33 protein-coding genes and 1 other RNA gene are annotated in these 47,727 nt (G+C 39.8%); 12 read left to right on the plus strand and 22 right to left on the minus strand.

Annotation, left to right across the window (positions count from 1 at the left end):
- From Q0779_RS19685 to Q0779_RS19700, 4 genes are all read left to right on the plus strand, one after another.
- Positions 1 to 3,319: SDR family NAD(P)-dependent oxidoreductase (locus tag Q0779_RS19685; protein WP_298775304.1), on the plus strand; the 3,319-nt coding region annotated here is incomplete at its 5' end.
- Positions 3,291 to 5,651 (plus strand): PfaB family protein, encoded by a 2,361-nt coding sequence (locus Q0779_RS19690; protein ID WP_298775305.1) that lies wholly within the window; start codon positions 3,291 to 3,293, stop codon positions 5,649 to 5,651. The genes Q0779_RS19685 and Q0779_RS19690, both read left to right, overlap by 29 nt.
- Positions 5,638 to 11,622 carry a beta-ketoacyl synthase N-terminal-like domain-containing protein gene (locus Q0779_RS19695; protein ID WP_298775307.1) on the plus strand — a complete coding sequence of 1,995 codons (5,985 nt, stop codon included), beginning with the start codon at positions 5,638 to 5,640 and terminating at the stop codon, positions 11,620 to 11,622. The genes Q0779_RS19690 and Q0779_RS19695 overlap by 14 nt, the downstream gene beginning before the upstream one ends.
- 61 nt (positions 11,623 to 11,683) lie before the next feature.
- Positions 11,684 to 13,366, plus strand: a complete 1,683-nt coding sequence (locus tag Q0779_RS19700) for a PfaD family polyunsaturated fatty acid/polyketide biosynthesis protein (RefSeq protein WP_298775309.1) — start codon at positions 11,684 to 11,686, stop codon at positions 13,364 to 13,366.
- Between the two features lie 87 nt (positions 13,367 to 13,453).
- Here the strand turns inward: Q0779_RS19700 and Q0779_RS19705 are convergent, their stop codons facing one another.
- The 4 genes from Q0779_RS19705 to Q0779_RS19720 form a co-directional block, all read right to left on the minus strand.
- The gene (locus tag Q0779_RS19705; protein ID WP_298775311.1) at positions 13,454 to 14,962 is read right to left on the minus strand and encodes a glutamate synthase-related protein; all 1,509 of its coding nucleotides are present in this window, start codon (positions 14,960 to 14,962) and stop codon (positions 13,454 to 13,456) included.
- Positions 14,963 to 15,505: 543 nt separating this feature from the next.
- Positions 15,506 to 16,240: a sulfotransferase gene (locus tag Q0779_RS19710; RefSeq protein WP_298775312.1), complete on the minus strand. Its 735-nt coding sequence runs from the start codon at positions 16,238 to 16,240 to the stop codon at positions 15,506 to 15,508.
- Between the two features lie 423 nt (positions 16,241 to 16,663).
- On the minus strand, positions 16,664 to 17,137 hold the full coding sequence (locus Q0779_RS19715) for a GyrI-like domain-containing protein (protein WP_298775313.1): 474 nt from the start codon (positions 17,135 to 17,137) through the stop codon (positions 16,664 to 16,666).
- A 159-nt stretch (positions 17,138 to 17,296) separates the two neighbouring features.
- The gene (locus Q0779_RS19720; RefSeq protein WP_298775315.1) at positions 17,297 to 18,085 is read right to left on the minus strand and encodes a sporulation protein; all 789 of its coding nucleotides are present in this window, start codon (positions 18,083 to 18,085) and stop codon (positions 17,297 to 17,299) included.
- A gap of 175 nt (positions 18,086 to 18,260) precedes the next feature.
- Here Q0779_RS19720 and Q0779_RS19725 point away from each other — a divergent pair, with 175 nt between their 5' ends.
- On the plus strand, positions 18,261 to 18,500 hold the full coding sequence (locus tag Q0779_RS19725; protein WP_298775316.1) for a DUF2789 domain-containing protein: 240 nt from the start codon (positions 18,261 to 18,263) through the stop codon (positions 18,498 to 18,500).
- Positions 18,501 to 18,700: 200 nt separating this feature from the next.
- On the opposite strand, the gene Q0779_RS19730 is transcribed toward Q0779_RS19725, so the two are convergent.
- From Q0779_RS19730 to Q0779_RS19765, 8 genes are all read right to left on the minus strand, one after another.
- Positions 18,701 to 21,058 carry a penicillin acylase family protein gene (locus tag Q0779_RS19730; RefSeq protein WP_298775317.1) on the minus strand — a complete coding sequence of 786 codons (2,358 nt, stop codon included), beginning with the start codon at positions 21,056 to 21,058 and terminating at the stop codon, positions 18,701 to 18,703.
- Between the two features lie 45 nt (positions 21,059 to 21,103).
- Positions 21,104 to 22,411: a M20 family metallopeptidase gene (locus Q0779_RS19735; protein WP_298775351.1), complete on the minus strand. Its 1,308-nt coding sequence runs from the start codon at positions 22,409 to 22,411 to the stop codon at positions 21,104 to 21,106.
- Between the two features lie 148 nt (positions 22,412 to 22,559).
- Entirely contained in the window at positions 22,560 to 23,003 is a 444-nt protein-coding gene (locus Q0779_RS19740) for a hypothetical protein (protein WP_298775318.1), read from the minus strand.
- A gap of 286 nt (positions 23,004 to 23,289) precedes the next feature.
- Positions 23,290 to 25,101, minus strand: coding sequence for a GGDEF domain-containing protein (locus Q0779_RS19745; protein WP_298775320.1), 1,812 nt, complete (start codon positions 25,099 to 25,101; stop codon positions 23,290 to 23,292).
- Between the two features lie 150 nt (positions 25,102 to 25,251).
- Positions 25,252 to 27,228, minus strand: a complete 1,977-nt coding sequence (locus Q0779_RS19750; protein WP_298775323.1) for a diguanylate cyclase — start codon at positions 27,226 to 27,228, stop codon at positions 25,252 to 25,254.
- Between the two features lie 441 nt (positions 27,229 to 27,669).
- On the minus strand, positions 27,670 to 29,520 hold the full coding sequence (locus Q0779_RS19755) for a GGDEF domain-containing protein (RefSeq protein WP_298775326.1): 1,851 nt from the start codon (positions 29,518 to 29,520) through the stop codon (positions 27,670 to 27,672).
- A gap of 61 nt (positions 29,521 to 29,581) precedes the next feature.
- Positions 29,582 to 29,788, minus strand: a complete 207-nt coding sequence (locus Q0779_RS19760; protein ID WP_298775328.1) for a hypothetical protein — start codon at positions 29,786 to 29,788, stop codon at positions 29,582 to 29,584.
- A gap of 187 nt (positions 29,789 to 29,975) precedes the next feature.
- On the minus strand, positions 29,976 to 30,797 hold the full coding sequence (locus Q0779_RS19765; RefSeq protein WP_298775355.1) for an SAM-dependent methyltransferase: 822 nt from the start codon (positions 30,795 to 30,797) through the stop codon (positions 29,976 to 29,978).
- A 776-nt stretch (positions 30,798 to 31,573) separates the two neighbouring features.
- Here Q0779_RS19765 and Q0779_RS19770 point away from each other — a divergent pair.
- Positions 31,574 to 32,011, plus strand: coding sequence for an outer membrane protein assembly factor BamE (locus Q0779_RS19770; protein WP_298775358.1), 438 nt, complete (start codon positions 31,574 to 31,576; stop codon positions 32,009 to 32,011).
- A 100-nt stretch (positions 32,012 to 32,111) separates the two neighbouring features.
- Here Q0779_RS19770 and Q0779_RS19775 read toward each other — a convergent pair whose 3' ends face one another.
- Complete coding sequence (locus Q0779_RS19775; RefSeq protein ID WP_298775330.1) at positions 32,112 to 32,459, minus strand: RnfH family protein; 348 nt, start codon at positions 32,457 to 32,459, stop codon at positions 32,112 to 32,114.
- A complete protein-coding gene (locus Q0779_RS19780; RefSeq protein ID WP_298775359.1) occupies positions 32,456 to 32,890 on the minus strand; it encodes an SRPBCC family protein in 435 nt (144 codons plus the stop codon). Before Q0779_RS19780 ends, Q0779_RS19775 begins: the two co-directional genes overlap by 4 nt.
- Positions 32,891 to 33,087: 197 nt before the next feature.
- Between Q0779_RS19780 and smpB the strand changes: the two genes are divergently transcribed.
- The 4 genes from smpB (at position 33,088) to Q0779_RS19800 (ending at position 36,257) form a co-directional block, all read left to right on the plus strand.
- Positions 33,088 to 33,573 carry an SsrA-binding protein SmpB gene (gene smpB, locus Q0779_RS19785; RefSeq protein ID WP_298775332.1) on the plus strand — a complete coding sequence of 162 codons (486 nt, stop codon included), beginning with the start codon at positions 33,088 to 33,090 and terminating at the stop codon, positions 33,571 to 33,573.
- 92 nt (positions 33,574 to 33,665) lie between these two features.
- Positions 33,666 to 34,021, plus strand: a transfer-messenger RNA (tmRNA) gene (gene ssrA, locus Q0779_RS19790).
- Positions 34,022 to 34,628: 607 nt separating this feature from the next.
- Positions 34,629 to 35,189 carry a CBS domain-containing protein gene (locus Q0779_RS19795; protein WP_298775333.1) on the plus strand — a complete coding sequence of 187 codons (561 nt, stop codon included), beginning with the start codon at positions 34,629 to 34,631 and terminating at the stop codon, positions 35,187 to 35,189.
- A 387-nt stretch (positions 35,190 to 35,576) separates the two neighbouring features.
- Positions 35,577 to 36,257 (plus strand): response regulator transcription factor, encoded by a 681-nt coding sequence (locus Q0779_RS19800; RefSeq protein WP_298775334.1) that lies wholly within the window; start codon positions 35,577 to 35,579, stop codon positions 36,255 to 36,257.
- 11 nt (positions 36,258 to 36,268) lie between these two features.
- Here Q0779_RS19800 and Q0779_RS19805 read toward each other — a convergent pair whose 3' ends face one another.
- The 3 genes from Q0779_RS19805 to purE all read right to left on the minus strand — a co-directional run bounded on the left by Q0779_RS19805 (position 36,269) and on the right by purE (position 39,013).
- Positions 36,269 to 37,513, minus strand: a complete 1,245-nt coding sequence (locus tag Q0779_RS19805) for an MFS transporter (RefSeq protein ID WP_298775335.1) — start codon at positions 37,511 to 37,513, stop codon at positions 36,269 to 36,271.
- Between the two features lie 147 nt (positions 37,514 to 37,660).
- Positions 37,661 to 38,017, minus strand: coding sequence for a ribosome-associated translation inhibitor RaiA (gene raiA, locus Q0779_RS19810; RefSeq protein WP_298775336.1), 357 nt, complete (start codon positions 38,015 to 38,017; stop codon positions 37,661 to 37,663).
- 489 nt (positions 38,018 to 38,506) lie between these two features.
- Positions 38,507 to 39,013, minus strand: a complete 507-nt coding sequence (gene purE, locus Q0779_RS19815; protein WP_298775338.1) for a 5-(carboxyamino)imidazole ribonucleotide mutase — start codon at positions 39,011 to 39,013, stop codon at positions 38,507 to 38,509.
- Between the two features lie 318 nt (positions 39,014 to 39,331).
- On the opposite strand from purE, the gene Q0779_RS19820 reads away from it, so the two are divergent.
- A complete protein-coding gene (locus Q0779_RS19820) occupies positions 39,332 to 40,564 on the plus strand; it encodes a diguanylate cyclase (RefSeq protein WP_298775339.1) in 1,233 nt (410 codons plus the stop codon).
- Between the two features lie 53 nt (positions 40,565 to 40,617).
- Here the strand turns inward: Q0779_RS19820 and Q0779_RS19825 are convergent, their stop codons facing one another.
- The 5 genes from Q0779_RS19825 to Q0779_RS19845 all read right to left on the minus strand — a co-directional run bounded on the left by Q0779_RS19825 (position 40,618) and on the right by Q0779_RS19845 (position 46,940).
- Positions 40,618 to 41,235: a hypothetical protein gene (locus tag Q0779_RS19825; protein WP_298775343.1), complete on the minus strand. Its 618-nt coding sequence runs from the start codon at positions 41,233 to 41,235 to the stop codon at positions 40,618 to 40,620.
- 75 nt (positions 41,236 to 41,310) lie between these two features.
- Entirely contained in the window at positions 41,311 to 41,745 is a 435-nt protein-coding gene (locus tag Q0779_RS19830) for a hypothetical protein (RefSeq protein WP_298775346.1), read from the minus strand.
- Positions 41,735 to 43,342 carry a glutamate--cysteine ligase gene (gene gshA / locus Q0779_RS19835; RefSeq protein WP_298775347.1) on the minus strand — a complete coding sequence of 536 codons (1,608 nt, stop codon included), beginning with the start codon at positions 43,340 to 43,342 and terminating at the stop codon, positions 41,735 to 41,737. The genes Q0779_RS19830 and gshA overlap by 11 nt, the downstream gene beginning before the upstream one ends.
- A gap of 242 nt (positions 43,343 to 43,584) precedes the next feature.
- On the minus strand, positions 43,585 to 46,419 hold the full coding sequence (locus tag Q0779_RS19840) for a pitrilysin family protein (protein ID WP_298775348.1): 2,835 nt from the start codon (positions 46,417 to 46,419) through the stop codon (positions 43,585 to 43,587).
- Between the two features lie 101 nt (positions 46,420 to 46,520).
- Positions 46,521 to 46,940 (minus strand): YqaA family protein, encoded by a 420-nt coding sequence (locus tag Q0779_RS19845; protein ID WP_298775349.1) that lies wholly within the window; start codon positions 46,938 to 46,940, stop codon positions 46,521 to 46,523.
- Between the two features lie 400 nt (positions 46,941 to 47,340).
- Between Q0779_RS19845 and Q0779_RS19850 the strand changes: the two genes are divergently transcribed.
- A complete protein-coding gene (locus Q0779_RS19850; protein ID WP_298775350.1) occupies positions 47,341 to 47,526 on the plus strand; it encodes a hypothetical protein in 186 nt (61 codons plus the stop codon).
- The last annotated feature ends 201 nt before the right edge of the window (positions 47,527 to 47,727 follow it).

Here is a 47,727-nt window from a genome sequence, read left to right on the forward strand (position 1 = left end):
GCCAGAGCTTAATCCCGATGATTTAAGCGAGTGTCGCACGCTAGGTGAAATTGTCACTTATCTAAATAGCCAAAGTGATAATAGCCAAAGCCTAAACAGCCACACTTTAAATAGCCAAAGCATTCAAACGGCTGACATTCAAACTTGCATGCTGAGCGTAGTGAGCGAGAAAACCGGTTACCCCGCAGAGATGCTCACCCTTGAAATGGACATGGAAGCAGACTTAGGCATCGACTCCATTAAACGGGTGGAAATTCTCGCCTCTGTGCAAGACCAGCAGCCCGAACTGCCAGAGCTCAATCCCGATGATTTAAGCGAATGCCGCACTTTAGGCGAAATTGTCACTTATTTAAATCGCAGTTTTCACAACAATGCTCAAAAGAGTGCTCAAAGCAGCATTGAAAATAATGCGCAAAATAGTACTCCAAGCCTGGCTCAAAACAGCAATAATGAAATTGATGCAATAAAAGCATCCTCAATAGGAGCAACTTTTTCTGCGAACACACAGCTCCCTCCTCATAATGAAGTAACGCTAAAAAAGCAACCAGCGGCAGCTAAACCTTCGACATCGGATCATACTGCCGCATACGGTAACAATCCGTGTATTGTCATCATTGATGACGGTCATAATGCGGGCGTGCTCGCCGAAAAAGTGAAAAAAGAAGGATTAAATGCCGCAGTCATCACCTTGCCATCAGGTTACTCTCAATCGCCTTTAAATGCTGCAGTAACCCATTTCCAAATACAAGCATTTGATGAAGCCAGTATCAAAAGCGTCATAAAACAGATGTTAAATAACGTAGGCACGATTGCAGGCTATATCCACCTACACCCAAGTGCCCCCTCAAGTAAAGACTCAAATAAAGGCAATGCAGAGCAAGCATTGGATTTAAATGATGCAAGCTTACAGCATATTCAACATGCGCTTTTATGGGCTAAATTACTGCAGCCTCACCTCGCTATTGAAGAAAGTCATGTGGAAAAAAACAGTCGAAATGAATACAGCCATCGCCGAAGCTTCATCACTGTCAGTCGTATCGATGGCGGATTTGGCTACTTAAGTCCAACACACATACAAAGCGCCGAATTAAATCAAGGTGCATTAGCGGGTCTGACTAAAACCTTAAGTCATGAATGGCCTTTAACTGATTGTAAATCAATGGATATTTGTCCAGACTTAGACGCCAGTGCCTTAAGTACCGCCATCATTAACGAAATGTTTAATCCAAATAAAGACGAAATTGAAATAGGGATCAATGCACAAGGACGATATCAACTTGTGCCAACCCAAGCCTTGGAAGACTCAAGCCAAGAAGCAGAGACTCACTTAAAGCAAGCTAGTAGCCATCAAAAAGTGGATCATACCGATAAAATTTTAGTCACAGGGGGGGCAAAAGGTGTCACTTTGGAATGTGCATTAACCTTGGCAAAGTCAACTCAAGCTCACTTTATTCTTGCAGGTCGCAGTGAACACTTAAGCCTTGAACAACGTCCTGAATGGGCAAAAAACAAAACCGCAAATGAGCTAAAAGCGGCAGCGGTTAACCATGAGATGTCACAAAATCGCACTCCCACACCTAAACATATTGAGCAGTTAATTTGGCCCATTCAAAGCAGCTTAATGATCGATGAAGCATTGGCAGCCTTTGAGAAAGTGGGTGCCAGTGCCGAATACTTAGCAATGGATATTAGCGATAAAGCATCGGTGAGATCCCACTTAGAAAACATGATCGCACTCACCGATATTACAGGCCTTATTCACGGCGCGGGAGTTCTCGCTGACAAGCACATCCAACATAAAACCCTCGATGAATTTAACCGTGTTTATAACACTAAAGTCACTGGATTACATTCACTGTTAGAGGTACTCGATGTAAGCAAACTTAAATTAGTTGCACTATTTTCATCTGCCGCTGGGTTTTATGGTAATGCCGGACAAAGCGATTATGCAATGGCCAATGAAATTTTAAATAAAGCCGCATTGCAATTGCATCAATCTCATCCGCATATGAAAGTCATGAGCTTTAATTGGGGCCCATGGGACGGCGGTATGGTCAACCCAGCCCTGAAGAAAATGTTTACCGAGCGTGGCGTTTACGTCATACCCATTGATGCGGGTACTCAGCTTTTTAATGACGTATTACTCAGTGACAACGTGACTCGTCCCCATGCCGTGCAGTTGCTTGTGGGCAGTTCAATGCAAGGAACCACTCACGAAGAAAATGAGACATCAATAAAAGTTGAGAGTACTGCTGCAAAAAAGCCTAGTGCGAGTGATGTGAGCCTATCGCAACACTCGCCTGCCTCTATGGCTTCAACTATAGCTTCAAGTATGGCTTCAAATAGGTTTAATACTGCTTCCATTTTTAATGGCAATGAAAAGCTGACTTTCACGCAAATATTGAACCTTGCTGACATCTCTTTTATTGAAGATCATTGTATTGCGGGCAAACCTGTTTTGCCCACAGTGTGTGCCATTCAATGGATGAAACAAGTCACTCTTAGCTTACTCAATCAAGATGCTGAAAGCATAAGGCTCGAAACAAATGTGCACATTGTGGTTAAAGATTATAAATTACTCAAAGGGGTTATTTTTGATGAGGGCAGCAAAACGCTGGAACTCACTTTAACTCCGAACAAGTCAGCAACGAGCGCCCATAATGAACTGATGGCCATCATCCATTGTGATGGACTCCCTCAATATAGTGCACGTTTAAAAATACAAGCGTTATCGCCTTACCATGAAAACGACAGAGCGCCCAATGGAGCCATAAATACACTTGACTCTGATCTTAGCCAATTTACCTCTATAACGGGTAATCGCTTATATCACAATGCCAGTTTGTTTCATGGACCTCGTTTTCAAGGCATTAAGCAAGTCACCTATTTTGATGATAATACCTTAATCGCACAATGTATTTTACCTAGTGTGTTAAATGAAGAATGCGGTGTCTTTACGCCCAGTGTGCACCGAGGAGAGAGCCAGCCATTTGCAGAAGACTGCTTGCTACAAGCCATGCTTGTCTGGGCAAGGCTAAAATATGATGCTGCCAGCCTCCCCTCCAGTATTGGCGAATTTATCACTTACTCACCATTAATGGCTAACGAAGTTGGCTCAATCCACCTTGAGGTCATTAAGAGTACTCAACGAACATTATTGGCCAATGTCGTGCTTTATCATCAAAATGGGCAAGTCAGTGCCATAATGCAATCAGCAAGAATTACCATAAGCAAAAATTTGAATGCCGCATTTAATGCCCATCCAAACACTGCACTGACAAACTTAAATCATGAGCCAAGCCATAATGTTAGCGTATAACCCGCTTAATATGGCGAACGTTCAGGCACAAACGAATATGAGTGACATGCCACTGCGCATTGCGCTCTTCGTTGTCCCGAATCTCCCCACTCTCAAACAAGCATTAGCTAAGATAAGCCTGTCCTATCTTAGCTTGCTTGAGGCTAAATTCACCATCACAGATCTTCCCCTCACAAGCTTTGAGGGGGATTTACAATTAGCCATAGAAAGGTTGAAAAATAATGAGTTAAGTGATGATATTACTCATCAATCTAAAAAAAATGTCTGTGTACAGATCCGCAATACCACGCACCGCTTACTGATGATCCCAGCACTTCAGGCTGCAAAATTAAAATGGTCATCCCACGCCATATTATCCAGTGCGCAGTTTGCGTCATCAGCACAAGCGCCACAAGAGATGCAAACACTCGCAATATTACAACATAACGCTCTATTACAAGCCAAAGTGATGCATCGCCAAACGGAGATAAAACACCACACTATTTATACGCATAATGCAGAAAATAAATTTGCCAAGCTCATTGAGCTTATCAATCAAATGATGAGCCGCACTTACAAGAATAACAATCATGAGTCCTTTTGGTTTTCAGCGCCATTTAAAGGCCGCGTCACCACCCTTAACTTTCTGCCCTCTAAGAAACAGTCCAGCTCAAAAATATTTGAGCATACCTTAGACAGTGAACGAACAACCAATGAGTCAATGTCGAGCATAGTGTTATTCCAAGGCAGCGATTTAGTTAATGCCAAACCTTTGCTACACAGTAGCAGACTGTTTTTTATTGTTACAGGGAACAATCTTGCTCAACTAAGGCAAACATTGGTTCAGCTTGAAACAAACATTCGCAGTAACAGCGATGATATTACACTGATGATGCAGCAAAACTTGATAGACTTTACCCAAAGACAACAAGCAGCTCATAGCATTAAAAAAGCCATCATCGCGCCAAAAGAATTAACATTGACCTTAGTGATCCAAGCCACCTCCTTGTTTGAGTTAGTCCAAGAAATAACAAGCATGCTATCAAGGTTGGCCAATCAATTAGACAGCCAAAAGCCCTATCATACCCCTGCTGGCAGTGTATTTTTTCCGGCGCCTCAAGGAGAGCAAGGACTGACTTTTGTCTATCCTGGTGTGGGCACCGTTTATCCCAACATGTTCAATGAACTCTATGCCTATTTTCCTCAACTTTTTGCACAACTTGAACAAGAAGGGCATTTAAGTGCTATGTTACAAGCGGATAAAATTTATTCCGCCTATCAGAGCAATCAAATCGATGCCACTAGCGATAAAAAAGAGGTCACTAGCAATAAAAAAAAGGTTCCCACAAAAACACTTAATCTCAATGACATGTCGTTAGCTGAGTTGGCGATTGCTGGAGTGGGAACAAGCTATTTATTCACTCAGTTACTCACCCGCACATTTAAGCTAACGCCTCGCTTTGCACTCGGTTACTCAATGGGTGAAGCCGCGATGTGGGCCAGTTTAGGCGTCTGGAAAACGCCTCATCAATTAATCGATAAAACCTTAAATGATCCCCTCTTTACCTCTATGGTTTCAGGGACATTAAACACTGTAAAACAAGCATGGCAACAAACAGAGCCCATTCATTGGAATAGTTTTCTAGTGAGAGCCAGTGTTGATGAAATTAACACTCTCTTACCTCAATATCCTCGTGTTTACTTAGCCATTATTCAAGGAGATACTTGTATCATTTCAGGATGTGAAACCCAATGTACAGCCTTATTAAACGCATTAAATAAGCGAGGCATTGCCACCAATCGCGTTACGGCTATGCATACTCCCCCCGCCATGAATGTCCATAGCGATGTTGTCCATTTTTACCACCAAGACATCAAACAGGAAAATGATGCCTTGAGGATAAAAACACAATTTATTGCCGCCGCCCAGCCACAGGCCTTTAGCTTTCAACAAAGCGACAATACCCTCGCCATTACTGCTAACAAGATTGCACACTCTTTAGCAGATAACTTTTGTCAGCCCTTAAACTTTCCAGCTTTGATTCAAAAAGCACAAAAAAAAGGGGCTAAGCTCTTTGTTGAAATCGGCGCAGATAGGCAAAACACCACGCTAATCAATAAAATATTCAGCCAAAATATTGATGGACAGCAACAAGATCATGCCATGGCTATCAACACCAAAGGCGGTGATAGCATTAGCGATTTACTCAAAGTATTAGCGCAACTTATCAGCCAAAACGTGCCACTGTCCTTGACCCCTTTATTAATGAGTTTTGAGCCAAATAACCACCCGATTTTTCCGCCGATGACGCACACCATATTTGACAAAGGAGAAGTCAATGTCTTCTCGTAAGCCTCCAATAAAAAACAAAAATTCTATTGCTATAGTGGGATTAGCCGCACTCTACCCCGATGCAAACTCTCCGCAAACGTTTTGGCAAAACCTAAAGCAAAAAAAAGATGCCAGAAGTCCGTTAACCGCTAAAAAACTAAACGCTGAAATCAGTGATTATCAAGGTCAACAGGGGCAGTCCGATCGCTTCTATTGTGATAAAGGCGGCTATATTCAGGATTTCCATTTTGATCCTTCAGGTTACCATGTTGCGGCCAAAGAATTAGTTCATCTCGATGATAGTTTAAAGTGGGCCTTACACACTTGTTCAAATGCGTTAAAGGATGCCAATATCGCCTTAAATGAAAGCGTATTAGCAAGAACGGGGATCATCATGGGCACCTTGTCTTTCCCGACTCAAAAGTCCAATCATCAATTTTTGCCCCTATATCACAGCGTGGTCGAAAAAGCGTTACAAGCAACCCTATTCACCGACCAAAGCCAAGCCGTTGACTTCACCTTGACGCCTTTTTCCTTAAGCGAAGATCCCGTCAATCAACCACAGATAAATAAGGCTCAGCAACCGACTCACCTCAAAGGACAAGATGGCAATATTGCCCACAATGCCTCTAACATTATTAGTGAGGCTCTGTCACTCAAAGGCCCACAATTAAGCCTAGATGCAGCCTGTGCTAGCTCAGTGTATTCCTTAAAACTGGCGTGTGATTATTTACATACCCACAAGGCTGATATGATGTTGGCGGGTGCCGTTTCTGGCACGGACCCTTTCTTTATCAATATGGGCTTTTCGATTTTTCATGCTTATCCTGAGCATGGAGCGCCAAAAAATGAAATTTCAGCGCCTTTCGATACCAAAAGCCAAGGCTTGTTTGCCGGAGAAGGCGCAGGTGTCTTAGTTCTTAAAAGACTCGATGATGCGATCAGAGATGAGGATCACATCTACGCACTCATCGACAGCATAGGCTTATCCAATGATGGTAAAGGAAAATTTGTTCTAAGCCCTAACAGCAAAGGACAAGTCAATGCCTTTGAGCGTGCCTACAGCGCCAGCAGTATTAGCCCTTCACAAGTTGAAGTCATTGAGTGCCACGCCACAGGGACCCCCTTAGGTGACAAAGTGGAACTGACCTCCATGGAAGACTTTTTCATCGACAAACTCGATGGCAGCGCCGCGCCGCTTATTGGCTCTGCAAAATCCAACTTAGGTCACTTATTAACCGCAGCGGGAATGCCTGGGATCATGAAAATGATCTTCGCGATGAAAACAGGAAACTTGCCGCCCAGTATTAATATTGAATCAACCATTCAATCACCAAAAGGCTTATTTGGTCAGCACAATATCCCCACTCAAGTAACCCCATGGCCGAGTAAGCAAGTCCCTGCCATGCATCAACGTCATGCAGGCGTGTCTGTTTTTGGTTTTGGTGGCTGCAACGCTCATCTGATCTTAAACAGTTATAAAGAAACGAATGACGTTTTAAAAAACCATCAGTCAACAGACAAGCAGCAAACCACCAGCACAGCATCCACTTATCAAGCATTAGCCATTACAGGAATAGCGGCGCATTTTGGGCCACTAAACGACATTCATAGATTCAATCAAGCCATTGAACAAGATCAACATGCTTTTATTACGTTACCCGAACAACGCTGGAAAGGTATCGATAAACATCCAGATATTTTACAGCAATTTGGCTTATCATCAGCGCCTAAAGGGGCCTATATTGGTCAGTTTGATCTGGATTTTTTGCGCTTTAAACTGCCACCAAATGACGATGACAGGCTGATCCCTCAACAATTACTCTTAATGAAAGTCGCCGATGAAGCCATCATTGATGCCAACTTAACAGCGGGACAAAATGTCGCTGTGCTGGTGGCCATGGAGACCGAACTTGAACTGCACCAATTTCGCGGTCGCGTTAATTTACACAGTCAACTTGCTCAAAGTCTTGAAGCCCATGGAATAACGTTAACAAAAGATGAATACCAAACATTAGAATCCATCACGATGGACAGTGTACTTGATGCGGCAAAACTCAATCAGTACACGAGTTTTATTGGTAATATCATGGCGTCACGCATTGCTGCACTTTGGGATTTTAACGGCCCAGCGTTTACTATTTCAGCGGCAGAACAATCGGTTAATCGCTGTATTGATGTGGCTCAAAACCTCATGGCGGTGGATCACATTGACTGTCCACTCAAGCACGATCCCCTGCAAGCTGTCGTCATCGCTGCGGTAGACTTATCTGGTAGCATTGAGCAAGTCATGATCAAAAGCCGCGTACAAAAAGTGGCACAAAATCCCAATGGCGCCCCCTCAATATCCAATAAAGAATGGGCTATCGGAGAAGGGGCTGGGGCCATAGTGCTTAGGCCGCAAAACGCCATGTCAAATAACCTTGACAGTTATGGCTCCATTGACAACATCAGCTTTAATGTTCAACCAAACACACGCTCATTACGCAACATCGATTTATTAGAAACCAATATCGCCCCCAGCTTAAACCCCACAGCGCTTATCGAGGCAGCTCATCAACTGGGTACATGCTACCCACAGGCTGAACAAACTCAGGCGAGTCATCGAATGGGTCACAGCTTTGCAGCATCAGGCATGGGGAGTTTACTCCACGCGCTGTTAACGCTAAATAAACACAATAGGTTAATTAAGGGGCCGTTGAGGGAAAAAACCGCACTCATTGCAACCTTTATGGATAAGCAAAGCTCACAAATACTGTTAAAGCAAAATGAAGCACAGCAAACAGCATTAATGCAAAAGCTAACGCACCACAAAAAAACAACAACTTCAACATCAAGGCTCTCTCCTTCAAACAAGCCCACAATGCAAGTCATTAAACAGGTGATTTTAGGCGGTCGAGACATCTACCAACATATTGCCACTGTACCACCGTCTCTTAAAGAAAGTATTAAAAACAGTATTAATAATAGAACCCAAAAGAATATTCAGCCTAGAGTCACTGATGCCATAACCCATGTTACGCAGTCAACGACCACCACATCGATACTCGACAATTCGCAGCCAAACACCATGAAAAAAACCTCAACACCCGCTCCGCCGAACCCTATTCAACAACAGCAAGAAAAGCGAGGATCGCATTTAACCCAACTGCAAGCCAATCAAACACTGACTCAACAAGCCCACAGTGCCTTTTTAGAAAGTCGCAGCGCAGGACTGAAAGTGGCTGACGCTTTATTAAGATCCCAATTAACTGCACAATCAAAAGCAGTACAATCAAACACGGCACAAGCCAATATTCAACATACTAAGCCTTCAACAACTGTTCCTCCAACAGCTGTGCCCCCAACAACTGCAACTGCCCTCTCAAACGCTGACATGGCCAATGTTGAGATAGCAAGCACTGACAGAGTGAACACTGAAACAGTGAACTATGTGCCGCCAGTGCCCGAGCCCAAACCTTGTATTTGGGACTACCATGACTTAGTGGAGTATGCAGAAGGTGACATTGCTAACGTCTTTGGGCCTGAGTACGCCGTAATCGATCAATATTCACGTCGAGTCCGCCTTCCCACAACGGATTATTTATTGGTCTCTCGCGTCACTAAAATTGATGCCAAAATCAATCAATATCGTCCATCGACCATGACCACTGAATACGATATTCCAAAGAATGCGCCCTATTTAGTCGACGGACAGATCCCATGGGCCGTTGCGGTAGAATCGGGCCAATGTGATTTGATGTTAATCAGCTATTTAGGGATTGATTTTGAAAATAAAGGTGAACGTGTCTACCGTTTACTCGACTGTACACTGACCTTTTTAGGGGACTTACCTCGCGGAGGTGACACTTTAAGGTACGACATCAGCATTAATCACTTTGCTCGCAATGGTGAAACTTTATTATTCTTTTTCTCTTATCGCTGTTATGTCAATGACACACTTATTTTAAAAATGGATAACGGTTGTGCCGGCTTTTTTACCGATGCAGAGCTCAGTGAGGGTAAAGGAGTGATCCGCACCGATGCGGAATTAAAAGCCAGACTAAACGCATTCAATGGCCCCAAGCAGCATTTTCTCCCTTTACTGGATTGCCCACAAACTCAATTTGACCATCAAGCCATTCGTCACTTATTATCCGCCAATTTAGAAGGCTGTTTTGGGCATCATTACGCTCAAGAAAAGCAACAGAAATCATTATGCTTTGCGTCCGAGAAATTCTTAATGATCGAAACCGTTAGCCATGTTGATCATAAAGGGGGCGCTTGGGGATTAGGCGTTCTGGAGGGTCAAAAACAATTAGCCCCCGAACATTGGTATTTTCCCTGCCATTTTAAGGACGATCCCGTCATGGCAGGCTCGTTAATGGCTGAAGGCTGTGGTCAATTACTGCAGTTTTATATGTTATATCTTGGCATGCACACACACACTAAAAATGGCCGTTTTCAGCCATTAGAAAATGCCGCTCAGCAAGTGCGTTGCCGAGGCCAAGTCTTACCTCAGACGGCTATATTAACCTATAAAATGGAAGTCACTGAAATAGGTTTGAGCCCGTACCCCTACGCCAAGGCGAATATCGACATTCTGCTCGACGGTAAAGTGGTCGTGGACTTTCAACATTTAGGCGTCATGATAAAAGAAGAAAGTGAGTGCACACTTTACGGTAAAGGCACGCCAGAAGAACACACTTTGGCTGGTAGACTTCCACAAGAGAGTACACCAAAAACCAATCCTAATGCACCTTTGATGCAAAAAATACCCAACATGGATGCCAGTCTTAATAAAGGTGTGCGCCCCTTAATTCATACTCCTGCACCGATAATAAAAGACTACCCTAATCGACAACCCGATACCCTCCCCTTTACGCCATTTCATTTATTTGAATTTGCCACAGGTGACATCGAGCAATGTTTCGGTCCTGATTTTGCTATTTATCGCGGCCTTATTCCGCCACGAACGCCCTGCGGTGACTTACAGCTCACCACACGCGTTATAGACATCAAAGGGACTCGAGGCGAATTGAATAAACCCGCCTCCTGTATTGCCGAATACGAGGTACCTGATGACGCATGGTACTTTAGTCAAAATAACCATCAAGCCAACATGCCCTATGCTATTTTGATGGAAATTGCACTGCAGCCTAACGGATTTATTTCAGGTTATATGGGCACCACTTTAGGTTTTCCAGGAGAAGAACTCTTTTTTAGAAATTTAGATGGAAAAGGCCAACTGCTAAGAGAGGTCGATTTAAGAGACAAAACCATCGTTAATGATTCTCGGTTACTTTCAACGGTTATCGCCGGCAGTAATATCATTCAAAGTTTTACTTTTGAACTCAGTTGCGACAATCAAGCCTTTTATGTGGGCGAAGCGGTCTTTGGCTACTTTAAAGCCTCGGCGCTCAAAGATCAGCTTGGACTGGATAAAGGGCAAACCACTCAACCTTGGCATATTGTCAATGAGGTAAAGGCCGATCACCACATTGATTTACAGGGCGCAGCTGTAAAGCCTAACCCCTATTTTATTGCGCCTAAAAATCAGCCTCACTATAAACTCGCTGGTGGACAACTTAATTTTATCGACAAAGTCGACATCGTTGAAAAGGGAGGGAGCCATGGCTTAGGCTACTTATTTGCCCAGCGCACCATCAATCCCAGTGATTGGTTTTTCCAATTTCATTTTCATCAAGATCCCGTTATGCCCGGCTCATTAGGGGTACAAGCGATTATCGAACTGATGCAAACCTATGCGATTAATCAAGGCTTAGGCAAAACCTTTACCAATCCAAAATTTGAACAAATACTCTCCAAGATTCAATGGAAGTATCGCGGACAAATTAATCCATTGAATAAACAAATGTCTCTTGATGTTCACATTACCGCTATTGAAAAAACAGCAAGCCAAATTACCATTATAGGCAATGCCAATCTCAGTAAAGATGGACTGCGCATTTATGAAGTCACCGACATTGCTATTGGAGTCGTTGAAGCCTAATGCAAACAGTAATGAACCAGAATCACAACAGTAAAATCACAGTAAACAGGGTGAAAACTAAATGAACTCAACCATAAAAAATGAATCGTTAAGCCCTTGGCCATGGCAAGTGAATATGTCAACACTCGCCTTTGATCTCAATAGCCTAAGCAGTCAACTTAAGGACTTTAGTCAGTGCTGTTATCTGGTTGATCACAATGATAAAGGACTCGGGATCAGTCAAGAGGCGACCCTTATCGACCCAAGCTTACTTGAGACGACACAAGACACATCCTCAGTCAACCAAGCGAATACAGCGCAGCCTCATAACCAAAATGTGCTTCCTGTTAGCGCCTTTGCTCCAGCATTAGGTACGCAGAGTTTAGGCGATAGCCATTTCAGGCGCGTTCATGGCGTGAAATATGCTTACTATGCCGGTGCAATGGCCAATGGGATCTCCTCTGAAGAATTAGTCATCGCACTCGGAAAAGCGGGCATTTTATGCTCCTTTGGCGCAGCAGGGCTTATTCCCTCAAGAGTCGAAGCCGCGATCAATCGCATCCAAGCAGCGCTGCCTCAAGGTCCTTACGCCTTTAATCTCATTCACAGCCCCAGTGAACCCGCCTTAGAGCGTGGTTCAGTCGAGCTTTTTTTAAAGCATAAAGTCCGCACCGTTGAAGCGTCGGCCTTTTTAGGTTTAACGCCTCATATTGTTTACTATCGCGCAGCGGGCTTAAGTCGCGATAACCATGGACAAATTCATATTGCCAATAAAGTCATCGCCAAGGTGAGCCGCACTGAAGTGGCCACTCACTTTATGCGGCCAGCCCCCATCAAAATATTGCAAAAACTCAAGGACGAGGGACTGATCAGCAGCGAACAAATGCAACTCGCTCAACAAGTGCCCATGGCCGATGACATCACAGCAGAAGCAGATTCTGGTGGTCACACGGATAATCGTCCCTTAGTGACCTTATTACCCACATTATTAGCCTTAAAAGATAGCATTCAACAAGAGTATCAATACTCAACACCATTACGTGTCGGAGCGGGCGGTGGCATTGGCACACCTGATGCGGCGCTGGCCGCCTTTAATATGGGCGCGGCTTATATCGTCACAGGTTCGGTGAACCAAGCATGCGTTGAAGCCGGCGCCAGTGAGCATACGCGAAAACTACTTTCAACCACCGAAATGGCCGATGTAACCATGGCCCCCGCGGCCGACATGTTTGAAATGGGTGTTAAACTGCAAGTGGTTAAGCGTGGCACCTTATTTCCTATGCGCGCCAATAAACTTTATGACATTTACACCCGTTTCGACTCCATTGATGCCATCCCTGTTGATGAGCGAGAAAAACTCGAACAGCAAGTGTTTCGCGCCAGTTTAGAGACGATTTGGCAAGGTACAGTCGCCCACTTTAATGAGCGGGATCCGAAACAAATTGAGCGTGCGCTTAATCATCCTAAACGTAAAATGGCGTTGATTTTTAGATGGTATTTGGGCCTTTCCAGCCGTTGGTCAAACATAGGTGAAGCGGGACGTGAAATGGATTACCAAATCTGGGCAGGACCAGCACTTGGCGCCTTTAATCAATGGGCTCAAGGCAGCTATTTAGCCGATTATAAGCAACGACACGCTGTGGATATCGCCAAACATATCTTATATGGCGCTGCTTATTTGAATCGAATTAATTTTATTACGTCGCAAGGGATAAAACTCCCAACAGAATTACAACGCTGGCAACCGACGCAGAAAATGGGATGAAATTAAAGATATTGTTTTACTAAACTTCTTTAAGTGTATATTGAGCTAATTAGATTAATTAGCTCAATCGTTTAACGCATAAAATAATCAATCCGTAATTGAATCCCCACCAAAGTGAACACCACTAAGTTCATGTGTTTCTCTTTTCCATGTCGTCAAATCATTAATAGAAAAATCATGTAGAGAATGATGTCCGCAGGCTCTTGCCAATATTTTCATTAACTCAGTTGAAGCATCAAAAAAATTCGCGAGACCTTTAGCAGCAGAATCAACATTAAGCCTTTTTCGTAATTCTGGATCTTGCGTCGCCACTCCAACAGGACACGTATTAGTATTACATGCTCGCATACCAATACAACCAATAGCCTGCATCGCAGCATTGGATACCGCAATCGCATCCGCGCCCAACGCTAACGCTTTAGCAAAGTCTGCTGGAGTGCGAAGCCCTCCGGTAATAATAAGTGTAACATGCTGACTTTTCCGTTTATCTAAATAACGTCTTGCTCTTGCCAATGCTGGAATAGTCGGTACCGAAATATTATCTCTAAAAATAACAGGGGCAGCGCCAGTCCCGCCACCTCGACCATCAAGGATAATATAATCAACACCAATATCCAGAGCAGCATCAATATCCGCTTCTATATGCTGAGCTGATAATTTAAAGCCAATCGGGATCCCTCCCGTCGCTTCTCGAACATCTTGAGCGATTCTCTTATAATCCGTCAATGTATAATGAGGAAAGGTTGCTGGTGATACAGCATCTTGTCCCGGTAAAAGCCCTCTAACTTGCGCAATTTTATCCGTCACTTTATTACCAGGAAGATGCCCACCAGTCCCCGTTTTAGCAGCTTGCCCTCCTTTAAAATGAAATGCTTGACAGCGTTTTACTTTATCCAAAGAAAAACCAAATTGTGCAGAAGCCAATTCGTAAAAATAACGAGAGTTAGCTTCCTGCTCTTCTAATAACATTCCGCCTTCACCACTACAAATACCCGTACCAGCCAACTCCGCCCCCTTTGCAAGGGCTATTTTTGCTTCTTCTGATAAGGCACCAAAGCTCATATCAGAGACAAACATTGGTTTATCTAACACAAGCGGTTTCTTTGCATTTGGCCCAATAACAGTTGTCGTTGTCACAGAGACATCATCAAGCAGTGGTTTTTTTGCTAATTGAGCAGTAACAAATTGAATGTCTTCCCATTTAACAAGATCCTTTATAGGCACCCCCATTGCATCCATTGGGCCATGATCCCCAAACTTTTCCAAACCGTTTTTTGCTAATTGCTGAATAAATTCCACATAAGGTTCAATAGGCTCAGACTTTAATGAGGCTGAATGGGGCGTCATTTGACCCCTTTTTACTTCTGATAAGTTTTTATGGCTACCATCGCAAAATGGTCGGTTAGCCGATTGTTTACAACCACAGGCATAAATAGTTTTATTTTCCTCAAAAGTTATCACTGCCGGTGTCGTTTCCGTCCCTTTATGCGAGCCATCACAAAATGGGCCGTTTTTCGACATACCACACATGCAAAATGCCTTGGTATCCCCTTCTTTAACGACTATCGCAAATGGTGTTGTTTGCCAGACATCCATATCACTCCCCTTGAGTTTGAATTAATTGAATTTGAACATTATCTCTAAAACTGTAGATCCCCATAAGACTTCAAGGTACACGATTTAAAGCCAGTAATACCTATCATCATTAAATAGCTTACAAAAAGAGATTTAAAAAGTGCATTTTTATCAAGTGTCTTTAACTATAGCTTACTCATTCCTTCAACTAACAGGCAGATAATATCCATACTCGATAAAAAATATTATTAATAAATCAATTTGATGTTTATGGTAATAAAGCCATCAAGCAATAGAAACGGACGAGCCACGATATCTACATGAAACCATCAATCATTCCACACGAGGTAAGATCACATTAAGCGTGTATAAATTTCCGGTTAAATATGAAGGTGAAACCTGTGCGATGGGAATAACTTTCGTGATTGAATAGTTAGATTAAACAGCTAAAATTCAAGGCAATTGTGTAACACTCTCCCTTTTAGTTATTCAGTCTAACCTCTCTTTATTGAGCTACCCACCCCTCCAGATAAAATAAAAAAGGCAGGTAGCTTTTTAGAAAAATCAATAATCAAAAAAACGCCTGCGATCTTTACCCGCACTGTTAGAGTTCACTTTATTAGGATGTTTATATTGTTTCCAATCAGCCACACGTTTTCCCTTGTTTAAATGAGGAAAGTTTAAAACTAGAGAGCTAAAGCCTGAAGCCTTGCTCCCTCGAGTGTTTAAACATAATGCAAGATTTCCCACTTTATTGGAGTCCAATAAAATATCACCTGTAGTTTCAAGGGTGGCAGTATTAACAGGCACACCAATAAATTTTAATAATTCGCCTAAACTGCCTTGATGACTGACATTAATCGTCAATAAATCATCTCGATCAGCAAAATATGTCATCACAGCTTTCTTATGTACAAGGTAACAAGATCGTAAATGTTCAATACTTAAGGGATCGCTTGCTATCGATAATGAGAATACCTCATTAAAACTGCGCTTAAGTACTGGATTAAATACGCCCGCTTTAACATCAAGGCCTGCCTTCATTTTCAATAACAATCTTTGAATTGATGGCAGCCATTCATCCAATGTCCTATCCAAATAAATAAATTTCGAACTAGGAAAGAGCTTATCGAGTTGTTGATAATCACTAAAACAAGGTGCATCCGAGATCACATCGGCCAATTGAAATGTCTGCTTAGTATAAGCGGTATGCGCCACTTTTAACCCATAATCTAACAAAGCCACACTAATACTCGTAGTCCCTGTTCTAGGTAAACCTATGATGAAAATTTTATTCATAATGAAAAAACAATCCAGAAAAGCTGACAATAAAGACGAAGAGAGCACGAGTTTAGCATTATCCATAAGTAAATAACCATATAAATAATAAGTACTGAACAACATCTTTTCATCAGTTAAGTCATCATATACTCGATATCAAAATCGTCATTTTTCAAACTCTTTATTGGTAGTGTTCATGATTCTCGTTTTAAATTCAGCATGCTCTTCAAGGTAAAGAACATAGAAACTTTTCCGTTTTCCTCAAGTCTTTATAGCCAAGTAACAAACCACATTACTAAGGTGGCATTTAATCAACATAATTCGGTCCAATAACGTTTTAAAGATCACTCCCATTAAATCATAATAAAATTTTCAAAAGTTAATTTAACAAACCGATTATCTATAAGTTAATTACCGTAGGACATTTATAGCAAAAAACGATTACTCTATACCTATCGCTATTTCTACTTCAGTCTCACTTTTATAACACTCAAAATCTGTCTTATAAAGGCGAACATGCTCACAATCATAAGCATTAAAATAACGCCACACTTCTCCCCATAACTGAATAATTGTTTGAGGCATTTTACCCTTCGCCGAAAATATTAAATATTTACCCGCTTCAATATTGACACTTTGATGAGAATACTCAGTCAAATTTAACACTGTTTGCAATGTTTCCAAACTCAGTCCATCTGCACTCACCACAAGATCAAACTCTCCACTCACATCTGACTCATACGCAGTATAAGCCCCATATAACTTAGTGCTAGTTGATATTAATGAACCACAAATGCGATGAAATTCATCCCATAAAGGTGCAACCTTGGCTGTTGCAGGTGTCAACTCCAGGAGATTTTTTGTCCTGACTTTCATTCCAACAAGATTAAAAGCATCAATATTCTCAATTCTCATAATCTGACCTTATTTTCTATCAGGTTGATCTATACAAACTATCTTACGTAATTGTAGATGAAAGATAAAATATGTTGCAATAACAAAACAAGTCCTGCTCAATACAAAAGAGCACCTATCAATCGGTACTCTTTATGTTTAATTCAATAATCAAGTAGTTCAACAATGTTGTTGAAGTACTTGATGAAGCTGCTGGCGAATAGTTGGCAAGTCATTTTGAGTAATATTCAATGCCGTTTGCGCTTTGTAACGTTGAATGTATTTATTGACGAAACCAGTTAAGCCTCTATTTTTATAATCAAACTCTAACTGCAATTGCAAGTGTTCACTATTTTGATGCATCACAAATTCTAACTCATCAAATTGCTCGCTGAAATAACCACTCTGTGCTTTACACTCAAACTCTTGAATAAATGGCATAGGAGATAAAGGCGATGAGCATGCTTCACAATCGGCTTTTTTCATCACAAAGCCCAAATGATTTAATGCGCTAAAGACTGTATTCTGTATCGCGCTAGGCGTTATCGTTAACAAGGTAGACTGAGATTTTTCTAATGAATGCTCTACATTAATATGAGGACTTATCCATATTTTATTTCGACCAAAACTTAATGGTGTGGATAAAGGTAACGGAAATGAAAAAGGAATATACTTGACTTGTTGAGCTTCTATCAAAAGCTCCGTATTCAATAAAAAACGGGAAAGTTTATGATGCTTTTCGGTCTCACGTAAACACACTTGTTGTCCACAATCATACTCCTCCTCAGCGATATAATTGCTCCATATTATTAGCTCTATTTTATTCACTTCATGTGAAAAATGACGACCAATGACTTTAACCACGCCTGATACATTTTCTCCAGGCTGCAAGGTCTCATTTTCAATAATAACTTCAACTCTTGCCGCTCCAATCCCCAGCTTGACAAGCGCTTTTGTAATGAATGACATAGGACTCCTTTCTGTTTGCCATTTAAATGGATAAAGAAGAATATCATGGCACTTTTATTTTTACCATTCAATAAATTAGAACATTTATTAATAAAGTATAACCCCAGTTAGTAACCGTATTTCTGCTAGTATTAAATGATATAATAAATAGAAGTAATAGACATTGAGGAAAATCATGGATACCACACCAGCGATACTCACTCACCTATTCGATCAACTGGGCCTGATGAGCAGCGATAAAGAGATAGAGCGCTTTATCGAATCCCACAAACTCGATGATAATATTCATTTATATCAAGCTGAGTTTTGGACTTTAAGCCAAAAGAACTTTTTACAAGAAGCACTAGAAGAAGATGCTCAATGGTCTGGAGCTACCGATTGCTTGGACACTTTGTTACGTAAAAAAAACACTTAAAACAATAGCTGTCATCTTCAAGACACCTGTTTTAAAAATGCGTCAAAGTGCGTCATTCAATGCACTCTTTTTTTTAAAAAAGGGCAGAAATGTTTATTGCCTTCAAGCATTAGACAGACAACATAACAATTGATATTTTCTCACACACCTAAAAAGCTTTTTATTTCAATTGAATACCACATCTTAATATTTCATCGATATTATTGTGCCAATAACTTCAACTTATATTCGATCTTCTGAGGTAATAAGGGAGTATTATCGTTATGAATATACTCCCCATAACCTGAACGATAAAAGACGGATAGCGGATGAGCTGACTGGCCTCCAGGTATCGTTAAAATAGCCTGCTCTTCCAATCCAGGCTGGACAATAAAACGCTCAGATGCACCGAAGTGTGGCTTTTGAATAGCTGGCATAAAGTTATCACCAAACCCTTTAACACTTGGCATATCTAACAATGGGCTTAATATTGGATATAAACGACTAAAAGGATGCTGAATATGCAGACGGTTTACTTTACCCCATGTTAAATCAGACAGTTGATTATTTTTACTGTATTTTTTGAACAATTCTTGCTTTAAACTTTTATATACCAATATGCTCAATTGGTGCCAAGTTTGGCCTTTTGCTAACCAAGATTGGGGTTTAGCGGCTAATAACTGCCATACACTGGGTTCTAAATACCGCTGGATCACACTCAAATTTTGTCCATAAGGGATAAGTGTGTTTTCAATCGGGGAAAAAACCTGTCTTAACAGCGCACCTCTAAAACGGCTGACTAATGTATAGCCAATCGAGTCTTCACAAGCGCAAGCTTGCCAATCTTTGATAAGCTTAATATCCTCTTTAAACTCTGCTTGATGTTCATTGAGTACATCGAGTAAAAATGTTTGCCATGGCATGAGAAAATGGGCCTGATTATCACGTTGCATTTGATAAAAGTCATCTTCATCAAATAACTCAGATGAGATGAGTCGATCGTAAATTTGCACATTGCGCGCACCTAACGCATAACCACCGTCACCTAAACGCTGATTATCGACAACTGATACGGCTCTGGCATTCGCTGTCCATAATCGCCCTAGAGTAGGGTTGATCCGTTGTGGTAAATTCACATCATCTTGTTGCCATAAATCAAATTGATAATCTATTGCGGGCAAAGCTGTATTTTGCGGATTAGTTCGAGAAGGAAATGCACCCGTAGGTTGCCACGCCATTCCGCCCTTATCATCCACAACCAATAGATTTTGAATTGGGATCCCAATATTGGGAGCGAGTACCATAGCCTCTTCAACATTAAGCATTTTCTCTAAATCTAACACTTTAAAATTAATGGCATAGTCTTGATGAGCAACCCAAGACAAAGCATACTTGTTAACAGGATATGAATTCGCTATCCCTTCTTGCGCACCATTTTGATTAAGTAGTATTTCAGTAGATGTAACGGGACCAAATTGAGACATCTCAAATTGGTAGGCCACATCCTCACCGCCTCGTACTTTGATAAGCTCCGTTTTCAGAGTAACCACCGTATTTTCAGGCAAGGCTATCCAATCTGCGGTATCTAAATAAGCATTAGTCAATCCCCAAGCAATATGACCATTACTTCCCACTATCACCCCAGGAGTGCCAGGCAATGATACGCCTGTCACTTGAACAGTGTGTTGTGTCACCTCATCAGGATAATTTAACTGCACTCGATACCAAATTATCGGCACATTTAAGGACAAGTGCATATCATTGGATAACATCCCTTGACCCGTTTGGGTTAAATGACCACTCACAGCCCAATTATTACTGCCTTTATGAGGTAATTCAGCCATCACTTTAGATGGTGAGGTAAAAGGGAACTGCACATGATGAGACGCTAGAGCTGGAATAGTTGGAGAGTTAAGAGGAATACGACTTAAATCAAGTGCCGCTTGAAATTGGCTAGGTTGAATTAAAAAATCCACCATTTCCTGATTAAAATGCTGCTTAATAAGTGTTAAAACTAAGTCCCTTGTTATCGTTTTCGATTGTAGATCAAGATACATGCTAAAAACAACCAACACACTGTCAGACATTTTCCACGGTTGCGGTGTCGCTCTTAATAATAAATATTCAAAGCTAGGCATTACTTGTTGTTCTAAAGCAGTATTAACACCCTGAGTATAATGAAATAAAATAGCTTTTTCTTCATTCGATAGCCGAGATATAATGGTCTCTGATCTTATTCTAAATTGATGAAATCGATTTTTTTTATCTAGCCCAACACTATGTGCGCCGAATAATTCTGATAGTTCTCCTGCCGCATTTCTTCTCAATAAGTCCATTTGAAAAAAACGATCTTGGCCATGAGAAAACCCCAAAGCATATGAGGCATCTAAACGATTATTTGCATTAATCACTGCAGTGCCTAATCGATCTCTTTCTAACGTCGCATCTTCACTTAATCCCTGTTGAACAGTATGTCCTTCTAATTGAGGTAAACTAAATCGTAGACTGGCATACATTATAACGCCGATAACAAACAGCATAAATAAACATACAAAAGTAATATATTTCAATATCTTCATCCCTGTTCCTTAGGATAAAATTAAAATGAATACATTAGCGTTAACTCATTGATTAAAAAGACCCATTGCACTCGAAGTCATCGCTCTCACACCAGTATGAATAGTCACAGGGTAATCCGGTGCAAATTGGCTAGAATGCAAAGAAGGCAATGCTTCCTCCTTAGTAAGACTATTCGCATATTTGCCTTTATTCACGGATCCTAGCCAAAAAAGAGAAATGGGTCTCTTTTCTTTCGTCTTCCCATAAAGACCAAAGTCTTCTCCGGCCATAACAGCTGGTAATATTAGAACATTATCTGCTCCTAACTCCGCCTCAATACTACGCTTTATTTGAGCCGTTAATGCAGGATCATTATAGGTAGAAGGGATCCGCTCATCTTCGTGTACGATAAGCTCAGGCATTAAATCTTGCGGCACACCCGCACTCATCGCAATCCCATTAACCATACGTTTTAATGCATCAATCTGCTGCAATCTAACTTGCGGGTTATAAGAACGTAACGTTAACGCTAACTGAACTTCATTTGGAATAATATTATGTTTAGTGCCACCTTGTATCGCCCCAACAGTGATCACACTCGGCTCTAAAGGGGAAATTTCTCGGCTACCAATAGTTTGCAAAGCCAAAACCATTCTTGAGGCAAGCACGATAGGATCAATCGTTTCATGAGGATACGCACCATGTCCGCCGACTCCTTTAATGTTAATATCCACTGAATCGACATTGGCTAGCGCATAGCCTGAAGTGATCCCGACTTGACCCGCAGGAAGCTCAGCATTTACATGCAAGGCCAAGATATAATCAGGCAAAGGGAAGTCGCTAAAAATCCCATCTTTTAACATAGCTTTAGCGCCACCACCCACTTCTTCAGCTGGCTGGGCAAGCAGAATAAGTGTTCCTTGCCAATCATGCTTTTTTTTAATCAGTTGCTCAGCGGTTCCCAATAAACTCACCATGTGAATATCATGCCCACAAGCATGCATCACACCCACCTCCTGATTATTCTTATCCAACTGTGTAACTCTTGATGCGTAAGGTTTTTGAGTTTGCTCTGTTATGGGTAATGCATCAAGATCAGTGCGAATAAGTAATGTGGGTCCATCACCATTTTCATAGATGCCGACTACACCATGGCCTCCAATATCTGAGGTCACTTCCACTCCCATTTCAGCCATTGTTTTCGCCATCATTCTCGCTGTCTCCTGCTCTTGATAAGAAAGCTCTGGATACTGATGAAAGTGCAAATATAGTTTCTCTAATTTTGGCATAGCACTATCAACCGACAGGCTCAAAGGAGTTTGCCCTAATTGAGTGGGTTGAGCAGATCGAATAGATTGAGCATTAAGGCTCATAGAAAATACTGCAGTAAAAATACAAATAAAAAGGCCTTTCATAAACACAAGCATTCCGGCATTAAATCAACATGAATTCAACCTATCACACTCAATATGTTTAATAAATCCTCTTTATGTGTACTTTTACAACAAGTATCAGCCATTCCTATACCTCGTCATAGGCAAGTGGAATAGGAAAATGCTGACAAAAACACACTAAATGGGAAGTTAATCTGTCATATAGATCCTGACGAGTATAAGGTAACTCATCAAGGTAAACACGGCTATCAAGCTCAGTGGGCATTAAAAAATTCGCTAATCGAGTAAGATCTTCATCAATACTTTTTTGTATCTCTTCATGATAAATCTGCTGCTCTGCCGCCACACCCGATAAGAAAAAATAACGTAAGAATTCAATTAAACCATCAAAACTATCATTCCAATTAAGATTGCCATTATTTTGTGCCTCCCATGCTAATAATTCAATGGTGCGCATTGCTTCGCCTTGAAGCGAAGCCGCTGGACCCGTACGGGGGACTAAATTTTCCCAAAGCCATAACTCAACATCATGTATACTGCCAGATAAGTTAATTTTTTGAGGCATATTCATAGTATTCTCTGTAAACTGGATTAAAGCATCTGCATATTAACACACTCAAAAAAAGGCTTAACTATACCCAAACCACTTGAAGATGCAGGATTCAGCTGGAATTAAAACGCGTTTAGGCAAGGCATTGAGTTGAGGGCTTAGTTATTCTAAGTTGATATTCAATAACGCAGAATAAAAGTTTTTTAAACCAGCCCGTTGGGAGCCTGTAAAAAGACTAACTTCTACGTTGCATCACCTCAAAAGGCAATAAGCATTCTTTCAATAATGCGCCTTGAATTAAGCCTTTTTACGGGCTCTGAAAACATGCACTTTCAAGTGGTTTGGGTATATAAGAGATAACCTCGTCGGTTTGTTCAAAATGATTTTTATAGGAAACAGAAATCAACTCATCAGCGCGTTTGACTAACATATCTAATTGACTATCAGGCTCTACACCTTGAATCACCCCAAAACTGGCTGTAATAGAAAATTCATGCCCAGAATATTGCGTGTCCAAGGACGTGATAGCTAAACGACAAGCATTTGCCACTTCCCAAGCTTGGGTTTCATTGAGATCAGGCAAAAGGATCATAAACTCCTCTCCTCCCATGCGAACAAAAATATCATCTTGTCGTAATAACGGCTTGATAGATTCAACAATTTTCTTTAATACCCAATCACCCGTTCCATGACCAAAACGATCATTGATAGCCTTAAAGTTATCAATGTCAAAACTGACTAAACTAAATGGCTTTTGTGCTTTTCGAGCCTTTTCATACAATATTTTACCAACATACTCACCCGCACTTCGATTATAAATGCCCGTTAACGGATCGGTTTGCGCTAACATTTGATAGCGTGTTTTTTGCTTCATACTCATCACTATCCAAATCATTAAAAAACTCATCCCCCCCACTAACAATGTCATCCATAAACGCATTTGTGTTTGATTTCGCTCAGCCATTTCTTTGGCCATCAAATACTGCCCTTTTTCACGCTCTAATACATCAAGTTGTCTCTCACTTTCTAATAACTGCAATTTAGCACTTTCAAATACCGTTAACTGGCCCTTAATCGTTTGCAATTGGGCTAATTTCGCCTTTTCATAAACCTGCCGATAAAATAACGCTTGCTTTACTTCACCTAAAAGCTCATGAATATCAGCCAATAATAACGAAGCTTTAATGATCATCAGATCGATTTTTAGCTCTTTTGCCATCTGATAAGACTTCATAGCATGTTGTTTTGCAATAACAAGCTGACCTTCACGCTTGGCAATATCAGCAAGAAAGGCATAAATGAAATCAAGTTCGCTAGTATTATTGTCTTTCAATGCCATTTGATACGCAGTTTCTATGGCCTCACTGGCTAACAGCAAGCGATTATCTAACAAATACACTTCAGTAAGTGAACGTAAATTAATTGACATAGCCCCCTTATCTTTCGCTTGCTCACATTCATAAAAAGCATCACGAAACAATTGAACTAAATGTGTTCGCTTGGTTAAATCATCCTTAAGCTGGTTCATTATTGCATTGGCATGAATGGTTGAAATATAACAACGGCGTATAGGTTTAGTGACTTTATCTAAAGTCGCAAAGAGTTTATCAGTATATTGCGCAGCGGCCTCGTAACGAGTCATACGAGAAAGCATTTCTACCATTAACATATACACATAAGCATCCGTATTGACATCATCGAGTCGCACCAAAAAAGGCACTATTTGATTCAACACTTTAAGGGTATTTTCAACTTTATAGGAATCTGAGTACACACCCGCTAATAGGAGCAATAAATCTACATGCTGTTTAATAAAAACCTCAGAAGGAGGCGTAGTTAGGTAACCTTGCAATAATTCTTCAGCAGCCTGCATATTGCCTTTAATCGCCCAAGATTGTGCTTTTAATTGCACAAGCCGATATTGTAACGACAAAGGTAAATGTGACAGAAAAGGCAGCAATTTATCCGTTTCTGTCGTTACGCGCGCCTGATCAGTTAAACGGATCTCTTCAAGCTCGTTGATTTGAGCCTTAATCGCTGCGACATCCAGCTCTTGATTAAAAGTGTGCTCATTCTCACTTTGCTGTCCATTCGATGCTTGCGTTGACACAACTTCCACAGAAGTTCCATTAGCAAGGCTTAAAGGGAGTAACATTTGCAATAAACATCCCCAAAAAACAATTAAAATAAAAGGGTTCATCCGCAATTTATTTATAGCAAACATAGTCTAGTGTACTCATGTATACCAAGGTCATTAAAATATAAAAACTCAATAAGACATGACAGAGCTTGGTTGAGAAATAAATACCGGCTCGCTATTTTTTGAAAAAATAACGGCATCACTGGCACGTTTTATCAGAGAGTCTAATTTTATATCGGGTAAAATAGCCTGGGTAACACCAAAACTCACCGACACCACAAAATGATACCCCGTATATTGAGTATTAATGGCTAGCAGCGCCGAACGATAAGTGTTAGCAAACAACCACGCATTCTCTTCTGTCACATTAGGGAGTAGAATCATAAATTCTTCCCCGCCCATGCGAGCAAAAATCGCATCCTTGGGGATCACTTCGTTAAGGACTTCAACGATTTTTTTTAACACCCAATCACCTGTAGCATGTCCAAAGCAATCATTAAGAGCTTTAAAATCATCAATATCTAATGTGATTAAACTAAAAGGCTGTTGGGACTTTCGTGCATCTTGGTACAAAGCCATGCCTTTCTCTTCACCCGCACTGCGATTATATATACCTGTTAATGGATCCCTTTCCGCCAAAGCTTGATATCGACGCTTTTGTAAAAAGCTCACACCAGCCCATAACAGCAGGAAAAAAAGGCTGCCACCGAGGAGCGTCATCAATAATCGAATATGGGTTTGCTTACGCTCATTAATTTGTTCTGCGACAAAAAATAACGTTTGTTGCTTTGCTAAATTCTGCACTTGCCAATCTTTTTCTAATCGTTGTAATTTAGCACTTTCAAATGCTGTTAACTCGCCTTGAAGATCTTGTATTTTGATTTCATTATACTCTTCATATAATTTTCGATACGAAAGTGCCTTTTTAAAGACTTGTTTGGCCTCATAAACCTCAGCTAAACCCAATGTGCTATCAACAAACAGTCGATTAACATTTAATGCCTCAGCAATGCCAATGGCCTTTAAAAAATACGCCTCAGCCACAGTCAACTCACCTTCTACCATAGCCATTTTTGCAGCATAAATATAAATAAAGCCCAGCTCTGCACTAGTATCGTTTTTCAATGCCAATGTTAAAGCACGTTCAAACGTTAATTTTGCTTGTTCAACTTGACCATTCAGCCCATAAATCTCACTCATTAACCGCAATTGAGTCATTACCATCTCATTCTCGCCTGCGGCCTCACACTCAGATTTAGCCTTTCTCAAATAATTCAATATTAAACGTCGCTGATCTTCATCTTGCTTTAAAGCCTGTGCTACCGTTTTCGCATGGGTACCGGCAATATAGCAACGCCTCATGTTATTGCTCACTTTATCAAGCGTTGCATATAAAGCATCGGTATATTGCAAAGCCGCATCAAAGCGTGTCATACGTGATAGCATTTCAACCATCATCATATACACATACGCTTCATTATCAATGTCATCCACTGAATCTAAAAAAAGCACCACTTGATTAAGGGTTTGTAGAGTCTGGGTCACGTCATCTAAGTCTGAATAAATCGCTGCAAGCAAAGCTAATATTTTAACGTACAGCGCGTTAAGCGCTTCTGGTGGAGGGCTGTGCATTTCTGCTTCAATAAAATGTACTGCTTTTGTTAATTCCCCCATTAAGGCAAAAGAATGGCCTTTTAAAAAAACAAACTCATACTGCAACGCGAGCGGCATAGTCTTATAGACTGGCAGTAATAAATCCGTCTCTTGTGCCACAAGCTCCACTTGCGTGCCCCGCAATGGCCTGAGTTCATCGAGCTTTTGCTTAAATTGTGCGGAAGTATAAATTGAGGATTGATGTCCATCACTGACTTTTATAGATTGGGACAATTGAGACAATTCAGGTATTAACTCCATTTCATGAGACTGTATGATGTCAGTGACTTGGCTTTCTTCGGCCAGTATAGACACATGCATACACATGCTCGACAGCAAGACAAAACAAACCCCAAAAAAAGTAGCATGTCGGCGCCCTTCCCGTGCAATATATTGACTCGAAAACTGACTCTGAAAAAACAGTCGAGCAAAAAAAATTAATAAATTAGCCAAATAAATGCATCCTTAGCAGAAAATTTCCATCTAACGCCGTATCAAAAACGGGGTATATACCCGTGATACTTCAAGATCCAGGATTCAGTTGGAATTAAAAGCATTTTAGACAAGGCTTTGAACAGCGGGCTTAGTTATTCTAAGTCGATGTTCAGTAACGCAGTATAAAAGGCTTTTAAACCAACCCGTTGGGAGTGGGTAAAAGCACCTACTTCTGTGTTGCATAACTTGAAAAGGCAATAAGCATTTCTGCAATCATGCGCCTTGAATTAGGCACTTTTACGCACTCTGAAAACATGCATCTTGAAGTATCATGGGTATATCTCACTAAGCGTCCTTGCTATCTCAGTTGTTATTTTTATTATTTTAAGTTAATACCTTTAAATCAGCACCTTAAAGTAAAAAAAGGTCTTAAATCAGCGCTGTTGTGAGCGAGCTCTATTATGATCGAGCCCTTTGTGAAAGTGGTCTAGGTTTAAAGACTTTGCTCATGCTTTTATCTGCCACCACCACTTTATTCCCCCCTTGCGCTTTACCTGAATACACCGCATTGTCAGCCCTTTGCAACATAGGATCTAAACTTAAATCAGACTCAGTATTTTGTGTTACACCAAAACTGGCCGATAAGCTAAAGTCATGACCACTGTGATGGGTATCGATTTTCCCCAATGCCGCTCTGCACTTTTCTGCCATCTCAATGGCTTTGTCTTCAGCCGTAAAAGGCAGTAAAATAACGAATTCTTCTCCCCCCATACGGGCAAAAATATCCCCATCCCGCACAATGGATTTAATCACTTTCACCACTTTTTTCAGTGCCCAGTCTCCCGTCGCATGACCAAAATTATCATTAATGCTTTTAAACAAGTCCAAATCAAAGGCAATAACGCTAAAGTCCGCCTGCCTAGCACACACTTGTACAAAGCTGTTCTCTCCAATATTTTGTCCCGCGCCGCGATTATAAATACCCGTCAATGCATCGGTTTGTGCTATGCGCTTATAAGTGCGCTTTTGTTTGACACTCACCGCCGCTAAGATCACTAAAAAGAATACGCCACCCACGAGTAAGGTCACAAAGAGCAACATATTAGTGCGTTCACGCTCAGCAATTTGTTTATTGGCTAAATATAAGTCCCGCTCTCGATTTAAAAAGCTCAATTGACGCTCTTTTTCTAAAAAATCTAACTTTGAGGTTTCAAAAGCAATGATCAAACTTTGAGTTTCCCCCAATACGGCAAAATAGTTCTCTTGATATAGTTTTCGATAACTCAGCGCTTCAGGGGTTTCAACAAGCTTTTCACTGAGCACTGAGAGCGGCAAATAAATTTTTGCCAGTAGTTCCTTATCCCCCAGCTCATTGGCCATAACTAGCGCTTTAAGCAGCCTAGCCTTGGCTGTTATCAATTGCTGCTCTTGCATATCCACTTTCGCCAACAAAATCAGAGCAGAGGCCACATCATATTCATAAGAGACCGCAAGGGATAATGCTAAGGCTCGCTCTAACTTAGCCCGTGCAACAACAAGTTCATTTTGCTCAATTAACAGCGCAGCTTGCCCTCTCAATGCTTGCGGCATTAACATTGTTACACCTGCCTGCTGACACTCATACAGGGCATCGGTATACAGTTTAAATAAGCTAGGCCATTCGGCTTTGTGTTGCCGATAAACATTATCCATGCTCTCGGCATATACTGATGCGGCAAAACAGCGAAAACGTGGAGTATGAATATCGTCCAGTTTAGCGTACAAAATGTGAGCATATTTCAGCGCCTCATCGTGCATTTTCATCAGGCCAAATAACTCTATCGCTTGACGATAACCCGATACTTCCGTATTAATATCTTGCACTTGAGTTAACTTAGGTAATAATTGATGTAATATTTGCAATGCTTCGAAATAACGATTATCGAAAGAGTAAATACTCGCCAACAAGACAAGCATTTTAGTATGGTATTTCAGATACTCCTTAGAGACTGATATCTCTAACTTTTGACGCAGTAAATTGATTGCTTGTTCGCTGTGATTTGTTAACGTAAAAGAATGCGCTTGCATTAACCAATATTGATATTGAAGTTCTAAAGGCATTTGCTCTAAATTCGGTGCCATTTCAGATAACACTTTCACAACATGATCAGGCGAATTCATAGTTTTTGTTTCTAACGCTGATAACTCTTGCTTAAATTTGACAATCGATTCATCATTGGCCCATGTTAAAAATGGAGAAAGTAAGATCGCCAGAATCAAAAAAGACACAGCTTTATAATTCATAGCATTGTTTCTATTTACTGTCCCCATGGTACCCTCTTTATCTTTTGATTAAGTTCAATCCACTAGAATCAAAAACCGCCTTTATAAACTAGTTTGGGTATATAACATACTTCCCATACACCTCATTATCCCCAGTGAGATCAGATAGTTTATCCGCATCAGACTCGCGGATCGCCGTTTTCTCTTCATCGGTTAATTCCGCTTCATCCATTACAGACTCAGGATCGGTTAAAAACTGATCTTTCAATTCCGCATCCGTGCTCAACTTGGCTAATAGGCCGTCTAAATTTGACATGAGTCAATCTCCTTATTGGTTAAAAATGTATAAAATACAACGCTTTTTTTTGTTATGACTTCTTACTTCTGACCACTTGCTTCTTAACGCTTACTTCTTACCACCTTTTACTGACGCTTACGGCTTGCTGTTACAACTTGCTGCTTGTCGTTATGACTACTCAGTACTCCCCTCCAATAAACAACCTTTACCCCAAATCATTAGCCGTTATGCCTAATTGGGCCAACACTTGATGATTAAGCTGTAATGGTTCACAGGGAGGAATACACAGGGTACTGATGTCAGTCAATGTGGCTTGGGGTAAATCTTTTAACATTAACTTATCGATTCTGGGTGATTGAATGGGTAAAGTGGCCGCCTCATAAAGTATCACTTCATGCTCTAGTGGGTACCATTGTTGTAATAGGTCCACTAATACTTGTAATTTATCAGAGCTGGTATGAAATTGTGTCAGTGTATGTTCACCCGCAAGACCAATTTGCCATAAGACTAAATACGCCGCAGGCGAGATGGATTGCTGATAAAACATGAACTGACTGGCTTCAACACTTTGGTGGCCAGAAGTGGCCGGATCCACGCCTAAATCTGCCCAAAGGCAAGCCTCAGCTGACACACCAGGCTCCATATGGGCTGTGTATCCTTCTTTTTTTAATTGCTCAATCGCTCTATGACCCACACAGGCAAAGACACCGGGATGACCGTATAAGGCACAAACCACTTGTTTACCTAAGCGCACCTCAGTCACAATGGCATCCACCATCTGGGCATAAGTATCACGGCGATTTTTAACCCCACCGTTTTGTGCATAAAAAGGCTGTAAACTGCGAACATCTTTATTTAAACGAGCCACCCAGCGCTCAGCAAAGCCATCAGGCATCAAACTGAACACCACTTCCGCTTGCTCAATATAACTTTGGCTTAATACCGTAATTTGTCCAGCAAGATTTAACCCTGTGCCCACACAAACGAGACGCCCATTTTTCTGGTTGCCTAAAATGTTGCTATCCATATCTTTCATTGACTCGATCCATTTCCCTAAACGTGCAAACTTTAAGCAATAAAGCTAATAAGCAGCTAAAATCATCAACTGCTCAACGTGAGATGATTGTATTTTTTATTATTCACGCCATTCGTTTATTATTTTTATTATGCTGCTAATTTTTATTATACTGCTACTGGTGACAATTCCATTTCAAATGTCCTTGTGAAACGCTTGTCGCAATTGACAATTGATAACAAAGCTGTGACCAATATGTAACCAAATAATGTCCCATCAAAAGGCTTTTTTGTTCCCAACAAGCAATCTACATTAAACACAGCTTCTTTTCCAACATTTTTATCACAAAGGTAACCAAAAAGACTGAAACTACTTAAGTTTCTTTCCTTCATTGTATTCAAAATGAAGAGTGGATCATGGGCATATTCACGATAAATGCAACAAAAAAAGTATAAAATACAGTAAATTCAAATAATCAAAGTAAGGGAGCGATTAATTTTACATCTTTTAGCTGTGTTGAATACACTCAAAGCTGCTCAATAACTGATGATTCTTCCTCAAAAACACATCACAAAGAGACGGTTCTCAACAAATATTCACCACCCATTCAATTTTAAGCAATTTAATTGAACTATTAGGAAATGGGTGACTCAATATAAGATCAATGTTATAAACTTGTATGTCTTACAAGTTACACAGGGCCAAGCCAGAGGCAGTAAGATATCCCTTGTCAGCAAGGGGAGTGCTTGGTTATCATGAACACAGATTTTTATGAAGTAGCGCATTCAATGACAATTAAAAAACAAAGTCTGACTTTATTGGGCGCCGCTGCGCTCTCGTTATCGCTTAGTGCATGTAGTGTATTTGATTGGTTAATCTACAAACCTGATGTTGCCCAAGGTAACTACATGGAAAAGCAACAAGTTGAAAAGCTTCGCATGCAAATGACCAAAGAGCAAGTTCAGTATATTCTTGGCCGCCCTGTCATTCATGACAGTTTTGCTGATGATACTTGGTATTATGTGTACCATTTTAAAAGTGGACGTGATGCGAGCATTATCCATAAAGAATTGATCATTCGCTTTAGTGACGATAAGCTGATCCAAGCGGAAGGGGATTATGACTTAAGCCCTGATTTCAATACGCCTCTCGAACAGAGTAAATTACCGGATTTTACTACACCGGCGACAAATAATGTCAGCAATGACCCCATAAACAGTCAGTAAACGCACTAGATAACAAAATTAAGAACACTCAATAAACGGCATTATCGGTGCGCTTTTATTCATAAAGCGATGAGTAAACACGAGAGCTTAGCTAAAAAGTCTAAGCTCTACCGCCGGTTATTTTATTTGCACGCCCTTCTTCCTTCGCTTTTTCAGCCCTTCTTCGGCGGACATCTTTTGGATCAGCAATTAATGGACGATAAATTTCAATGCGCTGGCCACATTGGATAATATCATTATGCTTAACGATACGGCTAAATATTCCTAATTTAACCCTTTCGAGATCAAGTTCGGGAAAATAAGCACTGATGCCACTTTGTCTAACGGCGTCCATACAAGTGGTTCCCGGAACGACCTTAACTTGCAATCTTTTTTGTAGATGAGGTAAGGCATAGATCACTTCAACATTAAATGGTGCCTGTTCTGTTGTGCTTTCAACTGCATTCATGAGTGATATACCACTTTAGCACGCCCAGTAAAAGCCGATACCATTGACGACACCAGCTCTTTAAACACTTTGCCAAAAGCTTTTTCAACAAGGAAGTTTGAAAATTCAAAATTAAGTTCAAAATCAATTTGACAGGCATCTTCAGCCAATTCAGTGAAACGCCATTCTCCATGAAGATACTTAAACGGACCATTTTCCAATACTAAATTAATCCGTTTTCCCGGCTCAAGTTGATTACGAGTAGTAAAGCTCTTACTGATCCCAGCTTTGGCCACATCAACCGAAGCCAACATGGTTTCGCCGTCAAAAGTCAGCACTTTACCTCCTACGCAGCCAGGTAAAAACTCTTGATAAGAATCTACATCATTAACGAGATCATACATCTGCATAGCACTAAAACGGACTAACACACTGCGAGAGATCTGTGTCATATCGCCTATTACACTCAATTACTAACCTTAATATGCCGATTTTAACATGAAGAGAAGAAAACGTATATTTTCTTACCCATCTTTCTTAAACCTAAAGCGGGCAAAAAAAGAACAAACTGATTATATTGAAAATAAATTTACTAAAAAATGCCCCTAAGTAATTCCAAATTGTTTGACTCTGAGTATAATAGCCTGCTATGGCTAAGAAAAAATCAAAAACCCCAAGCGCTTCAATTGCCCGTAATAAACGTGCCACCTTCGATTACAAATTCGAAGAAAAATTAGAAGCCGGTTTGTCCCTCATGGGGTGGGAAGTAAAATCTATTCGTATGGGCAAGGTTAACTTGTCTGAAAGCTACGTGTTCCTTAGAGATGGCGAAGCCTATTTATTTGGTTGCACCATAGCCCCACTCAACACGGCATCAACACATGTCGTGTGCGACCCAATGCGTTCAAGAAAGCTGCTTTTAAAACGCAGAGAGTTAGATAAATTACAAGGTCTGGTTGATCGTAAAGGCTATTCTATTGTGCCCATATCAATGTATTGGCAAAAAGGCGCTTGGGTCAAAATTGAAATCGGCCTAGGTAAAGGTAAAAAAGAGCATGATAAACGTGACGATACCAAAGATCGTGAATGGCAAATAGAAAAAGCCCGTACGATTAAGAATGCAGTACGTCAATAAAACCCAATAGCGCAGATAACGAACAAACAGTTGTTAATTTTTAGAAACTGCTTGGTGAAATACAATTAAGCAGTTACAATTATTTTGTACTTGGGGGCGATTCTGGATTCGACAAGATTCTCGAAACCCTGGGAGCATGCCGAGGGGCGGTTGGCCTCGTAAAAAGCCGCACAGTTATAGTTGCAAACGACGATAACTACGCTCTAGCAGCTTAGGCTAGCTAGCCATCTTGCTCACGTTTATCAAATGGGCAGAGTATATAGATGGTCACCTTTACATTTGATAGCGAGGGAACCACGTTCAGGGGTGAACCGCGAAACAGTACTGAACTCGCCAATTGCAATCCTGTCTTTCGGAGTGTACTTGGTTAACTAAAAGAGAGACTAAGCATGTAGCGCCTTGGATGTAGGCTTTTTGGACGCGGGTTCGAGCCCCGCCGCCTCCACCAATTAAAACAAAGGGTTAGCCGAAAGGTTAACCCTTTGTCACATCTGAATAGCGACAAAGTGGCGACAGATAATTCACGATTACAAATAAACAAAAAAAGTTGATTATTTTATCAGCATAAGTTAGCAGGCATACCACAGACTATTAAACCTAAACTGTATTGCCTACGATAAAGGATATTGACAATTCAATTTTAATAATATGTTGAAGTTTAATATAATAGTGTCGATTTGGTCATTTGTTGTTTTTAAAATGTAATTGAGTAAACATGTCATCTTGATTAAATAAAAATCCTAACCACCACAAAAATTAACATATAAAAACATGAAACAAACCAAATAAAAACCAAATAAAAACAATAAAACAAACGTTTAAGTATTTTATTTCACATAAGTATCAAATATTCTTATTGAATAGTTAATAATACTTAATAGTCTTCTTCCTATATTGACTTAAGTACGTGCTCTGTTCTAGTGTTTAGGTATAGGGTTATTTTTTCTTGTCCTTTTGCTCTCTCATCTTTTATTGAGCTGAGACCGTTAAATCGCATTGTTTGAAAAACAGCCTTCCTCTTATACAAATTTGAATTACCTATGGAGGTAGTTGTTATGAGAAATTTGGATCTTTTTAGTACTGCATCTATCGATCATTTACTCTGGTCATCCGAAGAAGACATCACTGAACTTAATTCGCCTGCTGTATCTATTTTTACTGATTTTGATCACTCTTTGCCTTTGGTCGTTGACGCCCGTACCACAGCAGTTGAAACAGTAGAAATCATGGAAAAAACCCATGCTTACATGAGACTAGTCGTCGATAAAAACAACACGTTTTTAGGCATCGTCACAAAAGATGAATTGCTGGAAAGAAAAATATTAAAACAAGCACAAGCTGTAGGTGAATCTCGAAACGAGCTATCCATTAGGGATATGATGATCCATAGAGAATCCTTATTAGCACTTGATTATCATCAAATAAAGTCAGCAAAAGTGAGTGATGTTATTCGAGCATTACAAACCAATGGATTACACCATATCCTGGTTATCGATCAAAAAAGGCACCATATAAGAGGGTTAATTTCTGCAAATGATATTTCTCGCAAACTTAACATTCCTGTAGACATCGCCCCACCACCATCTTTCCAACAAATTTTCAATGTAGCTTATTAAGTGATACCTTCCGCCCCGTTTCAATAGCCTAGATTGGGTTATTGAAACGAGCTCTATATACCTTAATTGAACTGTCGCATTTAATGTTAAGCAATTTTAACCATCAATAAGCACAACCAGCCTGTATTTAATCTACTATTAAAAAACAAGCTTAAAACAGTAATCAATATTATAAATATACTAATTTACTTAATACCGAAAGCATCCAGAAATGAATAAATTATATGATCTAAAAACAACACAGAATCATGATTATTCAGCCGTACATGATACCGGTCAACATCTCAGCAAGGACGAACTTTATCTGTATTTTTTCCGATCACCATAGATTCACCTTAAGCAACACATGAAAAACAGCTTCATATGAATTGAATAAAGGAAAATTCAATGGTAAGTGAACAGTTTGGCACCTTTAAAGAAGAAAAGTCCACCTCAAAAATTCGTGTAGCGCTTGTCGATGATCAACAAATAGAAAGACAAAACTTCGCAAGTCTTCTCTCTATCTCAGAAAACATTCATCTCCAATGGCAAGCTGAAAATGGTGAAGAAGCGCTCAAAAAACTTGAACAAGAAAAGGTTGATGTTTTACTTTGTGATATACGTATGCCCACATTGAATGGGATCAATACTGTTAAACGTATACGAGAAATGAATAATGATCTCCCAGTCATCATGCTAACCACTTTCAGTGACTATCAGCTACTCGTCGATAGTATCTCTTCTGGAGCCAACGGGTTTTTACTGAAGGATGTGACCTACAACCACTTAGTAAAAGCGATTATACATGTAAATGACGGTCACTATTTATTTTCAAATGATATACTTGAGCACATATCGGCCTCCCATTATCACACATCAAAAAATACGCAAAAAAGTATGAATATTTCCAAAAGAGAACATGAAATATTATCTTTAATGGCAGGAGGATTCTCTAATCAAGATATAGCTAAAGCTATTTTTCTTGCCGAAGGTACGGTTAAAAATCATATTTCAACCATACTCTTGAAGTTAAAAAGTCAAGGCCGAAACGAAGCAATATTACAAGCACTAAAACTAAGTCTAATTTAATTGCTAGCCGTCTAATCAGAAAGCACCACTTGGATCCCTGCTGTATTCCAAGTCAACTTCATTAAGAGAACCGCAATTATTGCTGTAATCGCACAGATATAAAAAGGAAGATGGATATTTAAAGCCATCAATCCTCCTCCAATTAGAGACATCACACCTGCCGCCAACGTAAAACCCGCTGTAGTGATCCCCATCGACCACCCTTGCTCCTCTTGGCTTACGCTGTCAGAAAAAAGGCATAATAACGTTGGATAAGCCACGCCAAACCCCAAATAAAATACCGCAATAGAAATATAACAGATGATAACACTTGAGCTTGTTGTAAATACGATAGAAAAAACAGCCATAAGGATTGATACAATTGCAATAGTACGACGTTTACCCCAATAATTTAATACCGGTTCAATTAAAAATAAACTTGAAAAAGCAATCGTCGTTCCCATGATTAACATAGCCATACTCGTACCAAATAAACCAAGGTCAAATCGACTACTCAAATAATTTGTTAGAAAAATATAAAAAGTCACATTAGCGGTCATAAAACTCAAATACACACCAGATAATCTCAACACCAAAGGCCTATCTTTCAACTTTAGTATCATAGTCAATAATTCAAAAGGCTTGAATGCCACCGGTTTATCGGGCTTTTTTATGTCTTGATAATAAAATAACACCAAAAAGATAGTCAAAAGAACCAGCATACTTGCCACATAAAAAGGAAGCTGGATATTTGCTATACTCCCCAATAAATTTTTATCAGACAATAACCCCCCTATGAGCGGCCCCCCCATTAATCCAGTACTTATTCCCGCAACAATAAACCCCATATTACGCGATTTTTCTGTATCATTTTTGCTGGCATCCATCATAGCAGCTTGTGCTATAGGTTGATTACCCGCTGTAAAACCAGTAATCGCACGCCCTAAAATCAATAACCAAAGACTGCTCAAAAATATTGCAGTAATAGTGATAAAATACCCCATTAATGCACCAAAAAGGCATATAAGAATCGCCTTCTTACGACCAATACTGTCTGATAGCTTAGCGATATAAACCGCTCCTAGAAACCACGCAATAAAAAAAATACCTATGACTAAACCATAAAGAAAATGCCTTGTAGCATCACTGACACCTGCTGGCAAAAAAGCAACCGACTGTGACATCATAAGTTCATTGATAATGGGAAAAACAAGCCCCTGCCCCATCAGATCCACAAACACTACAGCCACAAGGGCAAAGCGACACAGCCGAGTCATAACAGGCTCACCATAAAGAATACGTTATCTTTCAGTATAAATAGTGATAGTCATAAGGAAAGGAAGAAAGAGACAAAAAATCGCTGAAATTGAAAAGACTTTGCTTAGCCACTCATCATGTAAAGAGTGGCTAACATTTTTAATGGACTAATTTAAATCCATCTCTTGCACTTTTTCATGGGCAATAATAGGGGTAGTGCAAATCGGTTTTTGGTGTTTATCTGCTTTTAATTGACCTTTACGATGCTTTAAAGCCGCATCTAGTTTTTTTCCTGCTGAGGCAATAGCGGGATACATAACATCATGTGTCGCCGATACAGAAACTCTAGAACCTTCATAATTAGTGCGAATTTCAACTTGAAATTCACCATGGACTTTTGAAATAGTGGTATCGAGTGATATTAAGGTGGGGAAGTGACTCTCTATTTTTGAAAACTTTTCGGTGATATGCGCTTTAACGCTCTCGGTAACATCAACGTGGTGACCTGAAAGATTTAATTTCATAGCAATTCCTACTTTAAAGTGTCTTCTTATACAGATTTGCCCCTATTCAATCAAAACTCAAGCAAAGTAAAGAAGAGTTAATACTACAGACACTGCTCCAATAAGAAAAACTCCTATGAACACAGTGCTAATGCTATTACATATTGTTTCAACAATGCTCTTACAGGTAACCTTATATGTTTATTTCTGAACAATCGTACCCAATAACCCATCAATACGAATTTTGATTACCTAAAACAACATCTCACATATTCTATTCTAGCCCATAAGGCACATATTTGCTGGGATTTATTGGATGAATGGACATTATTTCTTAAAAAAAAAGACCCAACTTCAGGATCAGTCAGTTCACGTCAACGCCTTCAGCTTAAAGAAACATAAACACCCAAATGAAGAAACATTTTTAAAACAAAATAGATCATAGTCTTAAAATTGGGAAATGATAATGAGTGATGATCTTAACCATCACTCACAAGGTCATGACAAGGGTTAACCTTTGAGAGCAGCTTGGAGCGCTTGATCTTTTTCACCAACCGCAAGAGCAGAATCTGCCCTTTCTTCAAAGATCGCTTGAGCTAATCCTTCATCAGCAACAGCTAGCATTTGAGCTGCTAAATATCCCGCATTTTTTGCCCCTGCTTTACCGATAGCAACGGTTGCAACAGGAACCCCCCCCGGCATCATAACGGTTGAAAGTAATGCGTCCTGCCCATGCAATGGACCGCAATCAATGGGCACGCCAATAACAGGACGTGTTGTGATCCCAGCTACGGCACCAGCAAGATGTGCCGCTAATCCCGCTGCACAAATAAACACTTTACACCCACGCGATTCTGCATCTGCAACATAACTGTGCGTTGCTGCAGGCGTTCTATGAGCTGAAGTTACTTTCGCTTCAAACTTAATATCGAACTTTTTCAATATATCTAATGTGGCTTGCATTGTAGGTAAATCAGAGTCTGATCCCATTAGTACAGCAACAAATGCTTGAGTCATCTTAAATCCTTAGTCAGCCTGAGTTTGGGCGCATTATAAAGAAAGTCAATTAAAAGCGTAACCCAAGCAGTCCCTCTTGAATTTATACACAGAATTCTAAATCAGAAACAATACCCTAATATATTGAAATAAATGTATTTATTATGAAGCATGAAATTATCTCGAACTCTGTTTATTCCAATGACCCCTTATATTCTATAAGGACTTCCGACCTCCCTGAGTAGCATATTCAATCCCCTTAGGTATAATAGCATCATGAATAATAAATAAAATTATTCTCTTGCACGTAGTAGTTAAATTTACAGAAAGGATTTTCTGGTGTTCAATAATAATAATAAAATAACCGATCAATTCGATCTGAAATTTCATATTGCCTTACTGGGTACGCCACTTTTGTTGCTCATTCTATATTGGAGTACTTTTTTCAATGGTATTTCAAAGTACCAATCAATATTAACCCTTTCTCTTGTTTGCATCATTTATATCTTAGGCTATAGCTTAAGCTACTACTTCCACCAAGGAAGACTGAGCAGGGCCAATCAGCACTTACACCAAATGCACCATATTAATGATATTAGCCTTGAGTTAATTAATTTTTCTAACCAATATGAAAATGAAGCTTCATTCCTCAACGCATTGCTCAAAAAAGCGGTTACTTGTATTGATGGAGCAGAAATGGGTACGATCATAAAAGTCGATCCCATTACCCAAAACTTACTCTTTGAATCATCAGTGGGCATCGATCTGAATACATTGAGACAAATTGATTTCCATTTAGAGCAGTCTTTCGAATATCGCTTAACTAATGGTCATTGTGACCGTGTGGTTATTGTTGATGATATGACACATATTAATGAAAACAGCACACTCAATAAAGAGAAACAGTTATTGCTTCAAAAAGCTGCTATCATGCCTATTTACTCAACATTATCAAGCCCTATTCGCATCGATGGTAAACTCTATGGCTTGCTCAATTTAGACAGTGGTTCACTTAATGCATTTAATCAATATGACTGCCACCTTGTTAAACTCCTTACCCACGAAGCAGCTCATGCCATAAACCTTTATCACAAAACTAAGGGCATACAAAAACTCACCTACCGAGATCAACTCACCAAGCTTTATAATCAATATGGATTTGAAAAAGCGTGCCAACAGTGGAAAGCCAAGCCTCACTTTGGAAGTTACTTGCTGTTAATTAAAATCAATAACTTACATTTATATAATAAAAATGGAGGGTACCAAGCAGGTAACAAGGCTATCCACCTACTCAGTTATCATCTGCAAAAACAATGGTTAAATGAAGCTATTATTGCCTATTTTGGCGGCAACGAGTTTATCATTCTTTGTCATGGTCCCAAAGAGCACACTCAAAATCAATTGAAACAACTTCAATCAAACATACAAAAGGCTTCAATATCGGCTGATATTAGACCAATAAAAATTCACTATAGTAGCAGTCACTATCTAGATGATTGGAATATCAGTTATCAACATGCTCTACAAGCACTAAAAGCAGACTTAAAGACTATGTCCGCTCAGCGAGTATGAGTAAAGCTTTAAACAATGCCTTTGTGTGAAATAAACATCACAAATACTAAGCATCAACCAAAGAATAAGCGCCATAACCATGAGGAATCTAAATCTTTTTGACAGCCTCGATATTGCTTAGCATAACGTTTAGCTCTCGCATCAACTTTATTTGATACTTTCATCAGCCAAGCTTTTGAACGATAAGTCTGTCGTTTATAACCTCCCCAACCTTCATGGTAATTGAGGTACTGCTTCTTGGCATCCCATTTTGATACACCATTAATCTTTTGCGTTTTATAAATAAACCATCCCATAAAATCCATGGCATCGTCAAAGTCACTTCTACTTGACCAAGAATTACCTGTTTCTCTAACATAATCATCCCAAGTCATGGTTTTGGCTTGAGCGTAACCATAAGCACTGCTAACACGTCCAATAGGAATAAAACCCAAAAAATATTCCATTGGCGGCGCAGCATTGTGCTTAAATGAACTTTCTTGATACATGATAGCAATGGGCACATGAACAGGAACGCCCCACTTCTCTCTGGTATTTTTTGCGGCATCGTACCAACCTCTGTTCTCCTTAAAAATAGCACAAATGTTTTCTGCATTTTTAGGTGGAGAACTCGCACAAGCAGTCAAAAAAGAAGAAATAAAAATAAGTTGTAATAACAATCGCCACGTCATAAAAGTACTACCAATGTAAAAATCAGACTCCTTAGTTTCACATTGATAGACTCATGATGCAATTGCACAATAGATTTACTCTTGTGGCGAAATAGGAAGCTCACACTTTAATGCATCTTGCTGCCAAACAATAGGCTCCCAATAACCACTGTTATTTCCTGTATATTGCCTATCTGTATTAAATTTAGCTGCGAGGTGATATTGCTCATTACTCGTCACATTAATGACTAACGTTTTTGTTTTTCGAGCCGACAACACTACCTTCAACTTAGGACTGTCAATCAACTCAGCGAGAGTAAATTTATATTGGCCCGGCGCTAACCAATAATTAGGTTTTGAAATGACAGGCTTTCCATCAAGATGAGTTACCACTACAGGGTATAAATTATTCGTTCTATCAGGCGTTAAATAGCCTGAGACCGTACCGCATTGACGTAAATTTTCAGGCTTAGATGAACAAGCAAAGAGTAAGCCCGTCATCAATAAACAAAAAATAAACTTAAGCTTCATAAGGATTCTTAAAGTAGCTGGTTAAGTATTCATCAAATGTCTGGTCATCATTTGCTTCTAATTGCGCTTGTTTCGTCAAAGAATCATCTGCAGCCATTTGATATTGCTTCTTTACCTCTTCAGATAAAGGGTAATCCATTAACTGTGCTTGATATTGATCCGCTAAATGGGCTACCCACTGCCCGTGATCCACTCCTTCTTGCTGAAGGAGTTTCATAATTTTACCGGAGAATGTATTATTAGGATCACTAATAGCCTCTGCATATTGAGATAAAATCAACTGATAAGATTTATCCTCATCAGTATCCAGTAAATTTGCTAGTTGGCTAAGATCGTCAAACAACACCCTCATCCATTGAGCCAGTTCAATGCTTTTTCCATTTCTTAATAAGGTGAGGTTAGGTTTACGCCCCTCCAAAACAACTGACTGTAAATTTGCAGCCATTTCTTGCTCTTCACTCTCATCAGAACAAGGAGAATCTTGTAACAAACAATAAAGTAAAAATAAATCCAAAAAGCGAACCTGCTCTTCAGAAATACCAACCTCACTAAAAGGGTTCACGTCTAGTGCTCGAACTTCAATATACTCAACCCCACCTCTTTCTAATGCCTCAGAAGGCTTTTCGCCCGATAGCGCCACTCTTTTGGCTCGAATAGGCGCATAAAACTCATTCTCAATTTGTAAAATATTGGCATTAAGCTGCCTATAATCCCCACCCACTTTAACTCCAATTTTTTCAAATTGGGTAGATGGCATGTTAATAGCCGCTTTCATTCCTTTTAAATACTCAGGTAGGCTATTGTAACTAATACTTAAACATTCTTGCTCTTGATTCGTATAACCTAAATCGCTCATTCTTAATGATGTCGCATAGGGCAAATATAACGTGCCCTTACCTAATTTTTTAAAAGGTAAATCTGTCGATTGATTTTTGACAAAAGACTGACAAACAGCCGGCGATGCACCAAATAAATAGGGTAATATCCAAACTAAACGACGATAGTTACGAATTAAGCCAAAATAAGCTTCTGAGGTAAAATCCTCCAATTCCATTTTCTTATCAGACGCTAAAAGCATTTTTTCAAATAAGGATTTCGATGCTGAAAAGTTAAAATGCACTCCAGAAATGATTTGCATCAAAGCACCGTAACGATGCGTGAGCCCCTCTCGATATAGGCGCTTCATTTTCCCAACATTTGAAGTACCGTAATTCGCAATGGGAATATCAGCCTTACTTCCTACATAACAGGGCATACTCACAGGCCAAAGCTTTTGTCCTTTAATATGCTGAACAGTATAAGCATGTGTTTGTTTAAGATCATCAAGTAGCCCATTGATGTCACTATATACTGGCGTTATAAACTCAAGTAAGGATTCACTATAATCTGTAGTGATCCGTGAATGCGTTAATGCCGAGCCTAATACTTGGGGATGGGGATCCATTGCTAAATGCCCAGATTGTTCAATACGTAATGCTTCTCGTTCAATACCTCGATACATTGTTCTCAATGCTTCTCTGCCAGGCTGTTCTGATAAAGCTGCAACTAACTTATTGAATGATTTCAATTTTATACTCTCTGATAAGTGAACGGACATCAATGTAACTTATTGACTATACATAAAAATAATGAGAAAGCGCAATCTTGACAAATAAGCCTCTGAACCTTCTACTCTGACCTTACATCAAAAAATGACTCTGCATTAGAGTCATTTTTCAGCTTTCAAAGTCAGATAACACCGTCTTTTAAATAGCCCTCGTAGCACCCTAACGAGGTTAATCTTATGACATAAAGTATATAAGGGCTAACTTAGCGTTTTACAACAAAAACATCATTATTTTACAATTTAATCACTTCAATAGGGTAACCTAATTGCTCAATTTGAGCTTCAATTTTGGCTTTATCTCCGACAATTAAAATAATCATATCATCTAAAATCAATTCCTTAGACGCCAGCTCATTCAATTTCTCTTTAGAAATAGACTGAATAATGTCACTCTGCTTTACAGTAAAGTCTTCATCTAAATGATATCGTTGAATTAAACGCATAAAGGTGGCTTTTTGATATGGCGTTTCATAATCTAACGCTTCACTTTGCGAAATAGAATTACGCATAAAACTCAGCTCTTTATCCGTCATACCAAACTGCTGATAACGTGTTATCTCTTTGATGAGCTCTTTCACTGAGGCTGCTGTCACATCAGCACGTACACTGGTTGTCGCTTCAAAGTAGCCTTGTTCAATCCCCCCATCAAAAAAACTTCTCGCCCCGTAGGTGTAACCTTTATCTTCTCTCAAATTCAAATTTATCCGACTATTGAATGCCCCGCCCAGTGGATAATTCATCAAATTAGATTTAAAAAATAAACCCGTTGCATCATAAGGCAACGCACGTTTTCCTATTTTAATCACAGATTGTGCTGCATCAGGTTTATCCAAAATATATATGGTACCACCTTTTAGTTTAGGTAAAGGACCTAACGGAGGTAAGTGACTCGCTTTGCCTGTCCAATGTGAAAAGCCTGCTAATTTAGACATCAATGCCTGTTGCTTTAAATTCCCGACAGCAACAAACTGAGCGTTCTTTGCCGTATATTGCTCTTCATAGAAAGCTTCAACATCTTTTAATGTTAGTTTATTAATCGTTGCTAACGTGCCTGTTCCATTCACGCCCAATGCATTATTATCACCAAAAAGTAAATGACTAAAAGCGGTATTTGCCAGATAGCTGGGTTCTGATTGCATGTGCTGCAAACTTTTCAACATTTGTTCTTTAACGCGAATAAAATCAGCTTCTTTAAATCCAGGTTGAAACAATTTCTCTTCCACAATTGCCAAGGTTTCATCCAAACGAGAAGTCAAGCAAGACACTTGAATGTAACTTTGATAATCACTCGCCCCAAAACTCACTTGGCTTCCTAGCATTTCAAGCGCTTGTGTTAACTCTTCTGTACTCCTAGAACGACTAGATTCATTCATCATTGACGCAGTGATTTTAGCCAATCCCGCTTTGTTCACATCAACGAGTCGATGACCGCCACTAAGGTAAATCATCAGCTCTGTCGTTGGGGTTTCATTGCTTTGAGTGCCTATAACTTGAATACCATTTTCAAGTTGTTTCTTCCAAATGACGGGGGCTTTTAACACAAGTGCAGGACCTGCAGAAGGCATCTTTGTTCGATCGAAACTAGATTCAATTTGCTGAATTGATGAAGGAGCTTCAACCACATTTTGCACACTCACTTCAGACTCTGGAACAAAAGTATCAGGCTTAGCAATCAAGTTTCTCTTGCCCATAGGAACAACACTCATTACCACCATAGGTTTATCTTTAATATAGGTATCAAAGACTCTCATTACATCTTCACGAGTCACACTCGCATAGCGTTTAAGATCTGAAGCAATCATATCGGGATCGCCAGAAAAAGTTTGATTATAAGCTAACATTGACACTTTCCCTGACACACTTTGAAGCCCAAAAATAGTAGAAGCTTCAAATTGTACTTTGACTTTATCTAAATCTTCTTGCGTGACCCCACGCTGCTCAAATTCATTAATAGAATTCAAAATACGTTGCTCTAAATTACCTAAATTTGCTTCTTTATCCGGATTAGCCACCGCATATAAAGTAAATTGGCACGCCAACTCTTGACAAGGATGATTAACACCAGCTTGAACAGCATAACCCGTCTTGACTAAATTTTTATATAATAAAGATGTCTTCCCCCCTCCTAAAATATTCGCCAACAAATCGAGTGCAGCTTCATCAGGATGCCTAGCATAAACAGTAGGGAAAGCAATTCTTAATAAGGGTAAATAAACTCTATCTTCCATTGATAAGTAACGAGTTTTATCAAGTTTAACTAACGTCTTTTTAGCTGATTTGACCTCAGGTCCTCTTGGGATCTCACCAAAATATTTATTCACCCATTGTAGCGTTTGCGCTTCATCAAAATCCCCCCCTATGGTAAGAGTCGCATTATTAGGACTATACCAACGTTGAAAAAACGCTCTCACGTCCCCTAACTCTGCTCGATTTAAGTCCTCAGGCCAGCCAATAACTGGCCAAGAATACGGATGTTCTTTCGGATAAAATGCCTGATTAAAGCGTTCGCCCATTTGCCCGTAAGGCTGATTATCAATACGCTGAGCCCGCTCATTCTTCACAGTTTCTCTTTGTACTTCAAACTTTTTCTCTGTCAAAGCGGGAAGAAAGAATCCCATTCTATCGGATTCCAACCACAGCATCTTCTCAAGCTGGTTACTGGGCACCGTTTCAAAATAATTGGTTCTATCTGTGTTAGTGGTACCATTTAATGTCCCACCCGCTTCAGTAACAGTTTTAAAGTGCTGCTCATCTGCAACATGTTCCGAGCCTTGAAACATCATGTGCTCAAACAAATGTGCAAAACCTGAACGACCCGCTGATTCTCTAGCAGAACCCACGTGGTAAGTGACATCCACTGTCACAAGAGGATCGGAATGATCTTGGTGTAATATGACAATTAATCCATTAGCCAACTGATATTTACGAAAGGAGATCCCAACTTGCGATCCTGTCTGTTTACTGGTTTCCAATAACTCCACTCCCTTGGGTAAAGTTGATTGTACCGTTTTGTCTGCACAAGCAACTAAAATAGCAGCCATTCCCACCGCCAAAAACCATGTTTTCAATGTCTTTCCTCTCATCAGTGCCTACTTATATGTTTTGTGTCTATCAAATACCATGAAAAGGTTAAAATATACAGCGAGTTAATCACTGTGTTTTCTAACCATTACCAATACCAAACCAAGATCACAATAGCAAGGTAACGAACTAACTTACCGATAAAAATCATGATCATTGATTGAAAAAACACAATCCGCATCCAACCTGCAAACAAACAAAGTACATCCCCAATGATCGGTACCCAAGCTAATAGTAATGCCCAATAACCATAACGTTGGATTAAATTCATACCTTGCTTATATTTTCCTTTTGACATTTCCTCTGGCGATATAGCAAAACGCCCTAAATAACCTAAATAATAACTGGTCATTGCACCTAAAGAATTGCCAATAGTAGCCATAGCAACTAACGCTTCCCAAGAAACTTTCTGCTCATTCAACATCGCAATCAACAAAAGCTCTGAACCACCGGGTAGCAAAGTGGCGGCTAAAAATGCTGCACTGAACATCAACCATAGCTCAGCCATATTATCTACTCCACTTAAAAACCACTTTTATTTCTATTAATCACAAAAATATAAAATTAAACATCGAAGTGAAAACAAACACAAGAAAAAAAATCAGTAGAAACAGATGAATACTAATTTTAAATACAAAAGTAACCACAGTAACGATTTAAACATAAAAATAAACAACATCTTCTTCGAACCAATGCCAACACAAGTTAGTACCACTGGCAATTAAACACAATTTGTTACCATGACTTCGCCGCCCATTGTTTCTCTTATGAAAGAAACATCTACCAAAGAAATATTAAATACAACAATTACGTATATCGATTAAAAATAAAAATCCAGAGAAAAAACAAACAAAATAGTTTTTTTTATTTTATACTTTTCAATAGTCTATCTCTTTAACGGTGAAATAATGGCAAAATTATTTATTCTTCCTGCTCTACTATCCTTAGGTTGGATACTGTTTTTAAGCTACCACGGGATCCCTTTAAAACAAGGAAAAAAAGGATTCATTTATATTATCTCGATTAGTGCAACTATCATCATTGCGTTGACATTATTACTTTGGCTCACATCAGGACAGAATCTTCGTGGTTAAAAAAGAAATCAAATAATAAAGAGATTGAAAGCACCGATAACATTATTGTTCAGTCATTTTTCTACAGATACAAAAAAACCGCTTGAAAGCGGTTTTTTTGTCACAATAATTGTGATGATAATGTAATGGCGGAGAGGGAGGGATTCGAACCCTCGATGGGAGTTAAAGCCCATACTCCCTTAGCAGGGGAGCGCCTTCGGC

This window comes from uncultured Shewanella sp., from assembly GCF_947491715.1.
Taxonomy (GTDB): Bacteria; Pseudomonadota; Gammaproteobacteria; order Enterobacterales; family Shewanellaceae; genus Shewanella.

Excerpts from the sequence above, each read along its gene's own strand:
- Q0779_RS19690 (WP_298775305.1), top strand. The coding sequence starts at position 3,291 with ATGAGCCAAGCCATAATGTTAGCGTATAACCCGCTTAATATGGCGAAC.
- Q0779_RS19695 (WP_298775307.1), top strand. The coding sequence starts at position 5,638 with ATGTCTTCTCGTAAGCCTCCAATAAAAAACAAAAATTCTATTGCTATA.
- Q0779_RS19700 (WP_298775309.1), top strand. The coding sequence starts at position 11,684 with ATGAACTCAACCATAAAAAATGAATCGTTAAGCCCTTGGCCATGGCAA.
- Q0779_RS19705 (WP_298775311.1), bottom strand. The coding sequence starts at position 14,962 with ATGGATGTCTGGCAAACAACACCATTTGCGATAGTCGTTAAAGAAGGG.
- Q0779_RS19710 (WP_298775312.1), bottom strand. The coding sequence starts at position 16,240 with ATGAATAAAATTTTCATCATAGGTTTACCTAGAACAGGGACTACGAGT.
- Q0779_RS19715 (WP_298775313.1), bottom strand. The coding sequence starts at position 17,137 with ATGAGAATTGAGAATATTGATGCTTTTAATCTTGTTGGAATGAAAGTC.
- Q0779_RS19720 (WP_298775315.1), bottom strand. The coding sequence starts at position 18,085 with ATGTCATTCATTACAAAAGCGCTTGTCAAGCTGGGGATTGGAGCGGCA.
- Q0779_RS19725 (WP_298775316.1), top strand. The coding sequence starts at position 18,261 with ATGGATACCACACCAGCGATACTCACTCACCTATTCGATCAACTGGGC.
- Q0779_RS19730 (WP_298775317.1), bottom strand. The coding sequence starts at position 21,058 with ATGAAGATATTGAAATATATTACTTTTGTATGTTTATTTATGCTGTTT.
- Q0779_RS19735 (WP_298775351.1), bottom strand. The coding sequence starts at position 22,411 with ATGAGCCTTAATGCTCAATCTATTCGATCTGCTCAACCCACTCAATTA.
- Q0779_RS19740 (WP_298775318.1), bottom strand. The coding sequence starts at position 23,003 with ATGAATATGCCTCAAAAAATTAACTTATCTGGCAGTATACATGATGTT.
- Q0779_RS19755 (WP_298775326.1), bottom strand. The coding sequence starts at position 29,520 with ATGGGGACAGTAAATAGAAACAATGCTATGAATTATAAAGCTGTGTCT.
- Q0779_RS19760 (WP_298775328.1), bottom strand. The coding sequence starts at position 29,788 with ATGTCAAATTTAGACGGCCTATTAGCCAAGTTGAGCACGGATGCGGAA.
- Q0779_RS19765 (WP_298775355.1), bottom strand. The coding sequence starts at position 30,797 with ATGGATAGCAACATTTTAGGCAACCAGAAAAATGGGCGTCTCGTTTGT.
- Q0779_RS19770 (WP_298775358.1), top strand. The coding sequence starts at position 31,574 with ATGACAATTAAAAAACAAAGTCTGACTTTATTGGGCGCCGCTGCGCTC.
- Q0779_RS19775 (WP_298775330.1), bottom strand. The coding sequence starts at position 32,459 with ATGAATGCAGTTGAAAGCACAACAGAACAGGCACCATTTAATGTTGAA.
- Q0779_RS19780 (WP_298775359.1), bottom strand. The coding sequence starts at position 32,890 with ATGACACAGATCTCTCGCAGTGTGTTAGTCCGTTTTAGTGCTATGCAG.
- smpB (WP_298775332.1), top strand. The coding sequence starts at position 33,088 with ATGGCTAAGAAAAAATCAAAAACCCCAAGCGCTTCAATTGCCCGTAAT.
- Q0779_RS19795 (WP_298775333.1), top strand. The coding sequence starts at position 34,629 with ATGAGAAATTTGGATCTTTTTAGTACTGCATCTATCGATCATTTACTC.
- Q0779_RS19800 (WP_298775334.1), top strand. The coding sequence starts at position 35,577 with ATGGTAAGTGAACAGTTTGGCACCTTTAAAGAAGAAAAGTCCACCTCA.
- Q0779_RS19805 (WP_298775335.1), bottom strand. The coding sequence starts at position 37,513 with ATGACTCGGCTGTGTCGCTTTGCCCTTGTGGCTGTAGTGTTTGTGGAT.
- raiA (WP_298775336.1), bottom strand. The coding sequence starts at position 38,017 with ATGAAATTAAATCTTTCAGGTCACCACGTTGATGTTACCGAGAGCGTT.
- purE (WP_298775338.1), bottom strand. The coding sequence starts at position 39,013 with ATGACTCAAGCATTTGTTGCTGTACTAATGGGATCAGACTCTGATTTA.
- Q0779_RS19825 (WP_298775343.1), bottom strand. The coding sequence starts at position 41,235 with ATGACGTGGCGATTGTTATTACAACTTATTTTTATTTCTTCTTTTTTG.
- Q0779_RS19830 (WP_298775346.1), bottom strand. The coding sequence starts at position 41,745 with ATGAAGCTTAAGTTTATTTTTTGTTTATTGATGACGGGCTTACTCTTT.
- gshA (WP_298775347.1), bottom strand. The coding sequence starts at position 43,342 with ATGTCCGTTCACTTATCAGAGAGTATAAAATTGAAATCATTCAATAAG.
- Q0779_RS19845 (WP_298775349.1), bottom strand. The coding sequence starts at position 46,940 with ATGGCTGAGCTATGGTTGATGTTCAGTGCAGCATTTTTAGCCGCCACT.
- Q0779_RS19850 (WP_298775350.1), top strand. The coding sequence starts at position 47,341 with ATGGCAAAATTATTTATTCTTCCTGCTCTACTATCCTTAGGTTGGATA.